At 61.9% G+C, this 57671-nt stretch carries 51 protein-coding genes, 1 other RNA gene and 1 pseudogene (2 of these 53 only partly in view); 37 read left to right on the top strand and 16 right to left on the bottom strand.

Features of this window, described 5'->3' with window-relative positions:
• The 3 genes from J7U39_RS04480 to J7U39_RS04490 form a co-directional block, all read left to right on the top strand.
• A protein-coding gene (locus J7U39_RS04480; RefSeq protein WP_210630585.1) for a DUF4432 family protein crosses the window boundary here: on the top strand, positions 1–111 show its final stretch. 729 nt of this gene lie to the left of the window's left edge; only the last 111 of its 840 coding nucleotides appear in the window; the start codon falls outside the window, past its left edge; the stop codon is at positions 109–111.
• Between the two features lie 72 nt (positions 112–183).
• The gene (locus tag J7U39_RS04485) at positions 184–522 is read left to right on the top strand and encodes a TIGR01244 family sulfur transferase (protein ID WP_210630586.1); all 339 of its coding nucleotides are present in this window, start codon (positions 184–186) and stop codon (positions 520–522) included.
• A 73-nt stretch (positions 523–595) separates the two neighbouring features.
• Positions 596–940 carry a RidA family protein gene (locus tag J7U39_RS04490; protein ID WP_097593761.1) on the top strand — a complete coding sequence of 115 codons (345 nt, stop codon included), beginning with the start codon at positions 596–598 and terminating at the stop codon, positions 938–940.
• A 40-nt stretch (positions 941–980) separates the two neighbouring features.
• Here the strand turns inward: J7U39_RS04490 and J7U39_RS04495 are convergent, their stop codons facing one another.
• From J7U39_RS04495 to J7U39_RS04510, 4 genes are read right to left on the bottom strand one after another with little or no spacing between them, the layout of a single operon-like run.
• A complete protein-coding gene (locus J7U39_RS04495; RefSeq protein WP_210630587.1) occupies positions 981–2639 on the bottom strand; it encodes a thiamine pyrophosphate-binding protein in 1659 nt (552 codons plus the stop codon).
• Positions 2640–2652: 13 nt separating this feature from the next.
• Positions 2653–3855: a CaiB/BaiF CoA-transferase family protein gene (locus J7U39_RS04500; protein WP_210630588.1), complete on the bottom strand. Its 1203-nt coding sequence runs from the start codon at positions 3853–3855 to the stop codon at positions 2653–2655.
• A 17-nt stretch (positions 3856–3872) separates the two neighbouring features.
• Positions 3873–4829 (bottom strand): DMT family transporter, encoded by a 957-nt coding sequence (locus J7U39_RS04505; RefSeq protein ID WP_210630589.1) that lies wholly within the window; start codon positions 4827–4829, stop codon positions 3873–3875.
• 17 nt (positions 4830–4846) lie between these two features.
• Positions 4847–5776, bottom strand: coding sequence for an alpha/beta hydrolase (locus tag J7U39_RS04510; protein ID WP_210630590.1), 930 nt, complete (start codon positions 5774–5776; stop codon positions 4847–4849).
• A gap of 257 nt (positions 5777–6033) precedes the next feature.
• Between J7U39_RS04510 and J7U39_RS04515 the strand changes: the two genes are divergently transcribed.
• The 4 genes from J7U39_RS04515 to metF all read left to right on the top strand — a co-directional run bounded on the left by J7U39_RS04515 (position 6034) and on the right by metF (position 10614).
• Positions 6034–6774, top strand: coding sequence for a ribonuclease (locus J7U39_RS04515; RefSeq protein WP_210630591.1), 741 nt, complete (start codon positions 6034–6036; stop codon positions 6772–6774).
• A gap of 97 nt (positions 6775–6871) precedes the next feature.
• Entirely contained in the window at positions 6872–8521 is a 1650-nt protein-coding gene (gene ettA / locus J7U39_RS04520) for an energy-dependent translational throttle protein EttA (protein WP_210630592.1), read from the top strand.
• Positions 8522–8684: 163 nt separating this feature from the next.
• Positions 8685–9710 carry a metalloregulator ArsR/SmtB family transcription factor gene (locus J7U39_RS04525; protein ID WP_210630593.1) on the top strand — a complete coding sequence of 342 codons (1026 nt, stop codon included), beginning with the start codon at positions 8685–8687 and terminating at the stop codon, positions 9708–9710.
• A gap of 1 nt (position 9711) precedes the next feature.
• Positions 9712–10614 carry a methylenetetrahydrofolate reductase [NAD(P)H] gene (gene metF / locus J7U39_RS04530; RefSeq protein WP_210630594.1) on the top strand — a complete coding sequence of 301 codons (903 nt, stop codon included), beginning with the start codon at positions 9712–9714 and terminating at the stop codon, positions 10612–10614.
• Between the two features lie 459 nt (positions 10615–11073).
• On the opposite strand, the gene J7U39_RS04535 is transcribed toward metF, so the two are convergent.
• The 5 genes from J7U39_RS04535 to J7U39_RS04555 form a co-directional block, all read right to left on the bottom strand.
• The gene (locus J7U39_RS04535) at positions 11074–11979 is read right to left on the bottom strand and encodes a DMT family transporter (RefSeq protein ID WP_210630595.1); all 906 of its coding nucleotides are present in this window, start codon (positions 11977–11979) and stop codon (positions 11074–11076) included.
• A gap of 128 nt (positions 11980–12107) precedes the next feature.
• Positions 12108–13328, bottom strand: coding sequence for a lytic murein transglycosylase (locus J7U39_RS04540; protein ID WP_210630596.1), 1221 nt, complete (start codon positions 13326–13328; stop codon positions 12108–12110).
• 81 nt (positions 13329–13409) lie between these two features.
• Entirely contained in the window at positions 13410–14207 is a 798-nt protein-coding gene (locus J7U39_RS04545; protein ID WP_210630597.1) for a GH25 family lysozyme, read from the bottom strand.
• Between the two features lie 127 nt (positions 14208–14334).
• Entirely contained in the window at positions 14335–15009 is a 675-nt protein-coding gene (locus J7U39_RS04550; RefSeq protein WP_210630598.1) for a class I SAM-dependent methyltransferase, read from the bottom strand.
• Entirely contained in the window at positions 15006–16250 is a 1245-nt protein-coding gene (locus J7U39_RS04555; protein WP_210630599.1) for a DUF3419 family protein, read from the bottom strand. Before J7U39_RS04555 ends, J7U39_RS04550 begins: the two co-directional genes overlap by 4 nt.
• A 195-nt stretch (positions 16251–16445) precedes the next feature.
• Between J7U39_RS04555 and J7U39_RS04560 the strand changes: the two genes are divergently transcribed.
• Complete coding sequence (locus J7U39_RS04560; protein WP_210630600.1) at positions 16446–17870, top strand: serine hydrolase; 1425 nt, start codon at positions 16446–16448, stop codon at positions 17868–17870.
• A gap of 46 nt (positions 17871–17916) precedes the next feature.
• Here the strand turns inward: J7U39_RS04560 and J7U39_RS04565 are convergent, their stop codons facing one another.
• The 3 genes from J7U39_RS04565 to J7U39_RS04575 all read right to left on the bottom strand — a co-directional run bounded on the left by J7U39_RS04565 (position 17917) and on the right by J7U39_RS04575 (position 20898).
• On the bottom strand, positions 17917–18849 hold the full coding sequence (locus J7U39_RS04565; RefSeq protein WP_210630601.1) for a lytic transglycosylase domain-containing protein: 933 nt from the start codon (positions 18847–18849) through the stop codon (positions 17917–17919).
• Between the two features lie 143 nt (positions 18850–18992).
• Positions 18993–19628: a LysE family translocator gene (locus J7U39_RS04570; RefSeq protein ID WP_210630602.1), complete on the bottom strand. Its 636-nt coding sequence runs from the start codon at positions 19626–19628 to the stop codon at positions 18993–18995.
• 58 nt (positions 19629–19686) lie between these two features.
• Positions 19687–20898 carry a pyrophosphate--fructose-6-phosphate 1-phosphotransferase gene (locus J7U39_RS04575; RefSeq protein WP_210630603.1) on the bottom strand — a complete coding sequence of 404 codons (1212 nt, stop codon included), beginning with the start codon at positions 20896–20898 and terminating at the stop codon, positions 19687–19689.
• A gap of 388 nt (positions 20899–21286) precedes the next feature.
• On the opposite strand from J7U39_RS04575, the gene J7U39_RS04580 reads away from it, so the two are divergent.
• The 18 genes from J7U39_RS04580 (at position 21287) to murB (ending at position 40796) form a co-directional block, all read left to right on the top strand.
• Entirely contained in the window at positions 21287–21994 is a 708-nt protein-coding gene (locus J7U39_RS04580; protein WP_210630604.1) for a DnaJ family molecular chaperone, read from the top strand.
• The gene (locus J7U39_RS04585) at positions 21991–22752 is read left to right on the top strand and encodes an N-acetylmuramoyl-L-alanine amidase (protein ID WP_210630605.1); all 762 of its coding nucleotides are present in this window, start codon (positions 21991–21993) and stop codon (positions 22750–22752) included. The genes J7U39_RS04580 and J7U39_RS04585 overlap by 4 nt, the downstream gene beginning before the upstream one ends.
• Before the next feature lie 263 nt (positions 22753–23015).
• Positions 23016–23543 carry a lytic transglycosylase domain-containing protein gene (locus J7U39_RS04590; protein WP_210630606.1) on the top strand — a complete coding sequence of 176 codons (528 nt, stop codon included), beginning with the start codon at positions 23016–23018 and terminating at the stop codon, positions 23541–23543.
• A 115-nt stretch (positions 23544–23658) separates the two neighbouring features.
• Entirely contained in the window at positions 23659–24846 is a 1188-nt protein-coding gene (locus tag J7U39_RS04595; protein WP_210630607.1) for an FAD-dependent oxidoreductase, read from the top strand.
• Between the two features lie 10 nt (positions 24847–24856).
• Positions 24857–26032, top strand: coding sequence for an FAD-dependent oxidoreductase (locus J7U39_RS04600; RefSeq protein ID WP_210630608.1), 1176 nt, complete (start codon positions 24857–24859; stop codon positions 26030–26032).
• A gap of 56 nt (positions 26033–26088) precedes the next feature.
• Positions 26089–26486, top strand: an RNA gene (gene rnpB, locus J7U39_RS04605) — RNase P RNA component class A.
• Between the two features lie 412 nt (positions 26487–26898).
• Positions 26899–27336 (top strand): division/cell wall cluster transcriptional repressor MraZ, encoded by a 438-nt coding sequence (gene mraZ, locus J7U39_RS04610; protein WP_221102475.1) that lies wholly within the window; start codon positions 26899–26901, stop codon positions 27334–27336.
• 17 nt (positions 27337–27353) lie between these two features.
• Positions 27354–28379: a 16S rRNA (cytosine(1402)-N(4))-methyltransferase RsmH gene (rsmH, locus tag J7U39_RS04615; protein ID WP_210630610.1), complete on the top strand. Its 1026-nt coding sequence runs from the start codon at positions 27354–27356 to the stop codon at positions 28377–28379.
• A 1-nt stretch (position 28380) separates the two neighbouring features.
• Positions 28381–28869, top strand: a complete 489-nt coding sequence (locus J7U39_RS04620; RefSeq protein ID WP_210630611.1) for a hypothetical protein — start codon at positions 28381–28383, stop codon at positions 28867–28869.
• A complete protein-coding gene (locus tag J7U39_RS04625; RefSeq protein ID WP_210630612.1) occupies positions 28869–30626 on the top strand; it encodes a penicillin-binding protein 2 in 1758 nt (585 codons plus the stop codon). Before J7U39_RS04620 ends, J7U39_RS04625 begins: the two co-directional genes overlap by 1 nt.
• 6 nt (positions 30627–30632) lie before the next feature.
• Positions 30633–32153: a UDP-N-acetylmuramoyl-L-alanyl-D-glutamate--2,6-diaminopimelate ligase gene (locus tag J7U39_RS04630; protein ID WP_210630613.1), complete on the top strand. Its 1521-nt coding sequence runs from the start codon at positions 30633–30635 to the stop codon at positions 32151–32153.
• Complete coding sequence (locus tag J7U39_RS04635) at positions 32150–33583, top strand: UDP-N-acetylmuramoylalanyl-D-glutamyl-2,6-diaminopimelate--D-alanyl-D-alanine ligase (protein WP_210630614.1); 1434 nt, start codon at positions 32150–32152, stop codon at positions 33581–33583. Before J7U39_RS04630 ends, J7U39_RS04635 begins: the two co-directional genes overlap by 4 nt.
• 22 nt (positions 33584–33605) lie before the next feature.
• The gene (mraY, locus tag J7U39_RS04640) at positions 33606–34706 is read left to right on the top strand and encodes a phospho-N-acetylmuramoyl-pentapeptide-transferase (protein ID WP_210630615.1); all 1101 of its coding nucleotides are present in this window, start codon (positions 33606–33608) and stop codon (positions 34704–34706) included.
• A 7-nt stretch (positions 34707–34713) separates the two neighbouring features.
• Entirely contained in the window at positions 34714–36126 is a 1413-nt protein-coding gene (gene murD / locus J7U39_RS04645) for a UDP-N-acetylmuramoyl-L-alanine--D-glutamate ligase (RefSeq protein ID WP_210630616.1), read from the top strand.
• 1 nt (position 36127) lies between these two features.
• On the top strand, positions 36128–37282 hold the full coding sequence (ftsW, locus tag J7U39_RS04650; protein WP_184459238.1) for a putative lipid II flippase FtsW: 1155 nt from the start codon (positions 36128–36130) through the stop codon (positions 37280–37282).
• Positions 37283–37288: 6 nt separating this feature from the next.
• Positions 37289–38413, top strand: a complete 1125-nt coding sequence (gene murG / locus J7U39_RS04655) for an undecaprenyldiphospho-muramoylpentapeptide beta-N-acetylglucosaminyltransferase (RefSeq protein ID WP_210630617.1) — start codon at positions 37289–37291, stop codon at positions 38411–38413.
• On the top strand, positions 38410–39825 hold the full coding sequence (gene murC / locus J7U39_RS04660; protein ID WP_210630618.1) for a UDP-N-acetylmuramate--L-alanine ligase: 1416 nt from the start codon (positions 38410–38412) through the stop codon (positions 39823–39825). The genes murG and murC overlap by 4 nt, the downstream gene beginning before the upstream one ends.
• Positions 39822–40796 carry a UDP-N-acetylmuramate dehydrogenase gene (murB, locus tag J7U39_RS04665; protein ID WP_064810823.1) on the top strand — a complete coding sequence of 325 codons (975 nt, stop codon included), beginning with the start codon at positions 39822–39824 and terminating at the stop codon, positions 40794–40796. Before murC ends, murB begins: the two co-directional genes overlap by 4 nt.
• Before the next feature lie 3 nt (positions 40797–40799).
• Here the strand turns inward: murB and J7U39_RS04670 are convergent, their stop codons facing one another.
• Positions 40800–41729, bottom strand: coding sequence for an SDR family oxidoreductase (locus J7U39_RS04670; protein WP_210630619.1), 930 nt, complete (start codon positions 41727–41729; stop codon positions 40800–40802).
• Positions 41730–42177: 448 nt separating this feature from the next.
• On the opposite strand from J7U39_RS04670, the gene J7U39_RS04675 reads away from it, so the two are divergent.
• The 9 genes from J7U39_RS04675 (at position 42178) to ligA (ending at position 54557) form a co-directional block, all read left to right on the top strand.
• The gene (locus tag J7U39_RS04675; protein ID WP_210630620.1) at positions 42178–43104 is read left to right on the top strand and encodes a D-alanine--D-alanine ligase; all 927 of its coding nucleotides are present in this window, start codon (positions 42178–42180) and stop codon (positions 43102–43104) included.
• Entirely contained in the window at positions 43092–44024 is a 933-nt protein-coding gene (locus J7U39_RS04680) for a cell division protein FtsQ/DivIB (RefSeq protein WP_210630621.1), read from the top strand. Before J7U39_RS04675 ends, J7U39_RS04680 begins: the two co-directional genes overlap by 13 nt.
• Positions 44021–45352, top strand: coding sequence for a cell division protein FtsA (gene ftsA, locus J7U39_RS04685; RefSeq protein WP_064803798.1), 1332 nt, complete (start codon positions 44021–44023; stop codon positions 45350–45352). Before J7U39_RS04680 ends, ftsA begins: the two co-directional genes overlap by 4 nt.
• 56 nt (positions 45353–45408) lie before the next feature.
• Positions 45409–47139: a cell division protein FtsZ gene (gene ftsZ / locus J7U39_RS04690; RefSeq protein ID WP_210630622.1), complete on the top strand. Its 1731-nt coding sequence runs from the start codon at positions 45409–45411 to the stop codon at positions 47137–47139.
• A gap of 264 nt (positions 47140–47403) precedes the next feature.
• Positions 47404–48360 (top strand): UDP-3-O-acyl-N-acetylglucosamine deacetylase, encoded by a 957-nt coding sequence (gene lpxC, locus J7U39_RS04695; protein WP_210630623.1) that lies wholly within the window; start codon positions 47404–47406, stop codon positions 48358–48360.
• Positions 48361–48627: 267 nt separating this feature from the next.
• Positions 48628–49497: an outer membrane protein assembly factor BamD gene (locus J7U39_RS04700; RefSeq protein WP_210630624.1), complete on the top strand. Its 870-nt coding sequence runs from the start codon at positions 48628–48630 to the stop codon at positions 49495–49497.
• A gap of 5 nt (positions 49498–49502) precedes the next feature.
• Positions 49503–51176 carry a DNA repair protein RecN gene (gene recN, locus J7U39_RS04705; protein ID WP_210630625.1) on the top strand — a complete coding sequence of 558 codons (1674 nt, stop codon included), beginning with the start codon at positions 49503–49505 and terminating at the stop codon, positions 51174–51176.
• A 379-nt stretch (positions 51177–51555) separates the two neighbouring features.
• Positions 51556–52083 (top strand): DUF6886 family protein, encoded by a 528-nt coding sequence (locus J7U39_RS04710; RefSeq protein ID WP_210630626.1) that lies wholly within the window; start codon positions 51556–51558, stop codon positions 52081–52083.
• Positions 52084–52400: 317 nt separating this feature from the next.
• Positions 52401–54557, top strand: coding sequence for an NAD-dependent DNA ligase LigA (gene ligA / locus J7U39_RS04715; RefSeq protein ID WP_210630627.1), 2157 nt, complete (start codon positions 52401–52403; stop codon positions 54555–54557).
• Positions 54558–54729: 172 nt separating this feature from the next.
• Here ligA and J7U39_RS04720 read toward each other — a convergent pair.
• A pseudogene (locus J7U39_RS04720) lies at positions 54730–55248 on the bottom strand (GNAT family N-acetyltransferase); the annotation flags it as partial.
• Positions 55249–55519: 271 nt separating this feature from the next.
• Between J7U39_RS04720 and J7U39_RS04725 the strand changes: the two are divergent.
• Both J7U39_RS04725 and J7U39_RS04730 read left to right on the top strand, forming a co-directional pair.
• Positions 55520–56110: a 3'-5' exonuclease gene (locus tag J7U39_RS04725; RefSeq protein WP_210630628.1), complete on the top strand. Its 591-nt coding sequence runs from the start codon at positions 55520–55522 to the stop codon at positions 56108–56110.
• An 80-nt stretch (positions 56111–56190) separates the two neighbouring features.
• Positions 56191–56682, top strand: coding sequence for a CreA family protein (locus tag J7U39_RS04730; RefSeq protein WP_210630629.1), 492 nt, complete (start codon positions 56191–56193; stop codon positions 56680–56682).
• Between the two features lie 280 nt (positions 56683–56962).
• On the opposite strand, the gene J7U39_RS04735 is transcribed toward J7U39_RS04730, so the two are convergent.
• Together J7U39_RS04735 and J7U39_RS04740 are read right to left on the bottom strand one after the other, a co-directional pair.
• Positions 56963–57430, bottom strand: a complete 468-nt coding sequence (locus J7U39_RS04735) for a chemotaxis protein CheW (RefSeq protein WP_004668786.1) — start codon at positions 57428–57430, stop codon at positions 56963–56965.
• A 2-nt stretch (positions 57431–57432) separates the two neighbouring features.
• Positions 57433–57671, bottom strand: partial view of a HAMP domain-containing methyl-accepting chemotaxis protein gene (locus J7U39_RS04740; RefSeq protein WP_210630630.1) — the final stretch only. Its footprint extends 1726 nt past the window's final position; 239 of the gene's 1965 nt are visible here — the last part of the coding sequence; its start codon lies beyond the right edge, outside the window; the stop codon is at positions 57433–57435.

The raw sequence follows: 57671 nt of genomic DNA on the forward strand, positions 1-57671 counted from the left end.
CCGGTGTCGCATCGCTGGGTATTGCGCGACGAGCTTCATGCGGCCGGTGAATTCAACATGCTCGCCCCGGGCGAAAGCCGCAGCTATGCGCTGACCTTTGCCTTCCTGTGAGTGAAGTGTTGTTGACGCTTGCGGGCCTCCCGTCGTAGACCTTCAGCCCACGATCTTTGAGGAGACAAGACGATGGATATTCGCCAGCTCGACGATGAATATTCGGTTTCGGGACAGATCACGCTTGAGGACCTCGATGAGATCAAGGCGTTGGGCTTCAAATCGATCGTCTGCCATCGCCCCGACCATGAAAGCCCCGACCAGGCGTCGTTTTCCGTCATCGAGGCGCGTGCCAAAGAGCTCGGACTCGACATCGCTCATGTGCCGGTTGGACCGATGGGCGTGACCGAAGAGGCAGTGCAGGGCATGGTCGACGCGCTCGACGAATTCCCGCGGCCAATGCTTGGCTATTGCCGCTCGGGCGCGCGCTCGACGGCGATCTATCAGAAAACTCAGCATATCCGCAATTAACCGCCCTTTCCGGGCTCCTACTTCCGGCGTTGAACCTCAGCGCCGGCACCTTTCATTGATGCAGGAGACGATAATGAGCATTAAGCGTATCGACGTCGGCGCGCGCATGAGCGGCGCCGTCATTCACGGCAACACGGTCTACCTCGCAGGCCAGGTGGGTGAGGGCGAAAGCGTCACCGATCAGTGCAAGTCTGCGCTCGCCGAAGTCGACCGTCTGCTGGCGGCCGCCGGCAGCAACAAGTCGAAGATCCTGCAGACCCTCGTCTATCTTTCCGACATCGCTTATTTCGGCGAGATGAACGCAGCCTGGGAAGCCTGGATCGATCCGGCCAATCCGCCGGCACGCGCCACCAGCGAAGCCAAGCTCGCCGCGCCGAAATACAAGGTCGAGTTCATCGTTACGGCTGCGCTCGACTAAGTTCGCCGCAGTTCCGTCTCTCAAAGCCGGTGGGGCGCCCTTACCGGCTTTTTGTTTGCGCGATTTCCGAAAGCGTTCTGGTCGGTGTGATCGCTTCCGGATCGAGCTTCACCTCGATGATCGCCGGTTTGCCGCTTCTTCGCGCGCGCTCGAAAGCCGGGGCGAATTCCTCCGTGTTTTCCACCGTCTCGCCGTGGCCGCCATAGGCGCGGGCAAGGGCCGCGAAGTCGGGGTTGGTGAGATCGGTGCTGCTGACGCGGCCGGGATATTCGCGCTCCTGATGCATGCGGATCGTGCCGTACATGCCGTTGTTGACGACGATTGCGATGATCGGCAGACCGTAGCGGATGGCGGTGGCGAATTCCTGGCCATGCATCAGGAAACAGCCGTCGCCGGCAAAACAGATGACCTCACGCTCGGGAAAAAGCCGCTTGGCGGCCACCGCGGCGGGCAACCCGTAACCCATCGAGCCGGAGGTGGGCGCGGCCTGGGTGTTGAAGCGGCGGAAACGATGGAAGCGATGCAGCCAGGTGGCATAGTTGCCGGCGCCGTTGGTGAAGATTGCGTCCTGCCTGGTATTCGCCTCCAGCCACTCCATGATCGGTCCCATATGGACAGCGCCAGGACCTATCGCTGGCGGCTTCGACCAGGCGAGATAGGCTTGGTGCATGCGCTCCGTGCGCTCCGCCCAGTGCGGCTCGGTCGGCGCTTTCAGATCGGTAAGTGCAGCGACGAAATCGGCCGGTGCCGCGCAGATCGCCAGATCCGGGCGATAGATACGGCCGAGTTCGGACGCATCGGGATAGACGTGGACCAGCGATTGCTGGGGGTAGGGGATGTCGATCAGCGTGTAGGACGACGAGGGCATTTCCGACATGCGGGCGCCGAGCAGGATCACCAGGTCGCTCTCCTTGATCTCCTTGGCGAGCGCCGGATTGATGCCGATGCCGACATCGCCGGCATAGCAGGGATGAAGGTGATCGAACAGCATCTGCCGGCGGAAGGAGCAGCCGACCGGCAATTGGAAACGCTCGGCGAAGATTGCAAAATCGGCGACGGCATCGGCATCCCAGCGCGTGCCGCCGAGGATCACCACCGGTCGCTCAGCTTTGAGCAGACGCAGATAGAGATCGTCGATCTGGCTGGGGCCGGGATGCGCCTCGACGTTGGCATAACGCCTGGCGAGGGGCGCCTCGACCTCGTCGCGCAGCATGTCTTCCGGCAGCGTCAGCACCACGGGGCCGGGACGGCCGGAGGTTGCGATCGCAAAGGCGCGGGTGACGAATTCGGGAATTCGGGCGGCATCGTCGATTTCACCCACCCATTTGGCGAATTCGGTGAAGGCGCGGCGGAATTCGACCTCCTGGAAGGCCTCGCGCTCACGTGCATCACGCTGCACCTGGCCGATGAAGAGGATCATCGGGATCGAATCCTGCCTTGATATATGCAGGCCGGCGGAGGCGTTGGTGGCGCCGGGGCCGCGGGTCACCATGCAGATGCCGGGTTCGCCGGTGAGCCTGCCCCAGCAATCCGCCATCATCGCCGCCCCGCCTTCCTGCCGGCAGACGAGGACGTCGATATCGCTGTCACGCAAGGCGTCGAGCACGGCGAGGAAACTCTCGCCGGGCACGCAGGAGAGGCGTTTGACACCGTTCGCCTTCAGCGCCTCGACGATCAGTTCCCCGCCCGTTTGTTTCATAATGATACCTTCTTCATGACGATGTCTTCCTCTCAAGCTCGGCGAGTTCCGCCAGAATTTCTTCCCTGTGTTCGCCGAGACGCGGGCTCGGCCTGACGTAGCGCAATGGTGTTTCCGACAGCCCCACCGGCGTCCTGACCCCGGGGATGACGGTGCCGGCGGCATCGGCAAGGTCGATGCGCAGACCGCGAGCCTTCACTTGCGGGTCGGCGAACATTTCCTCGATCGTGTTGATCGCGCCCGATGGAACCGCGTTCTGCTCGCAGGCCTTCAGGAGATCCGCCTTCTGCCATTTCAGCGTCTCGGTGGAGATCAGGCGGCGCACCTCGCCGCGGTTGGCGACGCGGGCCTTGTTGGTGGAGAAACGCTCGTCATCCGCGATCGTCTCCAGGCCGAGGATGGTAGACAGGCGGCGGAACTGGCCGTCGTTGCCGACGGCCAGGATGAGATAACCGTCGGCCGTCGGCACGACCTCATAGGGCGAGATGTTCGGATGGGCGTTGCCGAGGCGGGTCGGTGCTGCGCCGGAGATGAGGTAATTCATGTTCTGATTGGCGAGGACGGCCGATTGCACGTCGAGCAGGGCCATGTCGATCAACTGGCCTTGTCCGGTTTTCAGGGCATGGATCAGGGCGGCCTCGATCGCCGAGACGGCATAGATGCCGGTGAAGATGTCGGCGATCGCCACGCCCGCCTTCATCGGTTGGCCGTCCGGCTCGCCTGTTATCGACATGAAGCCGGACATGCCCTGGACGATGTAATCGTAGCCGGCGAGGCCGGCATAGGGGCCGGTCTGGCCGAAGCCGGTGATCGAGCAATAGACGAGCCTCGGGTTCTGCTTGCGCAGGCTGTCGTAATCGAGCCCGTATTTGACGAGGCCTCCGACCTTGAAATTCTCGATCACTACATCGGCTGTGGCTGTGAGGCGACGAACGAGATCCTGGCCCTCAGAGCTCTTGAGGTCGGCGGTGATTGAGCGCTTGCCGCGATTGGCGGCGTGGTAATAGGCGGCCGAGAGATTTTCGCCGTCGGCACCTTCGACGAAGGGCGGTCCCCATTGGCGGGTGTCGTCGCCACCGTCGGGATTTTCCACCTTGATGACGTCGGCGCCGAGATCGGCAAGCATCTGGCCCGCCCAGGGGCCGGCGAGCACGCGGGCAAGCTCGATCACCCGGATGCCGGCAAGCGGCGGCATGTTCGTCGCGGTCTCGGTCATGTTCCTCCCGTCGGTGTCTACGGCGCCAGCGTCACCTCAGATGTATCGGATACCGGCTTTGAAGCAAAGCGGCGCTCGCGCCAGAGGATGTAGAAGCCCGACGCCATAATGATCGTGATGCCGAGCCATTTGATCGCATCCGGAAAATCGCCGAAAACAAGCCAGGCGAAGATCGTTGCCGAAACGATCTCGAAATATTGCAGCGGCGCCAGCGTCGACGCCGGTGCCGCACGAAAGGCATAGACGCCGAGGATGCCGGCGATCGCGGCCATGGCGCCGACGCCGGCCACGTAGAACCAGGCGCTGCCTGCAGGCATGACGGGATCGAAGAGATCGGAGCCGCTTCCTTCGCCGACAAAAAGCAGGAAAGCGCAGAAGAGCAAGCCCCAGATGCCCATCTGGAACTGCATCGACCAGGGGTCCTCCCGGTGCGAGAGGACGCGGGTCATCAACACGAAGATCGCAATGCAGAGCGCGCTGACGACAGGCAGGAGCGCGATGGAGCCGACCTCCTCGAAACTGGGCTGGATGATCAGCATCGCCCCGAAGAAGCCGACGCCGCAGGCGGTATAGCGCCGCCAGCCGATCGTCTCCTCGAGGAAAATGCCGCCGAGGATCGTCACGATGATCGGCTCGATAAAGAAGATCGCGATCGCGTCGGCGACCGCCATATATTTCAGCGTGGTGACGAAAGAGATCATCGAGACGGTGATGACGAAGCCGCGGATGGCGTGGAACAGGCTCTGGCGCCACGAGAAATCGGTAAAGCTGCGTCGCCATAGCACGATCGGCAGCATGCAGAGCGCCTGCACGAGGAAGCGGCCGGCGGTGATCTCGGCGGAGGGGACGGTGACGACGGCAAGCTTGGCGAAGATGTCGATGAGCGGCGAGAACATCACCGAAAGAAACATCAGCGCAAGCCCCGTCGTCACTTCGGAGGCGGACGAAGCGGGCCGGGCGGAGGTGCTGCTCATGATGGGATCTCTCTGGCTCAGGATCTTGCGAGTGCCTCGTCGCACCAGTCCGCGAAGGCGGCGGTCGCCGCTTCGGCGTCGATCTCGTTCAGCGTTTCATGCCGCATATCCTGATATATCCGAGTGCTGATACGAGAGAAGCCTTGCGCTTTCAAATGGTTTGACAGCCAGAGGATGGCTTTTCCACGCCCCGTCGCCGGATCCTCGCCGCCGCCGACCAGATGGATCGGCATGTCGCGCGGCAGCCGGTCGAGATGGAGCTTCTGCGGTGCGCGAAACGTCAGTTCGAAGAGATCGAGCCAGAGCGAGACCGAAGCATCGAAGCCGCAGAGCGGATCGCCGATATATTTGTCGACTTCATCGGCATGGCGGGACAGCCAGTCGAACTCGGTGCGGCGGTCCGGGATCGATTTTCCCCAAGCTCCGAAGGTGAGCTTCGGCAAGAGGCCGCTCGGCACGTCGGAGCCCTTCAGCATCCGCTCGGCAAGCAAGATCGCCTGGGCGGCTCGGCCGGCAAGGCCGACGGCGAAATTCGAATTCCAGACGGCGACAGCGTCGAAGTCGCCCGGAGCGGTGACGGCGACATTGAGCGCCACGAGACCGCCCATCGAATGGCCGAAGAGGATCACCTTCAGGCCGGGATGGCGCGAGGCCGCATGGGCGCGCACGGCAAGGACATCGCCGATCACCCGGTCGACGCCATCCCGGCCGGCGAAGCGGCCAATCGGCGCGTCGGGCGCCGTCGTCTCGCCGTGGCCGCGGTGATCATGGGCATAGACGTGGTAGCCGCGCGCCGCCATCGCCGCGGCAAAGCGGCCGTACCGCTTCGAATGCTCCGCCAGGCCGTGCGATATCAACAGGACGCCGCGCGCCGGGTGGGTAGCCTCGGCATGGTGATAGGCCAGAGACGCTTCCCCTATCGCGAGTCTTTGCGTATCAGAAAACATCCGGATCCTCCCCGCCCCAGCAGAGCAGATCGCTACTGCATAATTCCTTAAAGCGGAATCGATTTAAGCGAATATGCTGCAACTATAAGTGCGACACGGTGCTCGCGTAACTCTAAGACAGTGAGGTCCCCGCAATAGTCAGCTGTTTCCGGCGACGCGCAGTCGATAACAAATTTCGGCACGGCTGCGATTCAGGGTTGCTGCCGTTTACTCTTTGTGCTTATCTGTTCCTGCATTGTTCTTCTTTGGGGGTTGAAATGAGCAGCATGCAGTTGCGTACCTTTACGTTCGCCTTGTCGATGATCCTTGCCGGCGCTGCCGTGGCGCAGGAGGCCGATGGCCGTACCCGTTTCATTCTTGCTGCGAGCTGGCAGCCCGCCTTCTGCCAGACGAACCAGAAGAAGCCCGAATGCGCCAGCCAGACCGGCGAGCGCCATGACGCGACGAATTTCTCGCTGCACGGCCTGTGGCCGATGCGGCAGGATTATTGCGGCGTCAGTGAGGACCAGAAGGCTGCCGACAAGGACGGCAAATGGGATACATTGCCCGCGGTTGCGCTTTCGGCCGAGACGCAGGCGTCGCTTGCAAAGGCAATGCCCGGCACCCAGTCCGGCCTTGAACGGCACGAATGGATAAAGCATGGCACCTGCACGAAAATGAGCGTTGAGGATTATTTCGGCGTCGGCGTCCATTTAGTGGATGCGCTCAATACATCGGCCGTGCGCGATCTCTTTGCCGCCAATATCGGCAAGGCGGTCAAGGCCGAGGCGATCAAGGCTGCTTTCGACAAGAGCTTCGGGCCGGGTGCGGGCGAGCGCGTCAAGATGAGCTGCCGGCGAGCCGGCAATGTCAGGGTGATCAGCGAGTTGACGATCGGCCTGTCTGCGGATGCGGGAACGGCATCGGCAAAAAGCGCGGGCCTTGCCGATCTGATCCAGGCAGCGGGAAAAACCACGTTCGGCTGTGACGAGGGCGTTGTCGATGCGGCGGGCTTCTGACCGGAATCCGGCGTAAACGGGTTTCGGCGTTGCTCACAGGCGCTGTTTCGCCTACATAGCGGCACGAAACGAAGTTTCCCGCCCGGAGCAGCGCAGCATGGCACGTCAATTCATCTATCATATGTCCGGCCTCAACAAGGCTTATGGCAACAAGAAGATCCTGGAGAACATCCACCTTTCCTTCTACCCGGATGCCAAGATCGGCATCCTCGGACCGAACGGCGCCGGTAAATCCACTGTGCTGCGCATCATCGCCGGCCAGGACAAGGAGTATACCGGCGAAGCCTGGCTCGCCGAGGGGGCCACGGTCGGCTATCTCGAGCAGGAGCCGAAACTCGACCCCACCAAGACGGTTTTCGAGAACGTCATGGAAGGTGTTGCCGCGAAGACGGCGATCGTCGATCGTTACAACGAATTGATGATGAACTACTCGGACGAGACCGCGGAAGAGGGGGCGAAGCTCCAGGACATCATCGACAGCCAGAACCTCTGGGATCTGGAAAGCCAGGTCGAGATGGCGATGGAAGCCCTGCGCTGCCCGCCGCGCGATGCCGATGTCACCAATCTTTCCGGTGGTGAGCGCCGCCGCGTCGCGCTCTGCCGTCTGCTGCTGTCGCAGCCGGATCTGCTGCTGCTCGACGAACCGACCAACCATCTGGATGCCGAAACCATCGCCTGGCTCGAAAAGCACCTGCGCGACTATCCCGGCGCCGTGATGATGATTACCCACGACCGCTACTTCCTGGACAACGTCACCGGCTGGATCCTCGAACTCGATCGCGGCCGCGGCATCCCTTATGAAGGCAACTACTCCGCCTATCTGCAGGCCAAGGCCAAGCGCATGCTGCAGGAAAACCGCGAAGAGGCATCACGCCAGAAGGCGATCAGCCGCGAGCAGGAATGGATTGCTTCCAGCCCGAAGGCTCGCCAGGCCAAGTCGAAGGCGCGTATCAAATCCTACGAGCAGTTGGTGGAGGCGGCCGAGAAGCAGCGTCCCGGCGACGCGCAGATCATCATCCCGGTGAGCGAGCGCCTCGGTCAGGTGGTCATCGAGATGGAGGGCATCACCAAGGGCTTCGACGGCCGCACGCTGGTCAACGACCTGTCGCTGAAGCTGCCGCCGGGGGGCATTGTCGGCATCATCGGTCCGAACGGCGCCGGAAAGACGACGCTGTTCAAGATGATCACCGGCCAGGAAACGCCGGATGGTGGTACGATCCGGATCGGCGAAACCGTGCACCTCAGCTATGTCGACCAGAGCCGCGATGCGCTCGATCCCAACAAGACCGTCTGGGAAGAAATCTCCGGCGGCGCCGAAGTGATCAAGCTCGGCAAGTTCGACATGAACTCCCGTGCTTATTGCGGCGCCTTCAACTTCAAGGGCGGCGATCAGCAGCAGAAGGTCGGCAGTCTCTCGGGCGGCCAGCGTAACCGCGTTCACCTCGCCAAGATGTTGAAATCCGGCGGCAACGTTCTGCTGCTCGACGAGCCGACCAACGACCTTGATACGGAAACGCTTGGCGCCCTTGAGAACGCGCTTGAGAATTTTGCCGGTTGCGCCATCGTCATCAGCCACGATCGCATGTTCCTCGACCGCCTGGCAACGCATATCCTGGCTTTTGAGGGCGAGGGCCATGTCGAATGGTTCGAAGGCAACTTCGAGGATTATGAGGAGGACAAGGTCCGTCGCCTCGGCCCGGATGCGCTCAATCCGGGCAGCCAGGCCCATAAGCGCCTGACACGCTGATCCCTGCTTCATTTCTGCTTCCGAAGCCCCGGTTCGACCGGGGCTTTTTCGTGTCCGACCCCGTCGCAATTTGCGCAGGCAATTTCGCGAACAGTGCGAATTGCCGCTTGCCACCGCTTTTCAAATCACATAAAGATATCTTTATATCTTGATTGGGCCAATGATGAGCGAACCTTTGAAGCTGGGACTGGATGGGCTGGTGGACGTCTTGAAGGCGGCCGGAGAACCCACGCGTCTGCGTCTTCTGGCGCTTCTCGACGGCGGCGACCTGACGGTGACCGATCTTACTGAAATCCTCGGCCAGTCGCAGCCGCGCATCTCCCGCCACCTGAAGCTGCTCGGCGAGGCCGAACTGATCGAACGCTATCAGGAAGGCGCCTGGGCCTATTTTCGCCTCAAGCAGGACGGCAAGGCGGCCATGCTGGTGCGGGCGCTGCTGAAACATGTCTCCGAGAACGACCCGACCATCCTTCGTGACGGCGAGCGTCTTTCGGCTGTCAAGCGCCAGCGGGCCGAGCGGGCGCAAGCCTATTTCAGCCGCAATGCCGCGGAATGGGACGAGCTTCGCCGCCTGCACGCGGCGGATGAGGAGGTCGACGCCGCCGTCATTCGGCTGCTCGGCAACCAGCCGATCGATTCGCTGCTGGATCTCGGCACCGGCACCGGCCGCATCCTCGAACTCCTGTCCGGACTTTACCGCCGTGCTGTCGGTGTCGACGCCAGTCGCGACATGCTGAGCGTGGCGCGCGCCAATCTCGACAAGTCCCGCATCACCAAGGCGACGGTGCGCCACGCCGATATCTTGAACCTTCCGTTCGAGGGGCAGGATTTCGACCTTGTGACGATCCATCAGGTGCTGCATTTCTTCGATCAGCCGGAGATTGCGATCGCGGAAGCGGCGCGCATGCTGCGGCCGGGCGGGCGGCTCGTGGTCATCGACCTCGCGCCGCACACGCTCGAATATCTCAGAGACGAACATGCCCATGTCCGTCTCGGCTTTTCGCACCAGGCGATGTCCGACTGGTTGCGCAAGGCCGGGCTCGACGTCGAGCAGGTCGTCGATCTTCATCCGGGTCAGCAGGGCGGGCAGGGGTTGACGGTCACCGTCTGGCTCGCGCGCGATCCGAGGCGCCTCATGGCTTCGCAAACGAGCGAAGGCGCCGAACCCACATTTGCCGGGAGAGTATGACATGGCTTTGAAAAGCGAAGGACGCGGGCGCAACTTCGGGATCTCCTTCGAATTTTTTCCGCCGAAATCGGAGGAAATGGAAGGGCAGCTCTGGGATACTGTCAGCAAGCTGCAGGATTGGGATCCGGATTTCGTGTCGGTGACCTACGGCGCCGGCGGCACCACCAAGGCGCCGACGCTGTCTGCTGTTACGCGTTTCCTGTCGCAGACGCCGCTTGCCACCGCCTCGCACCTGACCTGCGTTGGTGCGACGAAGGAGGAAACGCATCATATGATCGATACGTTTCGCAAGGTCGGCGTAAAGCATTTCGTGGCTTTGCGCGGTGATGCGCCCGGCGGCGTCGGCGCGCCCTATCAGCCGCATCCCGGCGGTTACGCCAATGCGGCAGAACTGGTGGCCGGCCTCAAGTCGGTCGGTGATTTCGAGATTTCGGTCTCCGCCTATCCGGAAAAGCACCCGGAAAGCCGTGATACGGCCGCCGATATCGACATGCTGAAGCGCAAGGCCGATAACGGCGCCGACCGGGCGCTGACGCAGTTCTTCTTCGACAATGACAATTTCGAGCGCTACCTGGAGCGGGTGCGCGCCGCCGGCATCTCGATCCCGATCGTGCCAGGTATCATGCCGATCCAGAACCTGACGCAGTTGAAGCGTTTCGCCGGCGCCTGTGGCGCGGTCATCCCTGGCTTCCTCGACGAGCGTTTCGCGGGCCTCGACGATAAGCCCGAGGACCGGGCGAAGGTCGCGGCCGAAGTTGCCGCCGAGCAGATCGAGGATCTCGTCCGGCGCGGCATCGGTGATTTCCATCTCTATACGATGAATCGCGCGCCGCTGGTTTCCGCGGTGCTTGACAATCTCGGCTTTGCCCGCCGAACGACAAAGAGCGCGGGAGCCGCCGCCTGATCCTTGCAGACGTTCAAAAGTGAAAAAGCGCATGTCGGGCGGGACCTGCGCTTTTTCGTTGGCGGATTGATCAGGGGAGTTTAGGCACTATCAGCATTCCGCCTCCGTCATTCCGGCTCAAATGAAGAGCATGGATAAGACGAAAGCAAACGCTGCACTGACCAACAGAACATTCAAGGATTGCGTGAGTCCCATGTCTGTCTCCTCGCGTTAGCCGTCGGATATTATGTCTGAAATATGTCGGTTGGGAAGCGGATTTTATGCTGCGCTGCCGAAACGGCCAGTGGACAAGTCGAACATCATTTTCCTAAGGCCATGAGACAAAACGATAATTTCGAGAAAATTTTTCTTCACACATTTTAACACGGCGTTAAATCAGGCGACTGCGAATTTACCTATGCGCCCGAAACTTGGCGAAGCCGCAACTGGTTGAAAACATACGAAAAATGCAACCTGAGGTCAGGCGGGCTTGGCCAGCAGGCGATAGGCGCGCCCGTCGAGGATGACGAGGCCGAAACCGATCAACGCCATGCCGGCGAATTCGCTCAGGCTGAGCCTTTCGCGGAGGAAGAGCACGCCGAGAAGGATGGCGCTCGGCGGCACCAGCAGCGTGACGAGCGAGGCGTTGGTGGCGCCGGCGGTCGCGATGACCCTGAAATAGAGAATATAGGCGAAGGCGGTCGAAAGCAGCGCCAGCGCCAGGATGGCAAGCAGCACTTCGAGCGGCGGTATGGTCAGTGCCCAGGGTCGATCGGCCAGCAGCGACAATGGCAGAGCGATCAGTGAGGATGCGGTCAACTGGCCGGCGGCGGTGACCGCGGCAGGGACGCCCTTGAAACGTTTGCCGTAGGTGGCGGCAAAACCGTAGGAGACGGCGGCGAGCACCGGAAACAGCAGCGCCCAGAGCGCGGCTTCGCTGCCGGCGGAGATGCCGGGGCCGACCAGCACGATCGTCCCGAGGAGACCCACGAGGCAGCCTGCGATCTTGGCCGAGCTCAGCTTCTCGTCCGAGGTGAGGTAATTGGCGATGAGCACCGTCCAGATCGGCGTCGTCGCGTTCAGGATCGCCGCTAGCCCGGCGCCGATGCGGGTCTGGCCGAAGAAGATCAGGGCATGCGGCAGGACATTGTTGATGACGCCGAGGATCAGGAACTCGCGCCAGCGGGCCTTGAAGATCGAATAGATGTCAAGACGCCCGGCAATATAGACATGCAGCGCGAGCGCGGCGAGCAACAGCCTGAGGAAGACGAGGGTCAGCGGTGGCACGTGCTGGACGGCGATGCGGGCAAAGAAAAAGGAGCCGCCCCAGATCAGGCCGAGCAGGACCAGCAGCCCCCAAGTCCAGGCATTCATCTTGCTGTCCATGCCGCTTCCTCCACCGCAAGCGAACCGTCCGCAACCGGCACCGGTTCTTCATCAGGAAGCTTTAGCCCAAGCGGCAAATGCCGCCACCCGTTTCTTGCAAAACGGGTGGCGGTAAACGTCAGCGGCGATCAGAGAGCGTTGAGAAGGGCAGGCGTCGCCCAGCCGTCGGCCGGTATCCCCAAGCGCTGCTGTTCCTTCTGGATCGCGATACGCGTGCCGGAACCGAGAATGCCGTCGATCTCTCCGACATCGTGGCCGAGCGACTGCAGCTTGGTCTGCAGCGTCTTCATCTGGTCGTTGGCAAGCCCTTGTTCCGGCGCGCCCTTGAGATAGGTCGGGGCGCCGGAAAGGCGGGTCGCGAAATAGGCGGCCGAGGTCGTGTAGATGAAAGACTTGTTCCATTCGAGATATATCTTGAAATTCGGGTAGGCGATGAAGGCCGGTCCCATGCGGCCCTGCGGCAGGACCAGATCGCCCTCGAGCTCACCGAAGGCCGTATTGCCGTCGCGCGGCTTGACGCCGAGCGCGAACCACTCGCTGGCCTTCATTGCGCCGCCAAGGCCGGATTTCTCCCAAGGCAGGTTGTCGGGCAGGGTGACTTCCTGCAGCCAGGGCTGACCGCGCTCGAAGCCGAGATGCTGGATGAATTTCGCTGCCGTCAGGATGGCGTCCGGGCCGCTCTGCTTCAGGCGGACATGGCCGTCGCCGTCGCCGTCCATGCCATAGGCGATGATGTCGCGCGGCAACATCTGGACCTGGCCGATCTCGCCGGCCCAGGCGCCGGTGTTGGTGGCGGGGTCAAGGTCGCCGTGCTCGACCATCTCGATCAAGGCGATCAGCTGCGGGCGGAAGAGTTCTGGGCGGCGGCAGTCGTGCGACAGCGTCACCAGAGCATTGCGGGTGTTGAAATCGCCCTGGACGGCGCCGAAATCGGTTTCCATCGCCCAGAATGCGGTGATGACGCCTTGGGGAATGCCGAATTCCTGCTCGGCCCGGGCAAAGACGTCGGCATATTGCTTCATCTTCTGGCGGCCGATGTCGAGACGGGCTTGGCTGACGGTGCGCTGCGAGAATTCTAGGAAGGTCTGCTTGAAGACGCCCTGGGCGCGATCCCGGCTCAGGACCTTGGGATCGATTTCGGCGCCGGCCAGCGCCTCGTCGGCGGCTGCGGCGCTGGCGCCTGCGGCGACCGCATCAGCCTTGACGCCCTGGAGAAAGGCAGACAGATCGCCGCCGCAGGGGGCTGCCGGAGCCGAGGCCGCGGGCGCCTGCTGGGCGGCCGCGCCGCCTGCAAAAGCGAGGGCAAACAGGAGGGCGAGTGCAGAGCGGCTTGTGAGCGAGCGGTGCATGAATGCGGTCCTTATAGCAAATGGATGCCCGTCGCTTTCACAGAGGAATGTGACGGAAGCAAGAAAGATTGAAAGACGTTACTAAGAATTTCTATCCTTGGAAACGGCCGCGACCCAATTGTTCCAGTTCTTTGCGCTGCCGGCAAAGACGTTGATGTCGGTCGGCCCCTTGATGCCGGGAATCACGCCGGTCGAGGTATATTGCCAGAAGGCCCAGCGGCGGTCGGAATAGGTCACCTCGGGATGTTTTGCCACCGAGCGGACCCAGAAATGATAATCCTGGAAGTAGCCGGCGAGATTATCGCGGTGGAAATCGACCGAGGTGTAGATAATCGGGCGCTTGCCATAATAGGCCTCCAGCCGGTCCATGAAACGCTGCATTTCGGAGCGCACGGTTTCCGCGTCGGGGCGGTAACGACAGGTCTTCGATTCGGCGTTCCATTCGACGTCGAGCACCGGCGGCAGGCGCATGGCCTCCTTCGGCACGTTGCGGATGAACCAGTCGGCCTGCTCATCGGCCGAGGAGCAGAAATAATAGAAATGGTAGGGGGCGTGCGGGATGCCGGCGGCGCGCGCTTCGCGCCAATATTCATCGAAGCGGGGGTCGACCCTGTCCTTGCCTTCCGTCGCCTTGATGAAGGCAAAGGCGACGCCGGAATTCCTCACCGTGCTCCAGTCGATATCGCCCTGCCATTTGGAGATGTCGATGCCGTGGATCGCATTCTGCTGCGGATGCTTGGGGCCGAAATCCTGCGGATCGGTATCCCGGAAGCGCGTCTTCGGCTTGATCGATGCGGTTTCGAGATAGTCGTGACCGGAGGAGGAACACCCCGCCAGCAGGATGGCCAGGGGCAGAACGCAAAACAAAAGCCGGCGCATGGGTATCCCGTCGTGAACCGAATGATCTCTTTGCTCCACAGCCTGACCTTCGAAAATGACGAGCCCAGCAGAGGAATAACCCTCTTTTCATCATATCAACGTAAAAAATCGGTTAGTTTCAAGCGAATTATGAGCGCCTGCTGATGATGGCCGCCCGCCAGGCGTAACCGCCGCCGACTGTTTCGAAGGATAAACGCGCATTGTGTTCCTGGGCCTGCGCTTCCAGGACCTCCCGCAGATCGGCGCGCGGAGTGACATGGAATCTCGCAAGCCAAGCCTGCAGCATGCGGCGGAACCAACGCGGCAGGCCTTCCTGCTGGCCGAAATCGACGATATGCAACTGGCCGCCGGGATTAAGTGCGGCGATCGACGCGTCGACGGCGCGTTCCCAGTCCGGGATCATCGACAGGGCATAGGAAATGAGGATGCGGTCGAAGCCGCTGACGCCGAATTCGCGCGGTGTAAACGCCGTCGCGTCGGCGACGCGGAATTCCGGGATGGTCGCCTTGGTGGCGAAGGTCTTGCGGGCCGAAATCAGCATTTCCTGGGAAATGTCGAGTCCGAACAGCTTTGCGCCTGGAAAATGCTTGTGCGCCAAGGCCATGTTGCGGCCGGTGCCGCAGCCGACTTCGAGCAGGGTGCCGCCGTCTGGCACGTCGAGATGGCGGATCGTGCTGTCGCGGCCGAGGAGGTAATATTTGCGGGTCAGGTCGTAGATATGGCGCTGGTAGCGGTACATGCCATCCATCAGGCTGGCATGTTGATCGCTCTTTCCTGCCGTCTCGGCGCCGATCTTACTCACGCCTTCTTCCCGTAAATGTGGAAACCGCCGTAGATCGCGGAGCGATCGAGCGCGGTCAGTTCTCGCGATTTCTCCTCGAAATAATCCCATTGGTCGCGGATCGAAGGAGACAGACGGCCTTCGATGATGCTCTTTTCGGCGGCGGTGCGGAAGATCACGCGCGCGCCTTCGCGCGCCGTGCGGGTGATTTCCCGCCAGACGTCGTTCAGTTGGTCGTCAGTCATCCAGTCCTGCGCGTCGAGCAGGATATAACGGTCGCGAGAGGCTGCCGGCTCGCAGGCCAGAAGTTCGGTGAAGCTTGCGTGGTGGACGTTGACGCGGTCGACATTGGCGCGGATCACCTCGTAGTGCTCCGCCTTTAGATAGGTCGGCAGCGGGCCCTCTTCTTCGGTGCCGTAGCGGCGGCCGAAGGCCTGCCAGGCGAAATAGTTGTCGCGCATCGGGAAATGACAGGCGAGCTTTTCCAGGCGATGCTTCAGCACCGGTGCGATCGAATGATCGGCGGCAAGGCTTGCGAGCTCGTCATATTGCTGCGGCGGAATGCCGAGGCCGAAGAGTGAGCTCTTGCGGCCGGTGATCCAGCGCACGACCGGCTTTTCGAACAGGGGGGCGATCTGTTCTTCGAAGAATTGGCGCTGTTCGCGGATCGAGCGGGTCTTGGTCATTTCGCGCAGCTTGACGCCATGCAGGCGGGCCAGAAGATGGGCTGCGCCGATGAAGCGGCCGAGCAGGCCTGTTTCGTAGATGTTGCGGTCGAAGACGGTGACGCGGCGGCGGCCGAACTTGCGGCCGTTCCAATAGCTGCGGGTCGCTTCATCGAGTTTGGCAGCGAGATGCTGGTCATAAGCGCGGCTGTTCGACTTCTCGTTCGGCATCGCCAGGAATCGGACGAGATCGGCGTGACCGGGAAGGTGCTTGAACGCAGCAAGCTTCAGGCGGTTCAGCGCGATGTGGTGCGGGTTGAGGTCGACGACGTCGATCGAGGCCGGCGCCTTGGAGAGATAGGCGAGCATGTTGCAGCCGCCGGAGCCGATGGTGACGATGCGATGATCGGGCTTCAGCTCCATCGCCTGCATGTCGAGATCCGGATCCTCCCAGATCTGCGGATAGACGAGACCGGAGAAGAGAAGACTGAAGAGACGCTCGGAGAAGCCCTCCTTTGAAAAAGCCTTGTGGCGGAGAAGGGCGTCCTTGAGTTTCCGGTTCTTGCGGAAGCCGGCATCCGGTGCAAATTCTGACATGAGTCTGTCACCTTTTTAGCGTTCAGGGCGTGTAGCGCGCCACTGCTACAGTTTGATGACGCGGGCTGTGGGCCCGTGCCGTTCGAAAACATCGCCCCTCCTCGGAAAGTGATCGGGGTGACGGGATATTCTTCGCGCCGCGCCCTTCCAGGCAGGCGGAATTCCTGCTTCTCTCCGGGCATTCGGAGGAATGCCATGCGATTTGTCCTGCGTGTCCTGAAGGCGCTTGCGCTCCTTGTCGTTCTCATCGTCGTTGCCGGCGCCGTCTGGCTGCTCGTCCGGCCGCCGGAGCTTCTGCGCGTCGGCGACGGCTATGCCGCCAAGATCGTCTGCTCCAATGTCTTCGTTGCCGGCCGGAACGCCGAAGACGTGCTGGCGGATGACGTGCAGGCGCCGGGAAATCCGTTGCTGCGGCTCGTGCGCGTCAGCGTCGACCGCGACAACAACCGTGTGACCGCGCGCTTCCTGGGGCTGTTTGCTTCGAGCTACGCGCTTTACCGCGGCGCTTTCGGCTGCACGAGCGTGCCCGACGGCGATTTCGAGGCGGCGGCGAATGCCGTAGCTTTCGACGCGCCGGCAAGAATGGAGGCGAACGCGGCGCTGTGGCCGGAAGGCGAGGGTGTCGGCGGTCGGGACGAAAGGATCGCTGCGGTGCTTAACGACACAGGGATTGCCGGCCCGGCCATGCGAGGGATTGTGGTCGTGCGCGATGGCCGAATCGTCGCCGAAGCCTATGGTCCCGGATTCTCAGCGAAGACGCCGCTGATCGGCTGGTCGATGACGAAGACGGTGAATGCGGCCATCCTCGGCCGGCTGATGCTCGATGGTAAGATTTCCTTCGACGACAATCATCTGCTGGCGCAGTGGAAGGATGATGCGCGCGCCAAAATCAAAGTTTCCGACCTGCTCGGCATGGAGAGCGGTCTTGCCTTCAACGAGAATTATGGTGATGTCGCGGATGTGACGCGCATGCTCTATCTCGACCCCGACATGGTGTCGTTGCCGGCCAATGCGCCGATGGAGGCGGCGCCGGGTCAGCGCTTCCTCTATTCGAGCGGCACGGCGGTGCTCTTGTCGCGCATCTGGATGGACAGAGTCGGCAGGGCGCCGGCAGCCTTCTCCTACCCGCACGACGCGCTCTTCTCCCCACTCGGCATGACGAGTGCCGTCTTCGAACTCGACGCGCGTGGCACCTTTGTCGGAAGCTCCTATCTCTACGCGACGGCGCATGATTGGGCCCGCTTTGGGCAGTTCCTGCTGCAGGATGGCGTGTGGAACGGCCAGCGGCTGTTGCCGGAGGGTTTCGTCGGCGCCATGCGCACGCCGACGGCGGCGTCGAACGGCCGGTATACTCAAGGTCAGGCCTGGCTCGCGCCCGGTGGCTCAAGCGCCGCGTTCGGGCTGCCCGAGGATACGTTCTGGCTCACGGGGCATGACGGGCAGAGCATGGCGATCGTGCCTTCCGCCAATCTGATCGTCGTTCGGCTCGGCCTGACACCGGGCTGGCTCGGCTATCAACCGCAGACGCTTCTGAAGGCAGTCCTGGCGGCGTTGCCGCAAGCGCGAGCGCCGCAACAGCAGGCCGAATCACAGGGGCATCAGCCGCAACCGCAGCCGTAGGCTACGACCGCTGTTTCGATTGGTTTGTCTCGATAGCTGCCCGGTTTCAGTAATTACCCTGGGCGACATCATTCATGCCCTTGCGCTTGGCATCGTAGTAATAGCCGCGCGCATAGAGGCGGACGGCGTCGTCTTCCTTGTTGTCAGAGACGAGCCAGGCGCCACGCAGATATTTCGCGGCATATTTGATGTTGGTCTCGGCGTCGAAGAGGCCGCCCGGCGCACCGTCATAGCCCATGGATTTGGCGGTGTTGTATTTAATCTGCATGAGGCCGAAATAGCCGCGCTTGTTATAAGCCTTCGGATTGTAACGGCTCTCGCGATGGACGATGCGGTGGAGCAGCGTCTCGGGAATCTCGTAGATCTTCGAATATTTCTGGATGAGCTTGGTGACGAAGCTCTTCTCGACGGTCGGCGCATCGTCCCTGTCGTCGTCGCTGAACATCGGGGGAGCTGTCGGCGGATCGATCGGTCCGGATTCGTCGAAGCCGTAATCCATGGAGCGCGGCGTCGTGTCGACGGCGGCCAGTGCTGCAAGCGCGCTGTTCTGGGGGGTGGCGGCAAAGGCAAGCTGCGTCGCCGGCTGTGACGGCGTTCCCGGGCGCGGGGTCGGCACGACGGATTGGATCGCCGTCATCTCAGGCGTCAACGGGATCTGCGCATAGGCTGCCGGCTGTTTGCCTGCCTGCATGGTAAGATCGACCGGCTGGGATGCGGCCACCGCCGGCATTGCCGTTGCGGTGAGCGACGGGCGTGGCTGGGGAAGCATGGCGCCTGCAATTGCCTGGCCGGTCGCGATCGGGATCGCGGCGAGTGTCGCGTCTTCGCCAGGCTTCGGCGTCGGCACCACTGTCTGAGCGGCTGTCAGTTCGGCCTGAGAGGTATATTCAACGCTCGTGCAGCCGGTGATCACGCCGCAGCAGAGCACCGTGGAAACGACAAGACTGCGTTTCAGGCCGGACAATCCGATCGCTACCATTCCGTCACTTTCGTGAAATCGCGCCGCCCCGGCAGCGTATAAAAGTTACTAAAAAATTTAAACCCGATGACCCCATTAACCTATTCGTTGCATTCCGGCAACCACGGAATATTTCTCAGCTGCAATAGCGCGATACCCGGATTTCAAGCCGCAATACGGCGATACCCAGCCGTTACGGCGCCTGCAGCGATCAGCAGGGTGCCGCCGGTCCGGTTCACGGCGCGCTGGACACTCGCCTTGCGAATCAGTCCGCGAGCGGAATGGGCGAGAAAAGCGTAGGCAGCGGCGTTGAGGATCGCCAGCACCAGGAAGGTCGCTTCCATGATCGCCATCTGCCCGAAGAAGGGCAGGGTCGGGTTGAGGAACTGCGGCACGAAGGCGACGAAGAAGACGATACTCTTCGGATTGAGGGCGGTGACGACATAGGCGTGGAGGAAGATCTTAAGCGACTTTTCCTCCGGCAGATTGTCGTTGTCGGCGACCGGCTCGCCAATCACGGGAGCCCGCCAGAGCTTGATTCCCAGCCAGATCAGGTAGGCGCCGCCGATCCACTTCAAAAGGGTGAAGAGGGCGGCGGAGGTGGCGAGCACTGCGCCGAGACCGAAGAGGGATGCGGTCATTGCGGTGAAGTCGCCAAGCGCCACGCCGCTCACCGTCGCAAAGGCCGTCCGGCGGCCATGGCCAAGCGCATAGGAAACGACGAGCAGTATCGTTGGTCCCGGTATGGCCAGCATGATGGCGGATGCGGCAGCAAAAGCGAGCCAGGCTTCAAGCGACATGGAATCTCCTCCTATTCCGTCGGGAATAAGCAAAGACACCATATTAACCGTCCGTCAATCATGCTTCTTTGTATTTCTGCCCTATATTGTCCATGACTTCTGCAAACCACGCCGTCGACAGGTCGAAAGCTTTGCCACCTTTGATGCGGGGAAATTCTATAGTGCGCAACTTACCGTTCTGCGCTTCGTCATGGCCGGTGACGCCGGACACCTTATTGAGCGCGCTTTCGACGGCGAGATCGACCATGCTCTGGATCAGCCTGAGGTCGTCGCCATTGGCCGGGGCCGAGCGAGCGAAATAGCCCGATTTCTGCACCAGCGAACGCTCGGCGTTCAGGAGGTTGGCGAACTGCTTCTGGAACCAGGCGCCGACATTGATCGTGTCGATCTTCACGTGGCCGAAAGCGTCACGCTTTACGGTCTCACCCGCAGCTTCACGCTCGGCGACGATAGCGTCGAGGCAGGCGCCTTCCGAGACGAAGACGGTGGCATGGCCGGTGCGGTCCATGATTTCCTTCAGGCGGGCGGCCTCGGCGTCGAGGTCGAAGGACATTTCGGGCAGATAGACGGCGTCGATGCTCTTCAGATGCGCGTCCATCAGCAGGCCGTCGACATACTGGTTGCGGCTGGTGCGCTGAAGATAGGAACGGGCGGTGGCTGCCGTCAGCCAGCCGCAATGGCGGCCCATCACTTCGTGGATGACGAGCGTGCGCGGCGCAGCCGTCTGCTCGTTGCTGACATTGTCGAAGAAATGCGCACCGACTTCGGCGGCCGTCCAGGCGCCGAGCGATTGGCGGATGGGCACGACATCGTTGTCGACCGTCTTCGGCAAGCCGACGACGGTCAGGTCATAGCCGTTGGCGGCGAGGTAGGCAGCAAGGTCGGCGGCCGTCGTATTGGTGTCGTCGCCCCCGATCGTGTGGAGAATGGTGATGCCGTCATCGGCAAGACGCTCGGCGGCGACCCTCAGCGGATTCTCGCCTTCCTTGACAAGGCCGCGCTTGACGCAGTCGGCGGCATTGGTGAGCTTGACGCGGCTATTGCCGATCGGTGAGCCGCCATAGCGGTGCAGCAGCGGCGCCTTTGCACGCATTTGACCGGTGATCTCGATGCGGTCACCGAGCAGCACGCCCTGATAGCCGGACTTATAAGCGACGATGTCGATTTCGGGGGCGATGTCGCTGTAGCGTTCAATGAGGCCGCCGACGGCAGAGGAAAGACAGGGCGCCAGGCCTCCAGCGGTCAGCATTGCGACTTTCTGTTTGGCCATGGATCCCTCCTGCGATGTTTCTGTGGGCAGCGTTAGCTAGCGCATGGATGCGGCAGGGAAAGGGCCCTGTAAAGTAAAGAATTTACGAAAAACGCGGCTTTCTGCCGAGTTGAACGGCAAAGGCGGCGGGAAGCGCGATATAATCGTTTCAAGCCCGAGCTGCCGCCGGGAACTGTTTGTGGAAATCGGCGGTCAAGCATTGAGCGAGCGTGGTGCGGCAACCCCTCTCACGGCGGATCCGGCGAACCGGTCGATCGCTTGCTGCAGTGCAATAATTACTGAATCGTGAAAACTGTTTTCGATGCTACGACCAATAGTCGCCTTGCAAAGGCTACGATTCTTTGGTCAAGCTGATTGCTCATACTTGGCACGCTTACGAGAGATTTCGATGTCCTTCTGGGAAAAATTGTTGAATGCCATTGGCAATACCGCGGGCAATGCGCTCTCCGCGGTGGTCGAGGCTATTCGAACGGTTTTCGAAGGCGATCCCGAGACCCGGCGCAAAGTGGCTTTCTCCGTGGCGATCATTGCGCTTTCGGCCAAGATGGCCAAGGCCGACGGCATCGTCAGCGAGAAAGAGGTCGAGGCTTTCCGCGAGATCTTCGAATTTCCCGAGGATCAGGCCAAGAATGTTGCCAGGCTCTATAATCTCGCACGCCAGGATGTCGCCGGCTACGAAGCCTATGCCGAGCGGCTTTCGACGCTCTGCGTCACCTGCGCGGCCAATTGCCCGGTCCTGGAAGACGTGCTTGACGGCCTGTTCCACATTGCCAAGGCCGATGGGCTGATTCACGAGAAGGAGCTGAATTTCCTCGGCCATATCGCCGAGATCTTCCAGATGAGCGAGACTCGTTTCGAGCAGATCGCAGCTCGCCATGTCTCGTCCGGCGGCGATCCCTACAAGGTGCTCGGCGTGTCGCCTTCCGACGATTTTCCGACGATCCGCCGCCGTTACCGTGGCCTGGTCAGCGAACATCATCCCGATCGACTGATCTCGCGCGGGGTGCCGAAGGAGTTTCATTTGATCGCCAATGAGCGCATGGCGGCGCTGAACGCAGCATATGCGGCGATCGAGAAGGAACGCCGCGCCGCATGACCTCTTTCGAGGCCGATTATCGAGGCGCTTGCGTGCGGCCATCGCCCAACCGAGGCGAGCGGGCGGGCGGGCGTCGTCCCGATATGATCCTCCTGCATTATACCGGGATGCCGACGGCCGATGGCGCGCTCGACTGGCTGTGTCGGGAAGAGAGTCAGGTTTCCAGCCATTATTTCGTGCATGAGAATGGCGAGGTGATCCAGCTTGTGCCGGAGGCGCGGCGCGCCTGGCATGCCGGCAAGAGCAGCTGGCACGGCGAGAGCGATATCAATTCGCTGTCGATCGGCATTGAAATCGCCAATGCCGGCCATCCCGGCGGTCTTCCCGATTATCCGAAAGAGCAGATCGCAGCAGTCATCGAATTGTGTCGTGACTGTGTCAAACGTTGGTCGATTGTGCCGGAAAGAGTGCTCGGGCATTCCGATGTCGCACCGATTCGCAAGGTTGATCCTGGCGAGAAATTCCCTTGGGCCGAGCTTCATCGGGCGGGTGTGGGCCATTGGGTCGAGCCGGCGACGATCACCGGCGGGCGTTTCTTCCAGCGCGGGGACGCCGGCCAGCCGGTGGAAGCGCTGCAGTCAATGCTGTCGCTTTACGGTTACAGCACTGAAATTACGGGCAAATTCTCCGAAAAGACGGCCGGCGACGTGGAAGCCTTCCAGCGCCATTTCCGGCCCGAACGGGTGGACGGGATCGCCGATTTCTCGACGATCGACACGCTGCACCGGCTGCTGTCGGCGCTACCGCGATTTTCCTGACGGCGGCAGCCGGAATTCCGGGCAGTTTTGCCGTCACAAGCGAGAAATCCGCCCCGCCACATCATTTCCCTATTATCTCCTCATTGCGATGGTCTAAGGACGCCCGCTGAACGGCGCTCGCGGCTGATTTCAAGTGTAACCGTGGCCGCCAAATGAAACGATAAGAATTGCCATGGAGCGCGATCAGTCCTTGATCGCGTGTATCCGGATGACAGCGAGGCGCGCAGTCCCTGCAGTTCTTTGGGTCGGAGTGAAGAAACTATATGAAAGAGTTTATTATTGGTGCTGCGGCATGCCTTGGCATGCTGCTGGCGGGGTATAACTTTGCCTCGGCTAATGATGACTGGGGCGTCAGGGCCGAAACCATCCCGCTGAAAACCGTCGATCGACAGAGCGGCTATGCCATGCCCGATTTCTCCAACAGCATTCCCTATGCTGCGCTGATCAACAAATATGCGGCTGAATACAACGTTCCGGTGGCGCTCGCCCAGGCGGTCGTTCGCGTCGAGAGCAATTTCAATCCGAAGGCACGCGGCAGCGCCGGCGAAATCGGCCTGATGCAGATCAAGCCGGCAACGGCCAGGATGATGGGATATTCCGGCACGCGCAAAGGCCTGTTCGATCCCGAGACCAACATCAAATACGGCATGAAGTATCTGGCGGCCGCCCACCAGCTCGGCGGCGGGCAGACCTGCAACACCATCCTCAAATATAATGCCGGCCATGGCGCAACGCGCATGAATCCGGTGTCGAAGACTTATTGCGGCAAGGTCCTGGCGATGCTCGACTGAGCCGCCGCGCGGCTCGGAGGGAAATCTTCCGCTGCTGTTTTTGTAATATGAATCGGGACGCTCGCCGTGATATCCCACCTCGAAACGAGGTGGGCACCTCGATATGAGGTGAGATATGGCAGTCGATTTCAGGTTCATCGTCATCGGGCGCGGCATGATGGGAGCGGCGGCCGCACGGCATCTCTCTTCCATGGCCGACGGCGTCGCGCTGATCGGCCCTTCGGAGCCGGAGGATCGCAAGGTCCATCACGGCGTTTTTGCCAGCCATTATGACGAAGCGCGCATTACCCGCACCTTCGACGGCAATCTCGCCTGGGGAACTTTCGCCGCGCGGGCGCTCCGGCGCTACCGCGACATCGAGGCGAAGAGCGGCATTTCCTTCTTTTCGGAAGTCGGATGTCTTTTTGCCGGTCCCCCACCGAAGGACGAGCAGGACTTTCTTCTGAGGGCGCTGACCGTCAGCGAGACGCTCGGCAGCGATATCGAGATCGTCGCCCCGGCGGAACTCGACCGGCGTTTTCCCTATCTTGCCGTCGGCCCTGATTTCAGCGGATATTTCGAGCGCAAGCGCGCCGGGCACATCAATCCGCGGGCGCTGGTGCGCGCGCAAGCCAGGCTTGCCGAACAGGGCGGCGTCTCGCTGATCGAGGCGACCGCGACGTCGGTGCGCGACACAGGTTCCCATGTTGAGGTGACGGCCGGTGACAGAAGCTATAGCGCCGAGCGCGTATTGGTCGCGGCCGGCGCTTTCAGCAATTTCCATGCCCTGCTGCCGCGTCCCGTCGATTTGAGAGTGATGGCGCGTACCGTTGTCTTCTACGAAATCGGCGACCGCGAAATGGCGATTTTCGGCGACATGCCATCGACCATCGTGCTCGGCGACCGGGAGGAGGACCACATCTATATTCTGCCGCCGGTGCGTTATCTGGACGGCAAGATCTATCTGAAGCTTGGCGGCGATACCGAGGCGCTTTCCTTCAGCCGGCTGGAAGAGGCCGGCACGTGGTTCCGTTCCGACGGCAGTATGGCCGAGCGCGATCATCTCTCGCGCATCGCCCTGCGACTGATGCCGGAGCTTGCCGGATGCCCGGTCACGTCGGCTCCGTGCGTGGCGAATTTCACCCCGACCGGTTATCCTTACGTCGGCTTCACGCCGTCGCCGCGGATCGCGGTGCTGACTGGCGGCAATTTCGTCGCGGCCAAATCTTCCGACGAACTCGGGCGTCTCGGCGCCGTGCTTCTCAGGGAAGGGCGGCTCGGGGATGAGGATTTCGGCCGCGAGCTGACGCCGGTCTTCGCTTGAGAGGGATATCATGGCAGTCGATTTCAAATATATCGTCGTCGGCCGCGGGCTGATGGGAGCCGCCGCCGCGCGGCATCTGGCGCGGCAGACGGATGGTGTCGCGGTAATCGGCCCGGACGAGCCTGACGATCGCAAGGCGCATGAAGGCGTTTTCGCCAGCCATTACGACGAGGGGCGCATTACCCGCACCATCGATCCCGACCGCAACTGGGCGCTGCTCGCCAATCGCTCGATCGGTCGCTACGGCGAGATCGCGAACGAGAGCGGCATCGACTTCTATCGGGAGGCCGGCTGCGTCGTCGTCGCGCCTGATAGAGGCGATTATCTCGAAAGGACTCGGCAGGCCGCCGTTTCGCTCGGCATCGAGACCAGGCTTCTGGACGCGGGCGGATTGAAGACCGCATTTCCCTTCTTTGCCTTTCCCGCCGGCAGTGCAGGTGTGTTCGAGGCGAGGGGCGCCGGACATATCAGCCCGCGCAAACTGGTCAAGGCACAATCTCTGCTGGCAGAAAGGGCAGGCGCGACTGTCATCCGAGATCATGTGGTCTGGATCCGCGAGGAGGACGGGCTGGCGAGCGTCAAGACTGCCGGGGGCCTCAGCTATCGCGGTGAAAAGGTGCTGCTGGCAGCGGGCGGATTTTCCATTGCCGAAAATCTCTTGCCACGGCCTGTTGCCATGACGGTTTATGGCCGGACCGTAACGCTGTTCGAGATCGGCGAGGCTGATGCGCTCCGCCTTGCGGCGATGCCGTCGCTCATTCTCGACGTGCCCGGCACCCATATCTATCTGCTGCCGCCGATCCGTTATCCCGATCGCAAATTCTACCTGAAGATTGGCGGCGATCCCGACGATCTGATCTTACACAACGACATCGAGATGCGGGCCTGGTTCAAGACCGAAGGGCGAGAGAGCGTGCGCTCGCATCTGCAGCGCTTCGTCGCCGACCTTGTGCCCGATATGGCGCCGCTGTCGATTTCGACGGCCGCCTGCGTCGTCTCCTATACGGAAAGCGGCTATCCGATGATCGGCTATACCTCTTCGCCTGCGATCGCGGTGCTGACGGGCTGCGCCGGCACCTCGGCGAAGAGTTCGGACGAAATCGGCAGACTCGGCGCGGAGCTGCTTTTGTCGGGCAGAATCAGCGAACAGGGCTACTCCACGGATTTCACACCTAATTTCCGTTAGGGCTGTCCCCTATATTTCGGTGGCATTTACGGGCTCTCTCGTTTATGGGAGCCCTGCCAGTTGGCCGGGCAGCCGCGCTTTACCAATGCCGAAAGGCGGTAAGGTGAGGAAAGTCCGGGCTCCACGGAAACACGGTGCCGGATAACGTCCGGCGAGGGCGACCTCAGGGAAAGTGCCACAGAAAGCAAACCGCCTGTCAAGACAGGTAAGGGTGAAAGGGTGGGGTAAGAGCCCACCGCATCTCCGGCAACGGATATGGCACGGTAAACCCCACCGGGAGCAAGACCGAATAGGGATGACGTGGAGGGCCGAAAGGCTCTCCGGCCGGTTTCCAGGCCAGTCATCCGGGTGGGTTGCGTGAGGCAGCGTGCGAGCGCTGTCCCAGAGGAATGGCTGCCACGTTCCGGTTCGCGCCGGAGCCATACAGAACCCGGCTTACAGGCCAACTGGCGATTAACATCCGAGCTGCGGCAGGGCCTGGATTTTCAGCCTAAGTCGCTGAAACCGACTGTTTCCAAGCTGATATTCATGCACGTTATGGACGGATTTTAATAAGGCGCAATCAATGCTTGCCATCTGCAAAATGGCTGCGCTAACCCTTTGTTAAACTTAACAGCTTATAAATGTTTGATCATACGTCCGTTGCAAAACGGTCGCATCCCATTGACGCCCATATGGTCCCATGCTATCCCAAATGCGCACTGCACCAGGGCAATCATTTGCCCATTCATCGCAAAGCAAAGGCGCCTTCCTCTCTGGAAGCGTCGGGTGGGATTTGGCTCATCCGGCTTGCGAGGCTGTGCCTGATATTGGGACTTTCGGGCGTCTTTTTGTCCGGCTCCCTGCGGGAACGGATGTTTCGAGTCATGAGCCGCTTCCTTTCGAACGCGACCAACAGGATCGATGCCAAGGGCAGGGTTTCCGTGCCTTCGGCATTCCGTTCCGTGCTGGCGCAGCGCAACGTCCAGGAGCTCTACTGTTTCCAGGACTTTGTGTTTCCGGCGATCAGCGTCGGCGGCTCGGATCTTCTCGAAAGATTCGAGCGGCAGATTGCTGCGGAAGATCCATTTTCGCCGGATGCGAACGCGATGTCGCTTCTGATCCACGGAGGCGGGGTCTTCATGAAGCTCGATGCCGAGGGGCGGCTGATGGTCACGGATTTCATCCGCGACTTCACCGGCATCTCGGACGAAGTGACCTTCGTCGGTCGAGCGGATCATTTTCAGCTCTGGCAGCCGCAGGCATTCTTGGCTGCGCAGGCGCAGGCACGAGGGGAGCGCAAGCTGGCGGGCAAGCGTTCCTAAAGGAACGAGGGAACGGAATGGTGACGAATCCTGGCGGAGGTTCAACTGATGCCGGTGGCGGACCGGTTCGTCACATTCCTGTTCTTCTCAATGAGGTCCTCGCAGCGCTCTCGCCCGCACCCGGCAAGCTCATCCTCGATGGTACATTCGGTGCGGGTGGTTATAGCGCGGCCATCCTCGCGGCCGGCGCCGAGGTGATTGCGCTCGATCGTGATCCCACAGCGATTGCGGCGGGCCAGGCGATGGTTGCCGCTCATGCCGGCCGCCTCCGGCTCATTCACGCGCAGTTCTCGAATCTTGCTGATCATGCGCCGCAGGGCGGGCTTGACGGCGTGGTGCTCGATATTGGCGTCTCTTCCATGCAGATCGATGAGCCCGAGCGCGGCTTCTCCTTCCAGAAGAGCGGGCCGCTCGACATGCGCATGTCGGCAACAGGCGTTTCGGCCGCCGATGTCGTCAATCGCGCCAAGGTCGCGGATCTGATCCGCATCTTCCATTTTCTCGGCGAGGAAAACCAGGCACCGCGAATCGCACATGCGATCGAGAAGCGGCGCGAGGAAAAGCCCTTCGAAACGACGCGCGATCTTGCCGGTCTCATCGAGCTGGTCACTCCGCGCAAGATGAAGGACAAGATCCATCCCGCGACGCGCGTCTTCCAGGCATTGCGCATTTTCGTCAATGACGAGCTCGGGGAGCTGGCGCAGGCATTGTTTGCGGCGGAACGAGCTCTGAAGCCCGGCGGCCGGCTCGTCGTCGTCACCTTTCATTCGCTTGAAGACCGCATCGTCAAGAAATTCTTCTCCGACCGCGCCGGCAAGGCGACCGGCTCGCGGCACCTGCCGGCAGCACATGAGCGGGCGGCGACGTTCACGGCAATCGGCAAGCCGATGGTTTCTGCGAGCGAGGCGGAGGCTGAAGCCAATCCGCGCGCCCGCTCCGCCAAGCTGCGCGCCGGCCTGCGGACAGACGCGGCCGCCGAGGCCGCGGATATGTCGCTCTTCGGGTTTCCCAATCTTGCCACGCTCGGAAAGCTCGGAGGTTGATATGCTGAAAACATTCGATCTCGTGCTCATCGGCGTCATGACGGCGACTGCCGCCGTCACCTACACGATCAAACATCGCGCCGAATTGAAGCTCGAGGAGGTTCATCGCCTCGAAGCCGAGATCAAGCTCGAGAAGGACACGATCGATCTTCTCAAGGCCGATTGGGCGCTGCAATCGCAGCCGAACCGGCTGGAGCGGCTGGTCAATGCCTACAATGCGGAATTGCAGCTGCAGCCGACGGATTCGACGGCACTCGTGCATGCCAAGGAATTGCCGATGCTGAAATCCGCGGTTCCGGTACCCGACGTAACGGAGGCCAAAGCCGATGCCAAGGGTGCGACGGTCGCCAGCGCCAAAGGCGCGACCGGCAAAGCGCAGCCCGTGCCGATGCCCGCGCCACGCGGCGCAGCACAGCAGCGCGACGCGGCCGAGCAGCGTGGAGTGGTGGCGGATGAAGCAGACGAGATTGAAACGGGGTCGGTGGAATAATGTCGTTTCTTTCCCGCATCATGGTCCTGAAGAGCCAGGCGCATTTCTCCGCCGGCGTCTATAACCGCTTCGGCGGCCCTTCTGCCGGCGTCGCCATCGAGGGGTCGCGCAAGAAGAAGACGGGGCAGGCAAAAAGCCGCGTCGGGCTGCTGATCCTTGGCTTCATGGGTGTCTATGTCGTCATCGGCGGCCGTCTGGTCGAATATGCCATGAAGGATCAGGAGGTCGTCTCCAGCATCCTGCCGCCCGACCGGCTTATGGCCTCGCGGCCCGACATTCTCGATCGCAATGGCGAGGTGCTGGCGACCGACATCCGCACGGTCTCGCTGTTTGCCGAGCCGAACAAGGTCGTTGACGTCGATGAGGCGGTCGAGAAGCTTGCAACTGTTCTGCCGGAGCTCGACGTCAGGGACACCTACAAGAAACTTTCGGTCAAGAGCTCGCATTTCGCCTGGCTGCGCCGGCAGCTGACGCCGAAGCAGCAGAGCCAGATCCTGGCGCTCGGCATTCCCGGCATCGGCTTTCGGCCGGAGAAGCGCCGCTTCTATCCCGGCGGCTCGACCGCGGCGCACATCCTCGGCTATGTCAACATCGACAACCGCGGCGTGGCCGGCATGGAGAAATTTATCGACGACCAGGGGCTCGCCGATCTCGCCTCGGTCGGCATGACGAGCGACCAGCCGCTGGAGCCGGTGCGGCTGTCGATCGACCTGCGCGTGCAGAACATCGTTCGCGATGCCGTCGTCAACGCCGTCAACAATTTCCAGTCCAAGGGGGCCGGCGCGGCTGTTATCGACGTGCACACCGGGGAAGTGCTCGGCATGGCATCGGCACCCGACTTCGATCCGAACAATCCGCAGGAGGGCGCCAAGGAAGGCTGGCTCAACCGGATGACGAACGGCACCTTCGAAATGGGGTCGACCTTCAAGACCTTCTCGCTGGCGATGGCGCTCGACAGCGGCAAGGTGAAGATGTCCGACACGTTCGACGCCAGCAAGCCGATCTATATCGGCGGCTTCACCATCCATGACTTTCACGGACAGCGGCGCTGGCTGACCGTTCCCGAAATCTTCCAGTATTCATCGAATATCGGCACGGCGCGCGTCATCGACCTCGTCGGCATCGACGCGCAGAAGGACTATCTGACCAAATTCGGCTTGCTGACGAAGATGCAGACCGAACTGCCGGAAGTGAAGATGCCGAGCCAGCCGCGCGTCTGGAAGAAGATCAATTCGATCACGATTTCCTTCGGCCACGGCGTCTCGACGACCGCGCTGCAGACGGGCGTGGCGGCTGCCGCCCTTGTCAACGGCGGCAAGCTGATCGAGCCGACATTCCTGCCGCGCACCCGCGAACAGGCTGACCAGGTCGCCAAGCAGGTCCTCAAGAAGTCGACCAGCGATGAGATCCGCTATCTTCTCGATTTCAACGGTTACAAAGGGTCGGGACGCGTCGCCCGTGTTCCGGGCTTTGCCGTCGGCAGCAAGACCGGCACGGCGGACAAGGTGGTGAACGGGCGTTATTCCGCGACGCTCAACTTCAACTCATTCATCTCCGCCTTCCCGATCGACAATCCCCAATATGTGGTCATCACCTTCTGCGACGAGCCGAAAACAGGCGAGAAGCAATATGGTGGAACGATCTCCGCCGGTACTGCCGGCCCGATCGCTCGTGAGATCATCCGTCGCGCGGCTCCCATTCTCGGCATCGAGCCGAAATTTGGGGAGGGCGGTTCGGCCTTGCTGGTGTCTTATTGAGTGTGAATGAATACCGACGCCGATTCGCGAGGGGTGAACCGGCTTCAAGAGAGAAAAGTGCGTTCGATGAAATTGCGAGACCTGGCCGGAGATCAGTTTCCGGAACTTGAAGCACAACTGGAAGGCCCGGCAGGCTTGCTTGATATCTCAGGCCTGTCTTCGGACAGCCGCAAGGTGGAACCGGGCAACGCTTTTGTCGCGGTCGCCGGCACCAAGGCGGATGGCGCGGGCTTCATCACGGATGCCGCCGGCCGCGGGGCCGCCGTCGCGATCACCTCCCAGGCTGTCGATGCTCCCATCCCGGTGCTTGCGGTCAAGGAGCCGCGCCGCTTCCTTTCCATTGCCGCCTCCCGCTTTTACGGCAGGCAGCCCGAGACCATGGTCGCCGTCACCGGCACGGCCGGCAAGACTTCCGTCGCCTCTTTCACCCGCCAGATCTGGGCACATGCCGGCCAGGCAGCCGCGATGATCGGCACAACAGGTGTCGTTTCGCCGACGCGCAATGAATATGGCGCACTGACGACGCCGGATCCGGTGTCGCTGCACAAACTGCTGGCGGAGCTCGCCGACGAGGGTGTTACGCATGCCTCGATGGAGGCTTCCAGCCACGGCCTCGACCAATGCCGTCTCGACGGCGTCAGGCTCGCCGCCGCAGCCTTCACCAATCTCGGCCGCGATCACATGGATTATCATCCGACGATCGAGGCCTACATGGCCGCCAAGATGCGGCTTTTCGATACGCTGCTGCCCAAGGGTGCCCCGGCCGTCGTCTTCGCGGACGATCCGTGGTCTGCTCAGGCCATCAAGGCGGCTGCCGATGCGGGTCACGATGTCCGCACCGTCGGGCGCAAGGGGCAATATCTGTCATTGAAACGCGTCGAGCATTTTCGCCACAAGCAGACGGCAGAGATCCATATCGGCGACGAGATCTTCGAGGTGGATATTCCGCTGGCCGGCGATTTCCAGGTCGCCAACGCGCTGGTTGCGGCAGGACTTGCCATGTCCACGGGAGTCGAACCGAAGGTCGCGATGGCGGCGCTCGAGAAACTGGTGGGCGCGTCCGGCCGCCTCGAACTGGTCGGCCATACCAAAGATGGCGCACTCGCTTATGTCGATTATGCCCACAAGCCGGATGCGTTGGAAAATGTGCTGAATTCGGTGAGGCCATTCACCACCGGCCGTGTCGTCGTCGTCTTCGGCTGCGGCGGCGACCGCGACCGCGGCAAGCGGCCGATCATGGGTGAAATCGCCTGCCGCCTTGCCGATGTCGTCATCGTCACCGACGACAATCCGCGTTCGGAGGAGCCGGCTTCGATCCGGGCCGAGATCATGGCGGCAGCAGGTTGCGCCTCCGAGATCGGCGATCGCGCCGCGGCTATCCGCGAGGCGGTCGGCATGCTGAAAACCGGCGATACGCTGATCGTTGCCGGCAAGGGGCACGAGGAGGGGCAGACGATTGGGAGCGTCACACTGCCGTTCTCCGACCACGCGGAGGTGCGCAAGGCCTTGGAGGAACTGCAATCTTGAGCTGGCTCTGGACGACCGAAGACATGATCGCAGCGATGGCGGGGCGCCCCTTCGGCACGCTGCCCGAAGGCATCACCGGCATTTCCATCGACAGCCGCTCGATTAGATCAGGCGAAGCCTTCTTCGCGATCAAGGGCGACCGCGTCGACGGTCACGATTATGCTTCGATGGCAATGGCGAATGGGGCTTCGCTGCTGGTCGTCAGCGAGGCGAGGCTTCCCGCGATGGGTCGCCTGACGGTGCCGATGATTGTCGTCGACGACGTGCTCGCCGCACTCGGCCGCCTGGGACAGGCTTCCCGCGAGCGCTCGCGGGCAAAGATCATCGCCGTCACCGGTTCTGTCGGCAAGACAACCACCAAGGAGATGCTGCGGCACGTGCTGTCGCCGTCGGGCAAGGTGCACGCCTCCGTCGCCTCCTTCAACAATCACTGGGGCGTGCCGCTGACGCTGGCGCGCATGCCTGATGATACGGATTACGGCGTCTTCGAGGTCGGCATGAACCATCCGGGTGAGATCCGGCCGCTGGTGGCGATGATTCGCCCCGATGTCGCGGTCATCACGACGATCGCGCCGGCCCATCTCGGCAATTTCAAGAGCATCAGGGAGATTGCTGCCGCTAAAGCGGAGATCTTCGAGGGGCTCGAGCCCGGCGGCCATGTCGTGCTCAACCGCGACAATGACCAGTTCAATTTCCTTGATCGAACGGCGCAGTCGCTCGGCATCGAGCATATTCATTCCTTCGGCCAGCATGCCAAGGCGGAATTCCGGCTCGCGGAATTCAACGGCTCGGACGAGAATTCGACGTTGTGGCTGACGATCGGCGGCGAGACGCTGGAGGTCGCGATCGGTGCGCCGGGCCGCCATATCGCCGAAAATGCTCTCGCGGCGCTCGGCGTTGTCAGGATCGTCGGCGCCGATATGGAAAAGGCGATCGGGGCGCTTGGGACGCTGCAGCCGGAAAAGGGCAGGGGCAAGCGCCACCGGCTGTCGATCGGCAGCGGCAGCTTCACGCTGATCGACGAGAGCTATAACGCCAATCCCGCTTCGATGCGCGCGGCGATCGCACTGCTGGCGGCCTCCGAGCCGACCGGCCGCGGACGCCGTATCGCCGTGCTCGGCGACATGCTCGAGATGGGCGAGTATGCTCAGAAGGTCCATAGCGATCTCGCCGTGCCGCTACTTGCGGCCGGCATCGAACATGTCTGGCTCGCAGGAGCAGAGATGGTGGCGCTGAAGGAATCGCTGCCGGAAAGCGTCCAGGTCGAATATAGCGAGAGGACGGACGAATTGGCGAAATATGTATTGAACTCGGTCGCACCGGGCGACGTGTTGATGGTGAAATCGTCTCTGGGCATCGGTTTCGGCAAGATCGTCGCCGCGCTCCTTGACAAGTTCCCAGCATTTGCCGACACGCAACGCGAACTTTGATCGGGTAAACAAGGGGCCCTGAATGCTGATCTGGCTTGTCGAACTGTCGGAATATTTCAAATTTCTGAATCTGTTCAGATATATCACTTTCCGCACAGGGGCCGCTCTCTTCACCTCCGCATTGATTGTTTTCCTGTTCGGGCCGACGATCATCAATTCGCTGCGCATCCGGCAGGGCAAGGGGCAACCGATCCGCGCGGACGGGCCGCAGACGCATTTCAAGAAGGCCGGCACGCCGACCATGGGCGGGCTGATGATCCTGGCCGGCATCGTCGGGGCGTCGCTGCTCTGGGCCGATCTTTCCAACGTCTATGTCGTCGCCACCTTGCTGGTGACGCTGGGCTTCGGCGCAATCGGCTTCTATGACGATTATCTCAAGGTGACCAAGCAGAGTCACAAAGGCTTTTCCGGCAAGGCGCGTCTCGGCATCGAATTCGTCATCGCCGGCATCGCGGTCTATTTCATGATGCGCACGGCCCTTGCATCGGGGACCGCCGGTTCGACCTTCGGTTCCTCCATCGCTTTTCCCTTCTTCAAGGACTTCCTGATCAATCTCGGCATCATGTTCGTCGTCTTCGGCGGCTTCGTCATCGTCGGCGCCGGCAATGCCGTCAATCTGACCGATGGCCTCGACGGGCTTGCCATCGTGCCAGTCATGATCGCTGCCGCCTCCTTCGGCGTCATCGCCTATCTCGCCGGCAATGTGGTGTTTGCGAACTACCTGCAGATCAATTTCGTGCCCGGCACCGGTGAGCTCGCCGTCGTGCTCGGCGCCGTCATTGGCGCCGGCCTCGGCTTCCTCTGGTTCAACGCGCCGCCGGCCGCCATCTTCATGGGCGATACCGGCTCGCTTGCGCTCGGCGGCACGATCGGCACCGTTGCCGTCGCCACCAAGCATGAGATCGTCATGGCGATCATCGGCGGCCTCTTCGTCATTGAGACGCTGTCGGTCATCATCCAGGTCGGCTTCTTCAAGATGACCGGCCGGCGCGTCTTCCTGATGGCGCCGATCCATCATCATTTCGAGAAGAAGGGCTGGACCGAGAGCCAGGTGGTGATCCGCTTCTGGATCATCGCCGTCGGCCTGGCCCTGCTCGGCCTTTCGACGCTGAAGCTCCGGTGAGGCGGCGATGATCCCCGCCACGACGCTCAAGGACAAGAAGGTCGCGCTCTTCGGGCTCGGCGGCTCCGGTTTTGCGACTGCTCACGCGCTCGTCGCGGGCGGCGCCGAGGTGACCGCGTGGGACGACAATCCCGACAGCGTCGCCAAGGCTTCGGCGGAAGGCATCCGGACGGAGGATCTGCACGTCATCGACTGGAGCCAGCAGGCGCTGTTCGTGCTGTCCCCCGGCGTGCCGCTCACCCATCCCAAGCCGCACTGGACCGTCGACCTCGCGCGGGCGGCCGGCGTCGACATCGTCGGCGACGTCGAGCTCTTCGTGCGCGAACGCCGCGCCCATGCGCCGGATTGCCCCTTCATCGCCATCACCGGCACCAACGGCAAGTCGACGACGACGGCGCTGATCGCCCACATCCTGAAATCCGCAGGCTACGACACTCAGCTCGGCGGCAATATCGGCACGGCGGTGCTGACGCTCGATCCGCCGAAGGCGGGGCGTTATTTTGTCATCGAATGCTCTTCCTATCAGATCGATCTGGCGCCGACGCTGAACCCCTCCGCGGGCATCCTGCTCAACCTGACGCCCGATCATCTCGACCGCCATGGCACAATGCAGCACTACGCCGACATCAAGGAGCGTCTGGTCGCCGGCAGCGATGTCGCAGTCGTCGGCATCGATGACAGCCATTCGGCGCTGATCGCCGACCGGATCGAGCGGGCAGGTGTCAAGGTGGTCCGGATTTCGCGCCGCAACGTGGTGGCTGAGGGCATCTATGCCGAGGGCACTACGCTCGTTAAGGCCGGCGGCGGCGCCATGCTGCCCTTTGCGGAGATCGACGGCATTCAGACGCTGCGCGGCAGCCACAATGCGCAGAATGCCGCCGCGGCCGTTGCCGCCTGCCTTGCCGTCGGGGTTTCCGCCGACGACATTCGTTCGGGCCTTGCCTCCTTTCCCGGCCTCAAGCACCGTATGCAGCCTGTGGGCAAACGAGGCCGCGTCGTTTTCGTCAACGATTCCAAGGCGACCAATGCCGATGCCGCGGCGCCGGCGCTTTCGAGCTATGATCGCATCTACTGGATCGCCGGCGGCCTGCCGAAGGCTGGCGGCATCACGACGCTCGTGCCCTATTTCCCGCGCATCGCCAAGGCCTATCTGATCGGCGAGGCGGCAGCGGAGTTCGCCGCCACACTCGGCGAGGCCGTGCCCTACGAGATCTCCGGCACGCTGGAGCGCGCAGTCGCACATGCGGCGGCCGATGCGGAGCGCGACGAAGCTGCTGCTTCCGCCGTGATGTTATCCCCGGCTTGCGCAAGCTTCGACCAGTATAAGAACTTCGAAGTCAGGGGCGATGCCTTCGTCAGCCATGTGGCCGCCCTTGACGGAATGACGATGCTGATCGGTCCGGCAACAGGAGAGAGATGACATGGTAAGCCGCGCGGAACGTGGGCCTCTGGCCGATTGGTTCTGGACCATCGACCGCTTCTTCCTGGCGATGTTCATATTCCTGATGGGCATCGGGTTCATGCTGTCGTTTGCGGCATCTCCAGCTGTTGCCGAGCGCATCGGGCTCGAACCCTTCCATTTCGTCAAGCGTCATGCGGCCTTCATGATCCCGTCGATCGCCGTCATGCTCGGGCTGTCGTTCCTGACGCCGCGCCAGGTGCGGCGAACCGCGATCCTGCTCCTGATCATTTCGCTCGCCATGATGGTGCTGGTTCTCTTCGTCGGCCAGGAGGTCAAGGGCGGCAGGCGCTGGATCTGGATCGCCGGCCTTTCAATCCAGCCGTCGGAATTCATGAAGCCCGCTTTCGTCGTCGTCTGCGCCTGGCTGTTTGCCGAGCATGCGCGTCAGCCTGAAATCCCCGGCAATCTCTTTGCCATCATTCTGTTCGGCATCGTTGCGGCGCTGCTGGTCGCGCAGCCCGACCTCGGTCAAACCATCCTGACGACCGCCGTCTGGGGTGGCATGTTCTTCATGGCCGGCATGCCGTGGATCTGGATCATGCTGCTCGGCATCGGCGGCGCCGGCGGTCTGCTCAGCGCCTACTACGTCTTTCCGCACGTTGCGCTGCGCATAGACAAGTTCATGACCGGCGAAGGTGACACGTTCCAGATCGACACGGCGCGTGAGGCGATCATCCGCGGCAGCTGGTTCGGTCAGGGGCCGGGCGAAGGCATCGTCAAGCGTATTATCCCGGATGCGCATACCGACTTCATCTTCTCGGTCGCGGCCGAGGAATTCGGCATCGTCTTCTGCATGGCGCTCGTTGCGCTGTTTTCCGCGCTGGTGCTGCGCGGCCTCTCGCATGCCTATCGCGAGCGCAATGATTTCAACCGCTTTGCCGTCGCTGGCCTCGTGCTGCAGATGGGCATTCAGTCGATTATCAACATCGGCGTCAATCTTGAACTGCTGCCGGCGAAGGGGATGACGCTGCCGCTGATTTCCTACGGCGGCTCGTCCATGGTGGCGATCTGCGTCACCGCCGGCTTCATTCTGGCGCTGACGCGCCACCGCCCGGAAAAACGTGCGCAGGACCGGAGCCTCTTCCGCGTCCCGCACGGCATGCCCGCGGAGTAAGAGGTCATGAGCAAAGGCATCGTGCTGCTTGCCGCCGGGGGGACCGGCGGCCATGTGTTCCCGGCGGAGGCGCTGGCCTTCAAGCTGAGGGAGCGTGGTTATTCGGTGCATCTCGTCACTGACAGCCGGGCCGAACGCTACGCCGGCAAGTTCCCGGCCGAGGAGATCCATGTCGTGCCGTCGGCGACGATCGGCTCGAAGAACCCCGTTGCCGTCGCCCGCTCGCTGTGGACACTGTGGAGCGGCATTCGAGCGGCCAAAAGGCTGATCCAGCGGCTGAAGCCGGTGATTGTTGTCGGCTTCGGCGGTTACCCCACCGTGCCGCCGCTGCTGGCCGCGACGCGGCTCGGCGTCGCCTCGATGCTGCATGAGCAGAATGCGGTCATGGGCCGCGCCAACAAGGCGCTGGCGCCGCGCGTCAGGGCGATTGCCGGCGGCTTTCTGCCGGAAAGTGGCGATGCTTTTTCCGATAAGACGGTTGCAACAGGCAATCCCGTGCGCCCGGCAATTCTTGCCGCAGCCGAGCAGCCTTACACGCCGTCGCATCCCGGTGAGCCCTTCAATCTCGTCGTTTTCGGCGGCAGCCAGGGCGCGCAGTATTTTTCCAAGGCCATGCCGACGGCGATCAGCCTTCTCGATGACGGTCTGCGCACACGGCTCAGGGTGACGCAGCAGGTGCGCCCTGAGGATTTGGAAATGGTCAGCGGCTGTGTCGCCAAGCTGGAGATGGGAGCCGACATCGCGCCATTTTTCAACGATATGGCGGAACGTCTTGCACAGGCACATCTGGTGATCTGCCGCTCCGGCGCTTCGACGGTTTCGGAGATCTCCGTCATCGGACGCCCGGCCATTCTCGTGCCCTATCCGCATGCGCTCGACCATGATCAGGCGGCGAACGCCGCAGCACTGGCTGCGACCGGGGGGGCGAAGGTGATCTCTCAGTCTGAGCTTTCACCTGAGCGTATCGCCTCTATACTGAGCCATGTGATGAACGATCCGGACAAGCTTTCGCAGATGGCGGCGGCGGCCAAGCTCGCCGGGAAACCGAACGCGGCGAACTTGCTTGCCGACATGGTTGAGGCTATTGCCGCCGGCAAGACAGTCTCAGAATTCAAGAGGACACGCGCATGAAACTGCCGAAGGCGATCGGTCTCGTCCATTTTATCGGCATTGGCGGCATCGGCATGAGCGGCATTGCCGAAGTGCTGCACAATCTCGGGCACAAGGTGCAGGGATCGGATCAATCCGACAGCGCCAATGTGCAGCGACTGCGCGACAAAGGCATTGAGGTATTCGTCGGCCATCGCGCCGAAAATCTCGGTGATGCCGAAGTTGTGGTCGTTTCGACGGCGATCAAGAAGACCAATCCGGAACTTATCGCCGCGCGTGAAAAGCTGCTGCCGGTGGTACGCCGCGCCGAAATGCTCGCCGAGCTGATGCGCTTCCGCAATGCGATCGCCATTGGCGGCACCCACGGCAAGACGACGACCACCTCGCTGGTCGCCACCCTGCTCGAAGCCGGCGGGCTCGATCCGACCGTCATCAACGGCGGCATCATCAACGCCTACGGCACCAACGCCCGCATGGGCGAGGGCGAGTGGATGGTGGTCGAGGCCGACGAATCCGACGGCACCTTCCTGAAACTTCCAGCCGATGTCGCCGTCATCACCAATATTGACCCGGAGCACCTCGACCATTATGGCAGTTTCGACGCCGTGCGCGCCGCCTTCCGGCAATTCGTCGAAAACGTGCCGTTCTACGGCTTCGGCGTGATGTGCCTCGACCATCCCGAGGTGCAGGCGTTGGTCGGCCGCATCGAAGACCGCAAGATCATCACCTATGGCGAGAACCCGCAAGCCGACGTGCGTTTCAAGAATGTGCGCATCGACGGCACGCGCTCGATCTTCGACGTCGAGATCCGCCGTCGCCGCACCGGCCAGAGGACCGAGCTCAAGGGGCTGGTCATGCCGATGCCCGGCCGCCACAATATATCGAACGCCACGGCGGCGATCGCGGTCGCCAACCGACTTGGCATCTCGAGTGAAGATATCGCCAAGGGGCTTTCTTCCTTCGGCGGCGTCAAGCGTCGCTTCACGCTGACCGGCGAATGGAACGGGGTGCAGATCTTCGACGACTACGGCCACCATCCGGTGGAGATCAAAGCGGTGCTGAAGGCGGCCCGTGAATCCTGCAAGGGGCGCATCATCGCCGTCCATCAACCGCATCGTTACACGCGTCTCGCGAGCCTGTTCGAGGAATTCGCCGCCTGCTTCAACGACGCCGACAGCATTTTCCTGGCGCCCGTTTATGCGGCAGGCGAGGATGCGATCGAAGGGATCGACTCCATGTCGCTCGTCTCGCGGATTAAATCCGGCGGCCATCGCGACGCCCGCTTCCTCGCTTCGGCGGAGCTTCTGCCGCAAATGGTTGCGGAGGTTGCAAAGCCTGGTGATTTCGTGGTTCTGTTGGGGGCTGGGAGCATCACATCATGGGCGGCAGCACTGCCCAAGCAACTGGAAGGTCTATCGGGAAAGTCCGCATGAAACAGGTGAATGGGGAAAAGCTTCTGGCGTCTCTCGGAGACGGTGTAAAGGATATCCGCGGCCGTATCACGCCGGATGCCCCCATGGATCGCGTCACCTGGTTCAGGGCCGGCGGCCTCGCCGAACTGATGTTCCAGCCGCATGACGTCGACGACCTCATTGCCTTCCTGAAGATATTGCCGGAAGAGGTACCTCTGACGGTGGTCGGCGTCGGCTCCAACATCCTGGTGCGCGACGGCGGCATTCCAGGCGTTGTGCTGCGCCTCTCGGCCAAAGGCTTCGGCTTCGTCGAGCTTGCCGGCGAAAACCGCATCCTCGCCGGCGCCATCTGCCCCGACAAACACGTCGCGGCAATGGCGATGGACAACGGCATCGGCGGCTTCCATTTCTTCTACGGCATTCCGGGCGGTATCGGCGGCGCGGCGCGGATGAATGCCGGCGCCAACGGTGTCGAGACGCGTGAGCGGCTGATCGAGGTTAACGCCGTCGACCGCAAGGGCAACAAGCATGTGCTTTCCAATGCGGAGATGGGTTATTCCTACCGGCATTCAAAGGCACCCGCCGATCTGATCTTCACCTCGGTCCTGTTCGAGGGCTATCCGGAAGATCGCGCCCAGATCCGCGCCGAAATGGACGCTGTGCGCAATCACCGCGAGACGGTGCAGCCGGTGCGTGAGAAAACCGGCGGTTCGACCTTCAAGAACCCGCCCGGCCATTCCGCTTGGAAGCTGATCGACGAAGCCGGCTGCCGCGGCTTGGTGATCGGCGGTGCGCAGATGTCATCGCTTCACTGCAACTTCATGATCAACATGGGCCAGGCGACCGGCTATGATCTCGAATATCTCGGCGAGCAGGTTCGCCGTGAGGTCTTCGAGAAAGACGGCATCAAGCTCGAATGGGAAATCAAGCGCCTCGGCGTCTTCATGCCCGGCCGGGAAGTGCGCCCGTTCCAGGGCGTGACGAGCGAATAGGGCCTACTTCACTGCCAGTTTCAGCCCTTCGCGCGGGGTGACGACGGGCGACCAGCCCAGAACCTCACGCGCCCGGGATATGTCGACCTGTAGCGAACCGCAAAGGCGCTGGTAGACGGCTTCCTTCCCGGCTGCCTTCGCCGCCATGTGCAGCAGCGCAGGCGGGACGGGGACCAGCATCGGCTTGACGCCGAGTCCTGCGGCAACTCCCCTGATGAGCTCAGGCGTCGAGAGGTCCTCGCCATCTCCGGCAAGGAAAGTCTCGCCCGCGGCGGCGGGATGGTCAATGCAGGCGATGATCAGATCGACGAGATTTTGCACCGCGACCAATGTGCGGCGGTTCTTCAGTGAAGCGAAGGGGAGTGGCAGCTTCTTGCGGACAAGATTGACGAGAAGCGCGAAGTTGCCGCGTGCGCCGGGGCCATAGACCAGCGGCGGGCGGATGATGACGACTTCCATGCCGGTGCGTGCCGCGATTTCGCGCAGGCCGATTTCGCATTCCAGCTTCGAAATGCCGTAGGGATCAATCGGCTTCGGTGTGTCGTCGTGCCGGAACGGCCGGTCGTTCTCTTCTCCGTTGACCTTGATGGTGCTGACGAAGACGAATCTCTTCACGCCGGCGCGGGCGGCCTGTTCGGCGAGATTGAGCGCGGCGGCGGTGTTGACCCGGCGGAATTCCGCCAGCGGATCGGCTGCGCGGTCGTCCATGATGTGAACGCGGGCGGCGAGATGGATGATGACGTCGACGCCTTCAAGCGCGGCCTTCCAGTCGGTTCCGTCGGTAATTTCAATCGGAAAATGCGCTACCGCAGACGGAAAGGCAGAGGTCTTGGATCTCGTGGTGGCCACGAGCTTGCAAGTCTTGTCTGTGTGCAGCCGTTTGACAAGCGGACCACCGACGAAGCCGGCAGCGCCGGTGACGAGGCATCGCATGATTTTCTCCCTGCTCACCCATGCGCCTTCGCTAACCGGAAGCGCTATCGGCATCAATAGAAAAGCGGTGACGCCCGCGCGCCGAGGCGCTCTGCATTAATCAATTCGAGACGCCGGCCGCCGCCTCACTGTTGCCGGTATCCGGCTGAGAGATTGCATCCGATTCCCTTGGCTATCTCCATCGCGGGTGAGCGCAATTGGGTATGTCGTTGAACGGATGCGCTTTTTCACCTCCGCGCAGGTTCATTCCCGGACGGCGAGGGGTCGGTCGCACAATGAGCAAATGTTAAAAGGCCGCGAAACTCCGGGCTAACAGTTAACCAAAGTAAACACTTCATTAACCATAATGATGCTCTAATGCATGTGAGGCCCGGCAAAGGCGCGAACGACGTAGACAGCTTCGCGCAAGCGTCGATTTCAAAAGTGGAAGTTATTTTTGGGGGCGTTGATGAGTCGCAAGCATGTTGCTGTCCTGATGGGCGGATTTTCCTCGGAAAGGCCCGTCAGCCTTTCCTCGGGAAAGGCTTGCGCAGAGGCACTCGAAGCAGAAGGCTTCAAGGTGACCACGATCGATGTCGCCCGCGATGTTTCTGAAAAGCTTGCGGCATTGAGGCCCGATGTCGTCTTCAATGCGCTTCATGGGCCGTTCGGTGAGGACGGGACCATCCAGGGCATCCTAGAATATCTGGAGATCCCCTATACGCATTCAGGTGTGCTTGCCTCGGCGCTCGCAATGGATAAGGACAAGGCGAAGCGTGTCGCTGCCGCCGCCGGCATCCCTGTCGCCGAATCGCAGGTCATCAACCGTTTCGCCTTTCCTCCGACGCATCCGATAAAGCCGCCTTATGTGGTGAAGCCTGTGCGCGAGGGCTCGAGCTTCGGCGTCGTGATCGTCAGCGAAGATCAGGCGCATCCGCCGCAGGTCGTCAGTTCGCCCGAATGGCGTTATGGCGAAGAAGTGCTGGTCGAACGCTATGTCTACGGCCGCGAGCTCACCTGCGGCGTCATGGGCGAGACTGCGCTCGGTGTCACGGAGGTGGTGCCGCAGGGACACAATTTTTATGATTACGATTCCAAATATGCTGCGGGCGGTTCAAAACACGTCATCCCGGCGAAAATTTCACCGAATATTTACCAAAAAATACAAACATTGGCCCTAAGGGCGCATCAGGCAATCGGTTGTCGCGGCGTCAGTCGGTCCGACTTTCGTTACGACGATCGTTTCTCCGAAGACGGCGAGATCATCTGGCTGGAGGTCAATACCCAGCCAGGCATGACTCCTACCTCGCTCGTGCCCGAAATGGCCGGTCATGCCGGCTATTCCTTTGGTGAGTTTCTCCGGTGGATGGTGGAGGACGCGTCTTGTTTGCGTTGACGGTCAAAAGGATAGGGCGCCCCAGCCATCATGCCGTGCTTCCGATCGTGGAGGCCGAAGAGCGGTTCGTGCTGCCGCGTCCGCTGCGCCGCGTCACCCGCTTCCTGATCAGTCTCGGCAGCGGCCGCATCTACATTCCGGCCCATACCGGGACGGTGTCGGCGCTTGCCTTCCTGGTTGCGACCGGCCTCTACGGCATGTCGCTCGGCGGTCACACTGAAGCCGTCGCGCAGGCCACGACGACGGCCGCAGGTTTTGCGATCGAGGACGTAAAAGTCTCCGGCAATTCGGAAACCTCCGAAATCGAGATCCTGCAGCTGATCGGTCTCGACGGCACGACCTCGCTGGTCGCGCTCGACGTCGATGCGGCCCGCCGGAAGATCGCGCACCTTCCGTGGGTCGAGAATGTCGAGGTTCGAAAGGTCTATCCGAGGACGATCGAAGTGAAGCTCAAGGAGCGTGAGGCCTATGCGATCTGGCAGCACGGGCAGGAGCTTTCGCTCATCGAGAAGAACGGCAGCGTTATTGCGCCACTGCGTGACAACAAGTTTTCGTCGCTGCCGCTCGTCGTCGGCCGCGACGCCGAGACCGCGGCGGCTTCGCTCGGCGACGCCTTCTCGAAGTGGCCCGACGTGAAGGCCCGCGTGAAGGCCTATGTGTGGATATCGGGCCGTCGTTGGGATCTGCACATGGATAACGGCGTCATCGTCAAGCTGCCGGAAGACGGCATCGATCAGGCGCTGGCGACGCTTTCGAAGTTCGACAGGGAGCATCAGCTCCTGGAGCGGGACATCGCCGCGGTCGATCTGAGATTGCCCGACAGGACCGCGATCCAGCTGACACCGGAAGCGGCGGTCCGCCGGCAGGCGGCGGTAACGGAGCGTACCAAGGAATTGAAGAAGGCGGGGCAGAATATATGAGCTTGTTCGGTTCATCCCATTTCGGATTGCCGCGCCTGAAGCCGCTTTCGTCGAAGCGGTCGCATGTCGTTTCGGTGCTCGACATCGGCTCGACCAAGGTCGTCTGCATGATCGGCCGGCTGACGCCGCGCGAGGAAAGCCAGATCCTGCCGGGCCGCACGCACAATATCGAGATCATCGGTATCGGCCATCAGCGCTCCCGCGGCATCAAGACCGGCGTCATCGCCGATCTCGACGCGTTGGAAGGCGTCATCCGTCTTGCCGTCGATGCGGCGGAGCGGATGGCGGGGCTGACCGTCGAAAGCCTGATCGTCAACCTGACGGCCGGCCGCCTCGGCAGCGATATCTACACCGCGACGATCGACCTGGGCGGCCAGGAAGTCGAACTCAACGATTTGAAGAAGGTGCTGTCGGCCGCTTGTCAGCAGTCGCTGCGCCAGGACCGTTCGGTGCTGCATTCGCTGGCGACCGGCTTCTCGCTCGACGGCGAGCGCGGCATCCGCGACCCGCTGGCAATGTACGGCGATGCGCTCGGCGTCGACATGCATGTCGTGACCGCGGAGCGCTCGGCGCTGAAGAATCTGGAACTCAGCGTCAACCGCGCGCATCTGTCGGTCGAGGGCATTGTGGCGACCCCCTATGCATCCGGTCTTGCGGCTCTCGTCGACGATGAGGTCGAACTCGGCTGCGCGGCGATCGACATGGGCGGCGGCACGACGACGATTTCGGTCTTTGCCGAAGGGAAGCTCGTTCATACCGATGCCGTCGGCCTCGGCGGCCATCATGTCACCACCGACCTGGCGCGCGGCCTTTCGACCCGCATCGAGGATGCAGAGCGGCTGAAGGTCGTGCATGCCTCCGCACTCTTGAATTCCTCCGATGAGCGCGAGCTGATCTCGATCCCGCCAATCGGCGAGGACGATCGCGACCAGCCGTCTCAGGTGCCGCGGGCGCTGGTTTCGCGCATCGTATCGGCCCGAATCGAAGAGACGATGGAACTGATCCGCGACCGGATCCAGCGTTCCGGCTTCAGCCCGATCGTCGGAAAACGCGTCGTGTTGACGGGAGGCGCGAGCCAGCTGACCGGCCTTGCCGAGGTGGCGCGGCGCATTCTGGCCCGCAACGTCCGCATCGGCCGTCCGATGGGCGTCTCGGGACTGCCGACGGCGGCCAAGGGCCCGGCCTTTTCGACGGCCGTCGGCCTGATGATTTATCCGCAGGTCGCGGACATGGAGACACATGCGTCACAGAGCGGTCTGCTCATGTCGCTTGGGGGAAATAACAGCCGCATAGCCCGCATGGGCCAGTGGCTGAAGGAAAGTTTCTGAAATTTGCGTAATTGGCCGGCGTGGCGATGCGGCCAGAGAGAGAAGGAACAGGTACCATGACCATCAAGCTGCAAAAGCCTGACATCACCGAGCTGAAGCCGCGCATCACCGTGTTCGGCGTCGGCGGCGGCGGCGGCAACGCCGTCAACAACATGATCACCGCAGGCCTCCAGGGCGTCGACTTCGTCGTTGCCAACACGGACGCGCAGGCGCTGACGATGACGAAGGCCGAGCGCATCATCCAGCTCGGCGCCAACGTCACCGAAGGCCTCGGTGCCGGCTCGCAGCCGGAAGTCGGCCGTGCGGCCGCCGAAGAGTGCATCGACGAGATCATTGATCACCTGAACGGCACGCATATGTGCTTCGTCACCGCGGGCATGGGCGGCGGCACCGGCACCGGCGCTGCGCCCGTCGTCGCGCAGGCAGCCCGCAACAAGGGCATCCTGACGGTCGGCGTCGTCACCAAGCCGTTCCATTTCGAAGGCGGCCGCCGCATGCGTCTGGCCGAGATGGGCATCCAGGAACTGCAGAAGTCTGTCGACACGCTGATCGTCATTCCGAACCAGAACCTCTTCCGCATCGCCAACGACAAGACGACCTTCGCCGATGCTTTTGCCATGGCCGACCAGGTTCTCTATTCAGGCGTCGCCTGCATCACCGACCTGATGGTCAAGGAAGGCCTCATCAACCTCGACTTCGCCGACGTCCGCTCGGTGATGCGCGAGATGGGCCGCGCGATGATGGGCACCGGCGAAGCCTCCGGCTCCGGCCGCGCACTGCAGGCAGCCGAAGCGGCAATCGCCAACCCGCTGCTCGACGAAACCTCGATGAAGGGTGCGCAGGGCCTGCTGATCTCCATCACCGGCGGTCGCGACCTCACCCTCTTCGAAGTCGACGAAGCTGCGACCCGCATCCGCGAAGAAGTCGATCCGGACGCCAACATCATCCTCGGCGCCACCTTCGACGAATCGCTCGAAGGCATCATTCGCGTCTCGGTCGTCGCGACCGGTATCGACCGGGCGATCAGCGAAGCCGCCGAGCGCAACTTCCAGCCGGCCGCCAGGCCCGCTATCCGTCCCTCCGCGGCTGTTGCTCCGGCAGCGGCCGCAGTTCAGCCTGCCCCGGTGATGCAGGCACCGAAGGCCATCGATCCGATCGCGCAGACCATCCGCCAAGCCGAGATGGAACGTGAGCTCGAAATTTCGGCCCCGCGTGCCGCAGCACCCGTCCAGCAGCCTGCTGCGCAGCAGGAAGTCTTCCGCCCGCAGAGCAAGATCTTCGCGCCTGCACAGGAAGCTCCGGCGATCCGTCCGCAGGTGCAGCAGCAGGCTCCGGCGCCGGTAATGAGCCAGCCGGTGATAAGCCAGCCCGTCCAGCAGCAGCCCATCCAGCAGCAGCCGGTCCGACAGGAGCCGGTTATCCGGCAGGCGGCTGAACCGGTGCGCATGCCGAAGGTCGAGGATTTCCCGCCGGTCGTCCAGGCTGAACTCGACCATCGCACGCAGCCGGCTTCCGCGCATAGCCAGGAAGAGCGCGGCCCGATGGGCCTGCTCAAGCGAATCACCAATTCGCTTGGCCGCCGCGACGATGACGCCGTTGCCGCCGACATGACCGCCGCACCGCCGGCCGCGTCACAGCAGCGCCGTCCGTTGTCGCCGGAAGCAAGCCTCTATGCGCCGCGTCGCGGCAATCTCGACGATCAGGGTCGCGCGGTTCCGCAGGCTCGCATGATGCAGGAAGACGATCAGCTGGAAATTCCGGCATTCCTGCGCCGCCAGTCGAACTGAAATATCGGGGCATCGGCACCGTTCATGCCCGGGATCCAGGTCCCGGGCATTGCTGTTTTTCGGCCGGGAATTCTTGAGCGATATCAACCGTGTGACTTCGTAACAAAACGAAAGAAACAGTGATTTGGATTGGAGCGCCGGCGCACGTAAATATGGCGCAAGAAAACTGCGCTGGGAGTCGTCTGGACGAGACTCTTTCTGCAGAAGGAATGATAACCGCGCCGTGGGACAAGCCGCTGGAGCGGAAAAATAAAGGCAGATTTTATGGCAATTGGCTTGCTGGGTTTTCAAACGACGGTTTCGCGTCCCGTGACGCTCTCGGGCATCGGCGTTCATTCGGGTGCGAATGTCTCGATCACGCTGAACCCGGCCGAAGCGGACACCGGCGTCGTTTTCCAGCGCCTGCACGATAATGGCGACATCACCGAACTGAAGGCCGTCTCCTCGCAGGTCGGCAATACAGACCTCTGCACGGTGCTCGGTTTCTCACCCACGCGTTCAATCGCGACGATTGAACATGTCATGGCCGCCGTCTATGCGCTCGGCCTCGACAATGTCATCATCGAGGTGCAGGGCGCAGAAATGCCGATCATGGACGGCAGTTCGCTGCCCTTCGTCGAAGCGATCGAGCAGGCCGGTCTCGTCTCGCTCGGCGTCAAGCGTCGTTATATCCGCATCACCAAGCCGGTGCGGATCGAGCATGGCGGCTCCTGGAGCGAATTCCGTCCCTACGACGGCACGCGCTTCGAAGTCGAGATCGATTTCGAATGCCCGCTGATCGGCCGGCAGAAGTGGGTCGGCGACATAAGCGCCGCCGTCTTCAAGTCCGAACTTTCTCGCGCCCGCACCTTCGGCTTCATGCGTGATGTCGAGCGTCTCTGGGCATCGGGCCATGCGCTCGGTTCTTCGCTTGAAAATTCCGTCGTCATCTCGGACGACAATACGGTCATCAATGTCGAAGGCCTGCGATACGCCAAGGACGAGTTTGTCCGCCACAAGACGCTTGATGCCGTTGGCGACCTGTCTCTCGCCGGCGTCCAGTTCATCGGTTGCTACCGATCCTATCGTGGCGGCCACAAGATGAATGCCAATGCTTTGAAGGCGCTGCTCGCCGATCCCTCTGCCTACGAGGTGGTCGAGACTTCGACGCCGCGCCAGCGCGTCGCCGCTCGTGAGCTGATCGCCGTCAGCGCTTCGGAATTCACTCCCTGGTCGGCATGACCTCCAGCATATTCTCAAGACCAGGCCGCCTCTTTCCCGGAGGCGGTTTTTTTATATCCGGTCGCACTGGCGGCAACAGGCATTTCTTGCAGATGCGCTGCTGCAACAGATCAGCAAGAAGATGAAAAGCCGGCCAATCCGGCGGCGGCTGCCACAAAAATGCGTTAATGCCTTATCATTGCGTTGCTCTTGATGCACATTTGTGGCTAGAAACGCCAGCGAGGCGTGGCTGTCGTGGAGCGAGCGGCGGCAGTGGGGTTCTTTTGAATGGCTTATGCAGGATCTGAAGGTATGATGAAGACAGCGCGCGCTTTGTTCGCATCGCTTCTGGTGCTTAGCGCAGGCGCCTCGATCTCCGGCTGCCAGTCGGATCCCGATATCGACATCACCAAGCTTGGCCTCGAAACCGATCCGCCTGACGTGCTCTACACCCAGGGCCTTGCCAATATGAAGGCGGGCAACATGGCGGAAGCGTCGCGCAAGTTCGATGCGATCGATCGCGAGAACCCATTCTCCGAATGGGCGCGCAAGGCGCTTGTGATGAGCACCTTCGTCAAATACCGCCAGGGCAAGCTCGATGATGCGCTTGCGTCGGGCAACCGTTACATGTCGCAATATCCGAAGTCTCAGGACGCTGCCTATGTGCAGTATCTCATCGGTCTCACCTATTCCAAACAGATCGTCGACGTCACCCAGGACCAGCGCGCCTCGGCCAAGACGATCGAGGCGATGCAGGCGGTCGTCGACAATTATCCGAACTCCGAATATGTCGACGATGCCCAGGCGAAGATCCGCTACGCCCGTGATCAGCTCGCCGGCAAGGAAATGCAGATCGGCCGTTACTATATGGAGCGGAAGGAATATCTCGCCGCAATTTCGCGCTTCCGCATCGTCGTCGAGAAGTATCCGAACACGAACCAGATCGAAGAGGCCCTGGCCCGTCTCGTCGAGGCTTATTACGCCATGGGTATCGTCGACGAGGCGCAGACCGCGGCAGCCGTTCTTGGTCACAACTATCCGGACAGCCAGTGGTACGCCGATTCCTACAAGCTGCTGCAGACGGGTGGCGCCGAGCCGCGTGAGAACAAGGGCTCGTGGATCGCTGCGGCAGGCAAGAAACTCCTGCTCGGTTCCTAAGTCCCATGCTGATCCAGCTTTCGATCCGCGATATCGTCCTGATCGAGCGGCTGGATCTTGCCTTCGAGACCGGCCTTTCCGTGCTGACGGGCGAGACGGGAGCGGGCAAATCCATCCTGCTCGACAGTCTGTCGCTGGCGCTCGGCGGGCGCGGTGATGGCGGTCTGGTGCGCCATGGCGAAGACAGGGGCCAGGTGACGGCGGTGTTCGATGTCGGCATGGACCACGGGGCGCGGGTGCTCCTGCGTGAAAACGGCATAGACGACGATGGCGACCTGATCTTCCGCCGTCAACAATCAGCCGATGGGCGCACCAAGGCCTATGTCAACGACCAGCCGGTCAGTGTGCAGCTGATGCGCCAGGCCGGCCAGATGCTGGTCGAGATCCACGGCCAGCACGATGATCGCGCTCTTGTCGACACCAATGCCCACCGCAACCTGCTCGATGCCTTCGGCGGCCTTACTGATGAAGTCGCTGAGGTGTCCCGGCTGTATCGTCTGTGGCGCGACAGCGAACGGACGCTGAAGAAACACCGCGAGAAGGTGGAAAGCGCGGCGCGCGAGGCTGACTATCTGCGTTCCTCTGTCGAGGAGCTCGAGAAGCTTTCGCCGCAAGACGGTGAGGAAGAAGAACTCGCCGAAAGCCGGCAGAGGATGATGAAGGCAGAGCGAATTGCCGGCGACATCGCCGAAGCCTCCGAATTCCTCAACGGCAATGCCTCGCCGGTGCCGCATATCGCCTCGCTGGTGCGCCGACTGGAACGCAAGAGCCATGAAGCGCCCGGGCTGCTCGAGGAGACGGTGACGCTGCTCGATGCCGCGCTCGACCAGCTTTCCAATGCGCAGATGGAAGTCGAGGCAGCGCTGCGCAAAACCGAATACGATCCCAGGGAGCTGGAGCGGGTGGAGGAGCGGCTTTTCGCGCTCAGAGCCGCGTCGCGCAAATATTCCGTGCCGGTCACCGAGCTGCCGGCGCTGGCGGTGCGCATGATCGCCGATCTTGCCGACCTCGATGCGGGCGAGGAGCGGCTTGCGCGTCTGGAAGCGGAGGTCGGTCTGGCGCGAGAGAATTACGATTCGGCGGCGCGCTCGCTTTCCGACAAGCGCCATCAGGCCGGCGCCGCGCTGGCTGCCGCCGTGATGGCCGAACTGCCAGCTCTGAAGCTCGAACGCGCTCGTTTCATGGTCGAGATCACCACGGATGCGCAGGAGGCGCTGCCCGAAGGCATCGACGTCGTCGAGTTCCATGTCCAGACCAATCCCGGCACGCGCCCCGGCTCGATCATGAAGGTCGCCTCCGGCGGCGAATTGTCGCGTTTCCTGCTGGCGCTGAAGGTGGCGCTCGCCGATCGCGGGTCCGCGCCGACGCTCGTCTTCGACGAAATCGATACCGGTGTCGGCGGTGCTGTGGCCGATGCGATCGGCCAGCGGCTGAAGCGGCTCTCTGATCGGGTGCAGGTGCTATCGGTCACGCATGCGCCGCAGGTCGCAGCCCGGGCGGCGACGCACCTGCTGATCTCCAAGGGGCCGGCGGCCGAAGGTTCCGAAAAGATCGCCACTCGCGTCGCGACGATGGCGCAGAAGGACCGCACCGAAGAAATCGCCCGCATGCTCGCCGGCGCTTCGGTGACGGAGGAGGCGAGGGCGGCCGCCAAGCGGTTGCTGGCCGGTAACGGCTGATCGCTGCTGCCGGCAACGGTGACAAGCGTTCGGCTTGACGGATATTGTCCGACCAGCGCTTTCCATTTCTACGATCAAGTTTGGCGCGAACATTCACGTCAATCTCCCTCATCCCTGTGGCCTCAGGGCTTTGCCCGAGGGAGGTCACAGAGATCCAGCAAGCTCAAGTCCTTGGGCGCGGAAGACTCCTTTCATTCTGCGTGAGTCATTCACCGCGCAGACGCGCGGTGGCTGGATTCCTGTGACGAGCCCAGGAATGAGGAGGAGAGGTAGGCGAGCTCGTCCGATGCTGAGCCATCCGGCATGCTATACATGCAGCGGTGACAAATATTCCGCTTCACATTATGCCGGTCACTCCGATCAGCGGCGATCCATTGCCATGCGTCTTTTCCATTTCAGTGATGGTCCCGACATTGCAGCCTTCGAGCCGCGCCGGGTTCGCATTCCCTCGGCCCGCCCAGCGGGCAAGGAATGGCTGAACGCTCCGCTCGTCTGGGCGATCGATGCTGACCATGACTTCATGTATCTCTTTCCCCGCGATTGCCCTCGCATCCTGATATGGGCAACCTCCGAGACGTCCGGAGCCGAGCGGCGGCACTGGCTCGGCGACTGGCGGGCTGCCGCCTTCATCGAGCGCCAGTGGCTGGAAAAGCTCGAAGCGGAGACGATCCATCGCTACGAGCTGCCGGTCGAGGATTTCGAGGATCTCGGCGATGCAGGCATGTGGGTCGCCCGTACACGCGTCGTTCCCATCGAGCGAACTGCGATCTCGCGCCTCGACCGGGAGTTTGCGCCGCGCGGGGTGGAGCTGCGGGTAGTCGACAGCTTGCGGCCGCTGAAGAGCCTTGGGAATACCGGCCTGCATGTCAGCGGCATCCGGCTGCGTAATGCGCGGGATTGGGAATAGGGCGGGCAGGACGGCGACAACGGTGTCGTGAGCAGAGGTCTGGTGCATACGCCTACCTCAACTTCCCTCATCCCTGTGCTCGTCACAGGGATCCGGAACGCCCAACTCTTTGGGTGCGAGAGATTGTTTGCCGACCTGTAAGTCATTCACGGCGCGGACGCGCCGTGGCTGGATTCTTGTGACAGGCACAGGAATAAGGGTGGAGAAGCCGGCGGGTCGATCTTCCCGATACGGGATATGCAGCCTCTCTTTTCATCCGTCGATTTTGCTCTAAAAACAATGCAGATTTCTGGCCAGATTCTCTGGAGTGATGTTCCATGTCCACCGAAAGTTCCGCCGTCGATACGGTGACGATCGAAGAGGCTGCTGTCGAGCTCGAACGGCTGGCGAAGGAGATCGCGCATCACGATGCGCTCTACCACGGCAAGGACCGGCCGGAGATTTCGGATGCCGATTACGACGCATTGAAGCGCCGCAACGATGCGCTGGAAGCGCGGTTTCCCGAGTTGATCCGTGAGGACAGCCCGTCGCGGCGGGTCGGTGCTGCGCCCTCGGTCACCTTCTCGCCCGTCGTCCACGCGCGGCCGATGCTGTCGCTCGACAACACCTTTTCGCAGGAGGACGTGCAGGATTTCGTCGCCAGCGTTTATCGCTTCCTCGGTCGCCTGCCGGACCAGTCGATCGCCTTTACCGCCGAACCGAAGATCGACGGGCTTTCGATGTCGATCCGCTACGAGAACGGCAGGCTGACGACGGCTGCCACGCGCGGCGACGGCACCACGGGCGAGAACGTCACCGCCAATATCCGGACGATCGCCGAAATACCCAACCAATTGCCGAAGGGCGTTCCCACGGTCGTGGAGATCCGCGGCGAAGTCTATATGGCCAAGAGCGATTTCCTGGCGCTGAACCGGCAGATGGAGGCGGAGGGCAAACAAACCTATGTCAATCCGCGCAACACGGCAGCGGGGTCGCTGCGCCAGCTCGATGCCAAGGTGACGGCGAGCCGCAAGCTGAAATTCTTTGCCTATGCCTGGGGCGAGATGTCTGACATGCCGGCCGATACGCAATTTTCCATGGTGCAGACCTTCAAGGATTGGGGATTTCCGGTCAATCCGCTGATGAAGCGGCTGAATTCGGTCGCCGACATCCTGGCGCATTACGATGAGATCGGCCTCAAGCGCCCGGATCTCGATTACGATATCGACGGCGTCGTCTACAAGGTCGACAGCCTGGAACTGCAGCAGCGCCTGGGCTTCCGTTCGCGCAGCCCACGCTGGGCGACGGCGCATAAATTCCCGGCCGAGCAGGCCTTTACCGAGGTCGAGAAGATCGAGATCCAGGTCGGCCGCACCGGGGCGCTGACGCCTGTGGCGCGGCTGAAGCCGATCACGGTCGGCGGCGTCGTCGTCACCAATGCGACGCTGCATAATGAGGATTACATCAAGGGCATCGGCAATAGCGGCGAGCGCATCCGGCCGGAGGAACACGATATCCGCGAGGGCGATACCGTCATCGTCCAGCGCGCCGGCGACGTCATTCCACAGATCCTCGATGTCGTGATGGAGAAGCGGCCGGAGGCGGCAAGGTCTTACGAATTTCCGAAGACATGCCCGGTCTGCGGTTCGCACGCGGTGCGCGAGGTCAACGAGAAGACCGGCAAGATGGATTCGGTGCGTCGCTGCACCGGCGGCTTTATCTGCCGGGCGCAGGCGACAGAGCACCTGAAGCATTTCGTGTCGCGCAATGCCTTCGATATCGAAGGGCTCGGTTCGAAGCAGATCGACTTCTTCTTTGAAAACGAGGACCCGTCGCTGCAGATCCGCACGGCCCCGGAGATTTTCACGCTGGAGAAGCGCCAGCAATCCTCGCTCACCAAGCTGGAGAATATCGACGGCTTCGGCAAGGTCAGCGTCGGCAAGCTCTATGCGGCGATCAACGAGCGGCGCAGCATCGCGCTCCACCGCTTCATCTATGCGCTCGGGATCCGCCATGTCGGCGAGACCACGGCAAAGCTCTTGGCGCGCTCCTACGGCACCTATGAGGCCTTTGCGACCGCGATGAAGGAGGCGGCACCGCTTTCCGGCGATGCCTGGAACGATCTCAACACTATCGAGGGCATCGGCGAGGTCGTGGCGCGCGCCATGGTCGAGTTCTACAAGGAGCCACGCAATATCGAGGTGATCGGCCGCCTGCTCGACGAGGTGACGCCTACGGAGGCCGAACAACCGGTCACGTCAGGCAGCCCGGTCGCCGGCAAGACGGTGGTCTTCACTGGTTCGCTCGAAAAATTCACCCGCGACGAGGCGAAGGCGAGGGCCGAAAGTCTCGGCGCCAAGGTGGCGGGCTCGGTGTCGAAGAAAACCGATATCGTCGTCGCCGGCCCTGGCGCCGGCTCGAAGCTCGACAAGGCGCGTGAGCTCGGCGTCCAGACGATGGACGAGGATGAGTGGCTGGCGCTGATTGGCGGGTAGGAGATCGGTGTGAAGGCCTTGAGGGTTCCTCGGAGTCATCCTCGGCTTTGTGTCGAGGATCTCCCCTGTATCGATCGTTGCAGATGCTCGGGACAAGCTCGAGTATGACGAAGGAGCGTTTGGCAGGCCCTCCCTGCGTTTGACGTCGGTGTCGATGGCCCTTTGTCTCAGTCCTCAGCCGCGCCATCGTGTAGGCGTCGACATATTCTCCGGCGCGGTAGGCGAATGCGCGCAGGAGCCCTTCCTTCTCGAAACCGAATTTCTCGTAGAGGGCGATCGCGGCCTCATTATCCGTGTAGACGGTCAGTTCCAGCCGTTTGACGTCGAGCCAGTCGTCGGCGGCGTCGACCATCGCACCAAGCAAGATAAGGCCGAACCCGCGGCCGGTGAAGTCGTCATGCACGCCCATGCCGATGCTGGCGACGTGTTGCCGGCGGCCGCCGAGGCGGTTGAGGCCGCAATTGCCGACGATCTTGCCCTCCAGCGTGACGACGAGGTTAAGCGCGCCTGGCGAAGGATTTTCCATGTTCTTGCGGACCTCTTCGACCCGCTGGTAGGGCGGCCGCAGCGTGCCTGCCCGATAGCCCGGCAAATTTATGAGATCGCTGATTTCCTCGGCATCGGAAAGACGGACGGCGCGCACGACGACGCCAGCTCGGTCGCGGGGTTTATTCTCTTCGGTTTCAGACATTGGATGGCCTCCTTGGATTTCAGGGGAGGAGAGCCGGCTTTTCGAAAACTCTGCTCGCCTCGGCAGGGTTCTCGGGATGATCGGACGGCTAGTGACGCACCATCGCTCCCGCGTACCCCGGAAGGGTCGTGGCGATATGATACATGGTAAGGGTCACAGAGTTGATCATGCGCGGAAGTTTCCCCATCGGTGTGGATGTCAACAGGTCGAAATTTGCCTTCGCGCGCCGCTATGATTATTCCGGTAGGGCAGACGATTCGGATATTTGTCCTTGACGACCATCGCCATCGATTTCGAGACTGCCAATGAGCAGCGCGGCAGCGCTTGCTCGGTCGGCCTTGCCTGGATCGAAGAGGGGCGGGTGACGCGTGTCGAGGAGAGGCTGATCCGGCCGCGCAACATGCGGTTTTCCGGCATGAACATCGCGATCCACGGTATCCGGCCGGAGCATGTCGAGGATGCGCCGGAGTTTCCCGAGGTGATGGACGAGTTCTACGATGATATCAGCGGCGCGACGATGATCGCGCACAACGCGGCCTTCGATTTCAGCGTCTGGCGGGCGAGCCTCGATCTCTACCGGCAATCCTATCCGGAACTGACCTATCTCTGCAGCCTGAAGATGGCGCAGCGGATCTGGCCACATTTCCTCTCACATCGGCTGAACCTGATCGCCGAGCATCTTGGGCTGCGTTTCATGCACCACAACGCCGCCGAAGATGCGGCGGTCTGCGCGGCAGCGGCGATCGAAATGGCGAAGGCAGTCAAGGCGAAAGCCGTGGAGGCGATCCCGGCGCTGATCGGAATGACGCCGGGGCGGTTGACGGCGAGGGGCTATGAGCCCTGCACCTGCAGGAAGGGCTGAGTGTCCCGCGCCGCAGCGGCGCTTTCTTGCAAAGCCTGTGGGCATGCTTATCTAGGATGCGGATCATCCAGGGAGCCGCCATGTCCAAGCTGCGCACGTTTTTTCTCGCCGCATTTTCCTTCGCTGCCATTTCCGCGGGCGCCACCTCGGCCGAGGTCGTCGGCAAGGTCGGGGTCGACTGGATCGGCAACGACATCATCGTCGAGGCACTTTCCGATCCCGAGGTCAAGGGTGTCACCTGCCACGTCACCTATTTCGATCGCAGCCTGATCGATCGCTTCAAGAACGGCAACTGGTTCGAAGATCCGTCCAACAATTCCATCGCATGCCGGCAGACAGGCCCCATAGAGATCGGCAACATCGACCTCTCCAGGGACGGCAGCGAGGTGTTTCGTCAGGGCATGTCGCTGATCTGGAAGACGCTCGTTGTCAACCGCATTTACGACAAGAGCAACGACACGCTGATCTATCTCGCCCATTCGCGGGAGTTGACGGACGGCTCGGCGAAGATGTCGATTTCGACCATTCCGCTCTATGGGCAGAATGTGACGTGGAAGAATGGGAAGCCATAGTAGGGTTGCGGATGTTAGGAAGGGGGTGAGTCGTCTCCCCAAACTCCCTCATCCCTGTGCTTGTCATAGGGACCCAGCGCGCCCAAGTCTTTTGGCGCAGAAGACTCTCCGCCCGAGCGATGGTCATTCACCGCGCAGACGCTCGGTGGCTGGATCTCTGTGACAAGCACAGGGATGAGGGAGGAGAGGGGCATCAGGTCAATAGGTCAGATCAGTCACGTCTTCCAAAACGAAAAGGCCCGGACGAGCCGAGCCTTCGCAATCTCTCTGGTGATAAATATCAAGCCGCCTGATTCAGCTCGTCGGCGATGACCGTATCGAGGTTCAGGAAGCAGACCATGGTCTTCTCCAGCGCGACGATGCCACGGCAGAAGGCGCGCTGGGCTTCCGGGATGATTTCCGGCGGCGGCTGCAGGTCTTCGCTCTTGATCGTCATCATGTCGGAAACCTGCTCGACCAGCAGACCAACCAGCTTGCCCGCGATGTCAGTGACGATGATCGCCGAACGCTCGGAAGGCTCGGTCATCTTCATGCCGAGGCGGCAGGCCATGTCGATGACCGGGATCACCGCGCCGCGCAGGTTGATGAGGCCGAGAACGTAGGGCGGGGTGTGCGGCATCGGCGTCACCGGCGCCCACCCACGGATTTCGCGGATGGCCATGATGTCGATGCAGAACTCCTGGTCGCCCAGGTGGAACGAAACGATTTCGAGGTAGGCGCCTGACTGCTTGATGGCGTTGTTGTTCATGATCAGAATTCTTCCCAGTTGTCCCCGGCGGGAGCGGCGATGGCTTTGGCGGCGGAACCGCCGTTGAATGCGCCCGCGACTTTGCCTATCAGGCTGCGTGCGGGAGAAGGTCTCGAATGCGAGGCGGCCGTTGCCTCTCGCGGCGTTTGCCGGGCGCTCATGCCCTCGCCGGTCTTGAACTGCTTGACCAACTGCGTCAGGTTTTCGGCATCGATGGCGAGCGTATGGCTTGCGGCGTTCG

Source organism: Rhizobium sp. NLR16a, from assembly GCF_017948245.1.
Lineage (GTDB): Bacteria > Pseudomonadota > Alphaproteobacteria > Rhizobiales > Rhizobiaceae > Rhizobium.

Bases quoted from the DNA above. Each gene is read 5' to 3' on its own strand.
- J7U39_RS04500 (WP_210630588.1), bottom strand. From the start codon at position 3,855: ATGACCGAGACCGCGACGAACATGCCGCCGCTTGCCGGCATCCGGGTG.
- J7U39_RS04595 (WP_210630607.1), top strand. From the start codon at position 23,659: ATGGCAGTCGATTTCAGGTTCATCGTCATCGGGCGCGGCATGATGGGA.
- murC (WP_210630618.1), top strand. From the start codon at position 38,410: ATGAAACTGCCGAAGGCGATCGGTCTCGTCCATTTTATCGGCATTGGC.
- J7U39_RS04585 (WP_210630605.1), top strand. From the start codon at position 21,991: ATGACCTCTTTCGAGGCCGATTATCGAGGCGCTTGCGTGCGGCCATCG.
- lpxC (WP_210630623.1), top strand. From the start codon at position 47,404: ATGGCAATTGGCTTGCTGGGTTTTCAAACGACGGTTTCGCGTCCCGTG.
- J7U39_RS04560 (WP_210630600.1), top strand. From the start codon at position 16,446: ATGCGATTTGTCCTGCGTGTCCTGAAGGCGCTTGCGCTCCTTGTCGTT.
- rsmH (WP_210630610.1), top strand. From the start codon at position 27,354: ATGGTGACGAATCCTGGCGGAGGTTCAACTGATGCCGGTGGCGGACCG.
- J7U39_RS04490 (WP_097593761.1), top strand. From the start codon at position 596: ATGAGCATTAAGCGTATCGACGTCGGCGCGCGCATGAGCGGCGCCGTC.
- murB (WP_064810823.1), top strand. From the start codon at position 39,822: ATGAAACAGGTGAATGGGGAAAAGCTTCTGGCGTCTCTCGGAGACGGT.
- mraZ (WP_221102475.1), top strand. From the start codon at position 26,899: ATGAGCCGCTTCCTTTCGAACGCGACCAACAGGATCGATGCCAAGGGC.
- J7U39_RS04620 (WP_210630611.1), top strand. From the start codon at position 28,381: ATGCTGAAAACATTCGATCTCGTGCTCATCGGCGTCATGACGGCGACT.
- J7U39_RS04555 (WP_210630599.1), bottom strand. From the start codon at position 16,250: ATGTCAGAATTTGCACCGGATGCCGGCTTCCGCAAGAACCGGAAACTC.
- J7U39_RS04630 (WP_210630613.1), top strand. From the start codon at position 30,633: ATGAATACCGACGCCGATTCGCGAGGGGTGAACCGGCTTCAAGAGAGA.
- metF (WP_210630594.1), top strand. From the start codon at position 9,712: ATGGCTTTGAAAAGCGAAGGACGCGGGCGCAACTTCGGGATCTCCTTC.
- J7U39_RS04515 (WP_210630591.1), top strand. From the start codon at position 6,034: ATGAGCAGCATGCAGTTGCGTACCTTTACGTTCGCCTTGTCGATGATC.
- ftsA (WP_064803798.1), top strand. From the start codon at position 44,021: ATGAGCTTGTTCGGTTCATCCCATTTCGGATTGCCGCGCCTGAAGCCG.
- J7U39_RS04670 (WP_210630619.1), bottom strand. From the start codon at position 41,729: ATGCGATGCCTCGTCACCGGCGCTGCCGGCTTCGTCGGTGGTCCGCTT.
- J7U39_RS04525 (WP_210630593.1), top strand. From the start codon at position 8,685: ATGAGCGAACCTTTGAAGCTGGGACTGGATGGGCTGGTGGACGTCTTG.
- J7U39_RS04730 (WP_210630629.1), top strand. From the start codon at position 56,191: ATGTCCAAGCTGCGCACGTTTTTTCTCGCCGCATTTTCCTTCGCTGCC.
- J7U39_RS04540 (WP_210630596.1), bottom strand. From the start codon at position 13,328: ATGCACCGCTCGCTCACAAGCCGCTCTGCACTCGCCCTCCTGTTTGCC.
- murG (WP_210630617.1), top strand. From the start codon at position 37,289: ATGAGCAAAGGCATCGTGCTGCTTGCCGCCGGGGGGACCGGCGGCCAT.
- J7U39_RS04675 (WP_210630620.1), top strand. From the start codon at position 42,178: ATGAGTCGCAAGCATGTTGCTGTCCTGATGGGCGGATTTTCCTCGGAA.
- J7U39_RS04505 (WP_210630589.1), bottom strand. From the start codon at position 4,829: ATGAGCAGCACCTCCGCCCGGCCCGCTTCGTCCGCCTCCGAAGTGACG.
- mraY (WP_210630615.1), top strand. From the start codon at position 33,606: ATGCTGATCTGGCTTGTCGAACTGTCGGAATATTTCAAATTTCTGAAT.
- J7U39_RS04545 (WP_210630597.1), bottom strand. From the start codon at position 14,207: ATGCGCCGGCTTTTGTTTTGCGTTCTGCCCCTGGCCATCCTGCTGGCG.
- ligA (WP_210630627.1), top strand. From the start codon at position 52,401: ATGTCCACCGAAAGTTCCGCCGTCGATACGGTGACGATCGAAGAGGCT.
- J7U39_RS04570 (WP_210630602.1), bottom strand. From the start codon at position 19,628: ATGTCGCTTGAAGCCTGGCTCGCTTTTGCTGCCGCATCCGCCATCATG.
- J7U39_RS04580 (WP_210630604.1), top strand. From the start codon at position 21,287: ATGTCCTTCTGGGAAAAATTGTTGAATGCCATTGGCAATACCGCGGGC.
- J7U39_RS04495 (WP_210630587.1), bottom strand. From the start codon at position 2,639: ATGAAACAAACGGGCGGGGAACTGATCGTCGAGGCGCTGAAGGCGAAC.
- J7U39_RS04710 (WP_210630626.1), top strand. From the start codon at position 51,556: ATGCGTCTTTTCCATTTCAGTGATGGTCCCGACATTGCAGCCTTCGAG.
- J7U39_RS04700 (WP_210630624.1), top strand. From the start codon at position 48,628: ATGGCTTATGCAGGATCTGAAGGTATGATGAAGACAGCGCGCGCTTTG.
- J7U39_RS04565 (WP_210630601.1), bottom strand. From the start codon at position 18,849: ATGGTAGCGATCGGATTGTCCGGCCTGAAACGCAGTCTTGTCGTTTCC.
- J7U39_RS04590 (WP_210630606.1), top strand. From the start codon at position 23,016: ATGAAAGAGTTTATTATTGGTGCTGCGGCATGCCTTGGCATGCTGCTG.
- J7U39_RS04485 (WP_210630586.1), top strand. From the start codon at position 184: ATGGATATTCGCCAGCTCGACGATGAATATTCGGTTTCGGGACAGATC.
- J7U39_RS04535 (WP_210630595.1), bottom strand. From the start codon at position 11,979: ATGGACAGCAAGATGAATGCCTGGACTTGGGGGCTGCTGGTCCTGCTC.
- J7U39_RS04600 (WP_210630608.1), top strand. From the start codon at position 24,857: ATGGCAGTCGATTTCAAATATATCGTCGTCGGCCGCGGGCTGATGGGA.
- J7U39_RS04735 (WP_004668786.1), bottom strand. From the start codon at position 57,430: ATGAACAACAACGCCATCAAGCAGTCAGGCGCCTACCTCGAAATCGTT.
- J7U39_RS04625 (WP_210630612.1), top strand. From the start codon at position 28,869: ATGTCGTTTCTTTCCCGCATCATGGTCCTGAAGAGCCAGGCGCATTTC.
- J7U39_RS04575 (WP_210630603.1), bottom strand. From the start codon at position 20,898: ATGGCCAAACAGAAAGTCGCAATGCTGACCGCTGGAGGCCTGGCGCCC.
- J7U39_RS04510 (WP_210630590.1), bottom strand. From the start codon at position 5,776: ATGTTTTCTGATACGCAAAGACTCGCGATAGGGGAAGCGTCTCTGGCC.
- ftsW (WP_184459238.1), top strand. From the start codon at position 36,128: ATGGTAAGCCGCGCGGAACGTGGGCCTCTGGCCGATTGGTTCTGGACC.
- recN (WP_210630625.1), top strand. From the start codon at position 49,503: ATGCTGATCCAGCTTTCGATCCGCGATATCGTCCTGATCGAGCGGCTG.
- ettA (WP_210630592.1), top strand. From the start codon at position 6,872: ATGGCACGTCAATTCATCTATCATATGTCCGGCCTCAACAAGGCTTAT.
- murD (WP_210630616.1), top strand. From the start codon at position 34,714: ATGATCCCCGCCACGACGCTCAAGGACAAGAAGGTCGCGCTCTTCGGG.
- ftsZ (WP_210630622.1), top strand. From the start codon at position 45,409: ATGACCATCAAGCTGCAAAAGCCTGACATCACCGAGCTGAAGCCGCGC.